We start from the raw sequence: 56,924 nt of genomic DNA on the forward strand, positions 1-56,924 counted from the left end.
TGACGACTGAAGAAGAGCTGCAGCGTATGTGGATTCTGCGCAAGCTGCTGGATCCAATGGAGGATGCAGCTGCGACTGAGTTTGTCATCGATAAGCTGAAAGACTTCAAGACTAATGAAGAGTTCTTCCTGTCGATGAAGCGCAAGTAATAAGATGTAGGGGCTCGCCCCGAGCCGATAGGCTAATCCATCTACAAAGGGCGAGCGTAACAACTCGCCCTTTTGTTTTTCTGCCGCTAGCACTGTTTAGGAGCAAAGATGGCATCACCGAAGTACAGAGATCTACGCGACTTTATCGATCAGCTTGAGAAGCGTGGTGAGCTCAAACGTATCAGTCACCCGGTCGATCCTAACTTAGAGATGACGGAGATCTGCGACCGCACACTGCGCCGCGGAGGTCCAGCGCTGTTATTCGAAAACCCGATCGGCTATGAGATGCCGGTATTGGGAAACCTCTTTGGCACGCCCGAACGAGTGGCACTGGGGATGGGAGAAGAGTCAGTCTCAGCACTCAGAGAGGTCGGTAAGTTGCTGGCGCAGTTGAAAGAGCCTGAGCCGCCCAAAGGGTTTAAAGATGCCTGGGATAAACTCCCGATCTTCAAGCAGGTTCTTAATATGGGGCCCAAGCAAGTACGCAATGCGCCCTGTCAGCAGGTGGTGCTTGAGGGTGATGAGGTTGACCTCAACCGCATTCCCATTCAGACCTGCTGGCCTGGTGACGCTGGCCCATTGGTGACCTGGCCGTTGGTGATTACTCGTGGCCCGAATAAGTCACGGCAGAACTTGGGTATCTATCGTCAGCAGCTAATTGGCAAAAACAAACTGATTATGCGCTGGCTAGCGCATCGCGGTGGAGCGCTGGATTTTCGTGAGTGGAAAAACGAGCGTCCGGGCGAGCCTTTTCCCGTAGCTGTGGCGCTAGGAGCCGATCCGGCTACCATCCTAGGTGCAGTTACTCCAGTGCCTGACACACTCTCTGAGTACGCTTTCGCGGGACTATTGCGAGGCGGTAAAACGGAGGTTACTCAATGTATTGGCAGCGATCTGCAGGTGCCTGCCAGTGCTGAGATCGTGCTCGAGGGTTACCTCTACCCCGATGAGATGGCAGACGAGGGGCCGTTCGGCGATCACACGGGTTACTACAACGAGGTGGATCAGTTTCCAGTATTCACGGTAGAGCGCATTACGATGCGTAAAGATCCGATTTACCATAGCACCTACACGGGTCGTCCACCCGATGAACCAGCCATCTTGGGTGTGGCGCTGAATGAGGTGTTCGTCCCCATTCTGCAGAAACAGTTCCCGGAGATAGTCGACTTCTATCTACCGCCAGAGGGTTGTAGCTACCGCATGGCAGTGGTCAGTATGAAGAAAGCCTATCCAGGGCATGCCAAACGCATCATGCTCGGCGTCTGGTCATTTTTGCGACAGTTTATGTACACCAAGTTCGTTATCGTCTGTGACGACGACGTGAACGTACGTGACTGGAATGACGTGATCTGGGCCATTACAACGCGCATGGATCCGGCCCGCGACACGACGATGATTGAGAACACACCGATCGACTATCTCGACTTCGCCTCACCTGTTTCTGGCCTTGGCTCAAAAATGGGAATGGACGCTACCAATAAGTGGGAGGGCGAAACCACTCGCGAGTGGGGTGAACCGATCACGATGGATGAGTCTATTAAGACGCGTGTTGATGAGATCTGGAAAGATCTTGGTATCGATGACTGAATCTTTCAGTCTCGCAATTGAAGGGGTCGACCAGATGTTTCAGGTCGATCCCGAACTTCCTCTGCTGGAGCAACTCAACGGCTTCGGTATCAATCAGCGCAGGGCATGCCGTAATGGGGTGTGTCAGATCTGCGATGCTGAACTACTGGCAGGCTCAGTCTTTCAGCGCTATCCCCGAGCCGAGTTTAGTGCTCCAGCTACCTTTTATCTTTGTACTTCCTTCGCGCGTTCCGACCTAAGGCTCAAACTTATTCGAGCTGAGTTTTAGTCCAAGCTTATTCAGAAGCCTTTGTGTACGAGCGTTGTACGCGAAGCGTATTACGCGACAGCGATTTAGCTTTGTCGCGAAACAGCACTGCGTGCTACATCGACCCTACATTGGGTTGTCCCTTGCCTAGGTCGCTCTCGCACATCCCTGTGCTACGCGACACAGACCATCCCTGGCTGGCTGCTCTCGCACATCCTGTGCTTCGCAGCACTAAACCGTCCTGGTTTAGACTTTCTCCTGCCACTCCAGTTCGCCTAGGCGAACTTGTAGCCAGTCAAAGCCGATGCGTTTGGCTACAGCTGCTGCGCCGTCGAGGCTTTTGAACTCCCGCTCTTTCTTTGAGCGCTGCAATTCCAACTGCACTGTCTCTCCATCACGCGTCAGAAAGCGCAGTGTCCAACCGCGTGACATCGAGATTGGAGCGCACTGTGCACGCTCAAAAACACCGGCTTTGAACAGTAATCGAATCTCTTTTTCCTGCATCTCGAACGACTCCTGATTAGTCAGTTAAGCTTTAATGATTATTATAAAATTAATATTGATTAATCACAAATAAATAACAATATATTTCTTTTAATAAATATCAATTAAATCAATAGGTTAGGAGATGGTTTGTGGCTGGCGTTAGAAGGATTGGTTGCGACTCTGTAACTCTTTGTTTTTGATAGGCTTATTGATGGTTTGCCTCGCGTGTTTAGAATGAAAGTTTCTAATGTTTTTATGATTAATCATTAATATATTTCGATAATTTGAAAATAATTTTTGTTTGTCTATTCAACACGCGTTCGTCTGTCTGGTATGGGTAGTTGTCGCTTGGGCGGACTTGAACTGTTTGATGCCGCGCCCAGTTGCTTTGCTAGAGGGTCGAGCCCCAGGGTGATCAATGAGAGGTGTTGGACGGTTTGGTCGAAGACGGCCAGTGCTGGCTAAGAGGGTTGAAGTTGAGCAGAGAGTAACATCGGGTCAGATAAGCGGCGTAGGCTAGATAATTCCTTTCAGATACCTTATGGTCGTGAGATGGTGAGGGCTAGAAGTTGAATGTAGAAAACAATAAAAAAAACAGGTCGCTCTCGCAGATAGACAGACTGCGGTTGCGCCTCAATTACGTCACTTTTTTTGCTGTTGTGGTAGCCACTATTGTTGTCGTCTATTTTCCCGCTGAGGATGCGCTACTTCGCTTTCCAATAGTGAGTTTAGTTGTCCTGCTTATTCTTTTACTTCATGTATATGCTGTCCGCTCTGGATCGCGCCAACTCTCACTTTGGGTAGAGAATGCAGTTTTTCTATCTGGTGCAGTAATGTGGATGCTTGTCTGGTTCAACGGGGAGGTGGCCACTATTCTGTTGCCCGGGTTTGTAGCGTTCGCTGGAGTATTTGGGTTTGCTCGTTTTTGGCCTCTGGTCTATTACTCGGTTGGTTCCGTCGCAGTATTGCTGGTTGCACTGATCTTCCTGCGACTTGACCCAGCTGTAGTGGGGCGCTCACTCGTCACTCTCATCGCAGTGATTGGACTGCTGTTTTTTCTGCGCGGGTATATCCGGTTATTGGATCGATCAGAGGGTAAACTGAAGACCCTAGATATCACACTTAGAAGTGTGCTCTCGCAAGCGAAAATCAATGTGTTTGATCTGCGCCCGAGCACTGGCGAGGGTCAGTTTCTCTATGCCTATGACTCCAAAAATCTAGAATTTATCGATCAGTCGCGCTGGTTGGAAATGATCGAGCCGAAATATCGAAGTGACGTGCTGAGCAATCTTATGCAACTTGGCACGTCAACTGAGTTTCGCGTGAATCTGCAGGGGAGTGACTCATCGCCCTCTTGGCATTGGCTACGAGAAGAGATGATACATGAATATGTTGATGAGTCTGGCGAGCTTCATCGCATCGGCTATTCACAGAATATCGACGATGAAGTGGCAGTGAGAGAGCAGTTACTTTCGTCGTTACAAATACAAATAGATGAGAAGGCTAAGTTAGCGGTTGAGTTTGAGAAGTTTGATAGTGTTTGTGACCAGTTGGAGTTGGTGTTTTGGCGACTGTCGTTGGGGGACGGCACTATTACCTATAACAATCAATTTGCGCGGCGCTGGAATTTGGAGTCCGGCGGCTCCATCTCGTTTGAGCAGCTCAAGTCGTTTATGCATCCAGAGTATGCTGATTTTCATGATCATTGCATCCAACAGACACTGAAGCAGCAGAGTACTCTCGTAACCACCTATCAGGCTCCGTTGGGGCCGCGCGAAGGTCGTTGGTTTGAGCTCAGGTATTGGCCCGACTATGACAACCATGAAAATATGGTCGCGGTTAATGTGAGTAATACGGATATTACCGATCTCATGGAAGTGCAGAGTGAGCTTCGGCTAAAGCATGCCGAGTCGGTGGTTCAACAACGACGTGAGAAGGATATGTACTCGGTGATTGCGCATGAGATGCGCACACCGGCAGCTATCTTGAAAATGCAGCTTGAACAGGAACGCAGAGGTCTAGGCCAGATCGATCGCAAGCTGTTCGAAACCAGTGTGGATCAGCTGCTCAGTGTGGTCGATATGCTAAGGACTGTCTCTCAACCTGAAGAGATGGTGTCGCGCGAACTCTCGGCAGCTTTACCCTGCGAACTTCTCGCAAACCAAATAACCATACTGAAGGCACTGGCTCAGGAGGAGGGTATGGAACTGATTACGCTTTGTGACTCAGTAACCGATCGCCCTCTGATGTTAATGCAGGGGCCGCTGAAACAGTTGATCTCCAACCTTGTGAAGAACGCCTTGTTACATTCGCAGGGCTCGCAGGTGATCTTATCTGCAGACTGCGAAGAGCTTGAGGGTGGTTTTTTCGATTTGACGCTCTACGTGGATGACGACGGACGAGGTATACCGTCTACTGAGATCGACAGACTTTTTGAGCCGTACGAGAGAGGAGAGGGGGCAATTAATGGTACAGGTCTGGGGCTGTTTGTCTGTCGTCAGATAGCGAATATCATGGGCGCAACTCTGAGCTATGCCGATAGCCCACACGGCGGTGCCCGTTTTGTATTAAATTGGAAGGCAGAGATAGTCAGCGAATCAACTAACGCGGAACTTGCGGTTTACCCAGCGGCCAATCAGGCTCTAGCTGAGCTATCGGTTCTCCTGGTTGAAGATGATCCAGGTATATTGCAGATGACGGCTGTACTGCTCTCTGATGAGTGCTCTGCTCTTCGGATTGCCAAGGATGGCCAGCAAGCTCTGGATATTCTAGCTAAAAGTCAGGTGGATCTGGTGCTTACCGATATCTTTATGCCGCAGATGAATGGTATTGAGCTCGTCACGGTAGCGCGCGAGCAAGGATATAACCAGCCGATAATAGGATTGACCGCAGCGACCCTAGGTCAGGAGACCGAGTCGCTGCTTCAAGCGGGTGCAAATGCAGTGATGAATAAGCCCATTCGAATAGAGGAGCTGAAAAAGCGTGTTGGCGAGCTGGTCGCTAAGGACGCCAACTCTGTCCAATAGCTGACAAGGGTAGATCCAACTCCAGCTCGGGTACCTGTTCGGCAATCCATGAAGGAAAGGTGTTCGAGTTTGGGCCCGGGAAAAGTTTGTACTCGTTAGCCCAGGGGTAATCTCTTGCCGCCTTATCGATTGCTGTAATCAACTGATCCACGCCCTCACCTTGATGTGCGGCTAATAGTTGTGGCTCAGCACCAAACCAGTAACGATCGGGTATGTCACGGCGAATGACGAGCGCGGGCAGGCCTCGATTGGCACGCCATCCCAGTATCTCGTATATCGTATAGCTCGATGCGCCGCTAGGTTTTGCTGCAATCCAAGTATGTATTGCAAATATTCCTCGCCAGCCATACACATCGGCACCGTAAACATGCAGTACGGCCTCCTCTGTTGTTTCCGCAGGTGGTGCTATACCTGCGGAATCACGGCGAGCGGTTTGCCAACCATCGCGTGAGCAACCAGACAAAAACAGGGTAAAGGTTAGCGTTAGTATTAGTATGGTTTTAGATCGCATCGCATCGTCTCCTCCTGCACTCGTTACGTCACTTTATTTCGATTCGTTCAGAGTGGTTCGCAAGATCACAAGATGCGATTGACAAAAAAGGTCGACTGTTTAGCCGACCATTGAGATGACACTAATTCCATTGAGCTCGGATTAACCGATCTTCTTCTCGCCGGATGCGACGCACTGGTAGATCAGCGTATTAATGGTCATTGGTCCAACACCGCCCGGCACTGGAGTAATTGCGCTAACACGCTCATGCAACGGCTCGAGTTCGATGTCGCCAACACCGCCTGGATGGTAGCCGGCATCCACAACAATCGCTCCATCTTTAATCCAGTCAGCTTTGATAAACTCGGGACGGCCCACAGCACCCACAACGATGTCGGCGCCTTTAATAATGTCGGCCAGACCTTGGGTGCGTGAGTGGCAGATGGTTACGGTCGCGTCTTTGTTTAGAAGCATCATTGCCATGGGTTTGCCCAGTATCGGACTGCGACCAACAACGACCGCGTTCTTACCCGACAGCGGAATATCGTATGCCTCAAGCAGGCGCATGATGCCTTGCGGAGTAGCTGAGCCGTAAGCCTCCTCCTGCATCGCCATGCGGCCAAAACCTAGACAAGTGACACCGTCTACATCTTTCTCTAGATCAATGGCGTCAAAGCAGGCGCGCTCATCAATCTGCGCAGGTACTGGGTGCTGCAGCAGAATGCCGTGGCAGTTTGGGTTTGCGTTCAGCTCGTGGATTTTAGCCAGCAGCTCTTCGGTCGTTGTCTCTTCGGGCATCTCGACGGTAATCGACTCCATGCCGATCCGTTTGCAGGCGTTGCCTTTCATGCGCACATAGGTGGCAGAGGCTGGATCGCCGCCGACTAGAATAGTGGCCAGCGCGGGAGTCTGACCGCCGCTGCGCTCTTTCAGAGCAGCAACGCGCTCAGAGAGTTCGGCTTCAGTTTTTTTGGCTACGGCACTGCCGTCGAGAATAAGAGCTGACATGTGACTTCCTTAGATCGAGTCCTAGAACGAGACACCGCAGCCGCAGCTGCAGTTTAATGCGCGGTATTCTACCCTGATTTGATCGAGAGTTTTAGGCGAGCATTGAACTCTTCTTCGCTAATTGGAAGCGTGCGGCGGGTTGGTTTACAGCTTCAGTATGTTCGGTTCTAGTGCGGGCTCCCGATAAGGTCGCGCCGTGTAAGGCAGCGGTCGACGCAGATAATAGTCTGGCTCTGTTCGCTGGCGCCAAAGTACCGGTATGAATTCTCGGTAAGCCGCCAGTATTGATGGGCTTGGTTCGGGGAAGTCGTCTTTGATTCGTTCATGCAGAGCGGGCAGCGCATGATAAGGCACTGTCGGGAACATATGGTGTTCAACGTGGTAGTTCATGTTCCAGTAGATGAACCGGCTTATTGGATTCATGTAGACGGTGCGGCTATTGAGCCGGTGATCGATGGCGTTATCGGCCAGTCCCGCATGCTGCGTCATACCGGTCAGTGCCATATGCCAGGCACCATAGATGCGGGGTAGTCCAATCAGCATCAGGGGAATCCAAGACTGCAGGGCAAAGGTTGCTGCCAGCGTTGCGGCATAGATCAGCACCCAAACGCGCGCAACGCTGATCGCCTTCTGTCGATCCATCTCAGGAATGTAAGTTTCAGTCTCTGGCTCTAAGCGTCCTCTCGCATTGATCAGCATCACTTTGAGACCGCTAATCACATCCATAATGCCAACATAGTTCTGCAGTAGACGCAGAAAAGAGATCGGTTTTTGCGTGACTATCTCAGGATCCCGTCCGACAATGATGGTATCGGTATGGTGGCGCGTGTGGCTCCAGCGCCAGGCGACAGGATTACGGATCATCATGAAACAGGCGACCTGGTAGAGCCACTCATTCATCCAGCGAGTGCGAAAGGCAGTGCCGTGGCTGCATTCGTGCCAGCGAGAGTCCATTGCAGATCCATAAAGCACGCCATAGGCTGCCCAGAATGGCACCGCGTACCAGCTACCCCAGAGGTAGATACCCCCGGCGGCGAAGCCGACCATCAGCGCAAAAAGCAAAATAGTGTCGCGAATAGCGGGCTGGTCAGAGCGTTGCATAAACTGCTTCATCTCTTTGCGAGGAATATCAGACCGATACCAATCGGCGTCAGCCAAGCCAAGTTGCACAGCTCGTTTTCCGCTTTCACCTAACAGGCTGTAATCACGCTCTGCCATCATCTACACCCTATTCTTTTCAGTCGATTATAAGGATTTGGTCAGGTAAGAGAATGGGTTGATTGGTTTTCCTGTGCGAAATGCCCTGTTTGACTATAGACCTTGCGCGAGAAATGGTTAATTCTCTAGATAAGAGTTTTGGAGAGGAAAAAGCGCCGTGGCTCGGGCCTCAAGAACAAAAATAACCTTAGCTGATGTAGCTGAACTGGCGGGTGTCAGTCGTAGTGCGGTTTCGCGTACCTTTACGCCCGGAGCATCTGTTTCCGGCGAGACGAGAGCGCGTGTCGAGAAAGCAGCGCGAGAACTGGGTTACCGGCCCAATATTCTTGCGCGCAGTTTAACCACGGGGCAGACGGGTCTTGTGGGGCTGGTCGCCAATAACTTCAAAAACCCTGCCTATTTAGAAATTTTCGACACCTTCACGCGTCTTCTTCAGGCGCGGGGATTGCGTGCGCTGCTAATCAACCTATCGGATGAGGTGGAGCCGCAGCGAAGTCTAGATCTGTTGTTGCAGTATCAGGTGGATGCCGTTGTCGTGGCTACCTCAACGCTGCCGATGGGCTTCACAGATGCCTTTGTCGACGCCGGTTTGCTTGTTGTGCATGCGTTCGGACGTGACAATGATGGCCAGTATGATGTTGTCAGCATAGATAACCGAGCGGCTGGTGCTTTGGCGGCGCGTCGTCTGCTGGCTTCGGGATACACGAGTCTGGGGTTCTTAGGTGGTCCGCAGTTAGCAACGTCAACTCGAGATCGTTTGAGTGGGTTTATGTCTGTTGCTGAAGCCGAGGGGGCTGATGTGCAAGTGCACTTCGCTCAGGGTTATACCTTTGAAGCAGGTAACGAAGCGATGCACCATCTGATGGAGTCAGGCTTAGCCCAGGGTTATCTGTGCGGTGACGATATGATCGCTTTTGGTGCGGTTAGTGCGCTACGAAGCGCCGGAGTCAAAGTACCCGAGCAGGTCGGAATATTGGGGTTCAATAACATCCAGATGTCGGCTTGGGAGAATATACGCCTCACCACCATTGCACAGCCTACTGCGCGAGTGATGGAGTTGACGGTTGAGCGTCTGCAAGCGAGGCTCTATGCCGCTGAGGCCTTTAAACCGAGTGTCACGCTACTGCCTTGTGAGGTTATTGAGCGTGACACCCTGGCACCGATTAAGCAGAGTTAGAGTCTCTCCCAACTGCCGTTGCTGTTGCCTGAGCGCGCCACCGCTGCGATCGCTTTAATCGAGTCAGCACCGGCATCTACCATGGGTATCAGGCCAAGATCGGGCGTCTGGCCCTGTTTTTCCATCTCAATCGCCTGAGCCAGCTCGGTGTAGATGTTACCAAATGCGAGTGGCATCCCCTCAGCGTGACCCACCGTTACACGGCTCGAACGATCCGCTTCAGGTGAGAGATTTGCTTCACCGCGCTCAATCACCTGTGTGCGGCCACCGACGGGCGTGTAGTAGAGCTGGTTTGGCTGCTCTTGTGCCCAGCGCAGTCCACCGGTTTCACCGAATACCTGAATCGTCAGGCCGTGCTGGCGACCGATGGCACAGGATGAGGTCCACAGACGGCCAACGGTTCCCTCAGACATGCGGAAGTTCACCATCGCGTCGTCCTCCAGCTCGCGGCTAGGGATCAGGCTGACACAGTCAGCGCTGAGTTGTTCAACCCGTTGGTTGGTTACAAAGCTCGCCATATGCATAGCGTGAATACCGCAGTCCGCAAACTGTGCGGATACTCCGACTTTGCTTGGATCGTAACGCCAGCGCACGCGCGGGTTGTCGGCATCGGCTGCATCGGCGTGGTGACCATGGGCAAACTCCGCAAATACCATTCGCACTTTGCCAATATCCCCGCGCGCAACCATGGCACGCATATGACGTACCAGCGAGTAACCGGAGTAACCATAATTCACTGCGCAGATCTTGCCGCTAGCTGCAGCGACGCGCACCAGATCTTCAGCCTGCTCGACATTCATTGTTAGCGGTTTCTCGCAAAGGACGTGAAAGCCCGCTTCCAAGAACGCTTTACTGATCTCGTAGTGGGTGTCGTTGGGCGTGGCGATGGTGACCAGTTCAACGCGATCGTCGCGGTTGCGTTCGCCCTCCAACATTTCGCGCCAATCGCCATAGCTGCGATCCGCATCCAAACCGAGCTCAACACCATAGGCGCGACCCTCGTCAGGACGGTGATCCAGGGAAGCTGCTTTAAAGTTAAATAGACCGTCTAAGCGGGCGCCGAGACGGTGGGCGGGCCCTATCTGGCTGCCGCGGCCGCCACCAATCAAACCCCAGTTAATCGGTTTCATGTAGAACTTCTCCAGTAGAAAAATTAAAAGCCAACGCTGGCGAGAAACTCGCGGTTTGCGCGCGCATCGGTAATCGGTGAAACGTCTAGCGTTGGGTCGCAGTCTTGCTCGACAGTAATCCAGCCGTTGTACCCGCGCTCGGTTAGCAACTGCTTAACCGCATTGAAGTTGACCTCGCCTTTGCCTAGGTTACAGAATATACCCTGCCCACAAGCGTCATAAAAGCCGGTGCGATTGCGAATGACTTCAGCTTTCACGGCCGGGTCAATGTCTTTGAAATGAACGTACGCGAGGCGGTCGAAGTGACGCGTCATGAAGTCAACGGGATCGAATCCTGCATATGTCTGGTGCCCTGTATCGACGCAGAGTTTAAGATGTTCGGGGCCGATCTCTTTTAGTAACTGCTCTAGTTCTGGAAGATAATCCACAAAACCGGCACTGTGACTATGGATGCTCACTGTTAGGCCATACTCGTCTGTACCGAGCTTAGCAACCGCTCGAATACGCTCAACGAACGCGCTCCACTCAGTGCTATCCATTTTTACAGCTTCATCAGGGCGGCCAGCAGAGGGGGCACGGCGCTCTGAAATTGAGTCGATAAGCACGAGTTGGTTGGCACCGTGCGCTTTCAGCGCGCGACAGGTTCGATGCGCTTTGTCTAGCAGTTCCTCGAATGCCTCAGGGTCGTGAAATGGCTGATAAAGAACACCCGCAGTTAATTCCAAACCATACTTCTTTAGTGCGTTGGCAAGTTCGGCTGGGTCTTCGGGCATGAAACCAATCGGTCCAAGCTCAATACCTTTGTAGCCTGCTTCAGCGCACTCCTTGAGGACAGTCTCCCAAGTTGGGTTGCGCGGATCACCCGCAAATTCAACACCCCAGGAGCAGGGTGCGTTACCAACACCTATTGTCATTCTCTTTTCCTTTTATCTTTGTTCTGAGAGGCTTACCCAGCCCGATTGTTTGTGTGAATCTCTGACCGCTTCAACAACACGCATAACCTCAGCTCCGTCGTTAAAGCTTGGCCATGCGGGCTGCTGGCCCAGAATGGCACGGAAAAAATTGGCCTGTTCGATGATGATCTGGTCTTGATAGCCTGTGCCATGCGCAGGACCTTGGCAAAAGAACCGGTAATCGCCATGAGCGGGACCGGCAAGGATACGTTGAAACCCTGCATTTGGGCCGCTATCGCGTTGATAGAGCCAGAGGCAGTTTTGGTCTTCTTGATCGAAGCGAATGGTCCCTTCGGTGCCATGTATCTCGTAGGCGTAGCCCATTTTGCGCCCGTGGGCTACCCTGGACGAAGAGATAAAGCCGTTCGCTCCACTACTGAACTGACACATGAACTGAATCTGATCGTCGTTTGAATTACTGCTTTTGCTCTGGCGACGTGATTCGGGACGGCATTTGATGTCGGCTACAAGCGAGTCTATGGGACCGCAAAATGCAAGGGCGCACTGTATAACATGCGGAGCCAGGTCACCGAGGGTGCCATTGGCGTCACCATAAAGACGCCAGCTATCCAGAGGCTCAACCATAAAGTCTTCATTATGTTCGCCACGGAACCAGGTGATCTCACCAATCGCGCCGTCGGCAATAAGTTTGCGTGCATAGGCGCTAGCCGGTGTGTTGATGTAGTTGTAGGCGACTAGGTTCACAACGGGCTTGGCTGCCGCAGCTATGGCTTGAGCTTCAGCTAGGGTTCTTCCCATCGGCTTCTCGCACATGACCGGTTTGCCGGCTGCGGCGCAGAGTTTAACAAATTCAAGGTGAGTGTTTTGCGGGGAGGCGATAACGACAGCATCTATCTCGTCTGACTCGATCAATGCTTGCGCCGAACCGAATGAGCGCGGTGCTTTGAACATCGCTGCGTAACGCGCAGCGCTCTCTGGCGAGCCGGCTGCAATGCCCCCCAGTTCAACAGCGGTATCGAGCTCCATTACGGCGCTGACTGAGTGCGCTGCGATCGCATGGGCCTTGCCCATGTAGCCACCACCAATAACGCCGAGCCTGATTTTTTGCATCTTTTATCCTTAGGTTTGCAACCGGTTGCAGATGTTGTATCGTCATACGAAAGAATAATCAATAACAGGATGCGTCAATGACAACAACTTCGGGCAAATTTCTAACCCTGACTACCGCCCAAGCAATCGTGAAGTATCTGCAGAATCAGTGGATAGAGATCGACGGCGAACGGGTGCGCCTGTGCGGTGGCGGTTTCGGTATTTTTGGCCACGGCAACGTGACCTGTCTCGGCGAGGCACTTTATGAGGTCCAAGACGACCTGCCGCTCTATCGGGGGCAGAATGAGCAGTCTATGGGCTTTGCTGCCGCAGCCTACTCGAAATATCATCTGCGTCGCCGATTTATGTTCTGCACTGCCTCGGCAGGTCCCGGAACCGCCAACCTAATTACAGCCTCTGCATTGGCGATGGCAAACCGCCTCCCGATGCTGATGCTCTGTGGTGATAATTTCGCCACCCGTCTGCCTGACCCTGTGCTGCAGCAAGTAGAACATTTCAATAACCCGACGCTGGGTGTTACGGATGCGTTTAAATCGGTGACCCGTTACTGGGACCGTATCACGCACCCAGCGCAGATTCTGCAATCTTTGCCGCAAGCGATCGGCACGATGCTCGATCCAGCGGATTGCGGCCCCGCCTTTATTGGCTTGCCGCAGGATGTGCAGGGTTGGGTCTACGACTACCCTGAGTCCTTCTTCGCACCCAAGGTGCATCGAGTGCGCGCTGTTCTGCCTGATCCGGTCGAACTAGCACGCGCCGCTGAGCTGCTTAAGAGCGCGCAGCGTCCGCTGATTATAGCGGGTGGAGGTGTGCAGTACGGGGATGCAATTGACACCCTGCGCGTTTTTGCAGAGACGCACCAGATACCGGTGGTTGAGACGATAGCAGGGCGTGCAAATTTGCGCTGGGATCACCCGCTCAATTGCGGCCCACTCGGTGTCACAGGATCTGATTCTGCGAACAATTTGGCCGATAAAGCTGATGTTGTCCTCTGTGTGGGAACACGTCTACAAGACTTCACTACGGGGTCTTGGAGCGTATTTGGCGAAAGCACGCAGTTGATAAAAATTAATCCCGGTCGTCATGATGCACTCAAGCACCAAGGCGTTGAGGTGATTGCTGGCGCTAAAGAGTCGCTCCGGCCTTTATCTGAGATCTTAGGTGAGTACAGGTCGCCGGCTGGCTGGTTAGACATGGCTGCCTCGGAGCGCGAAGCATGGGATGTGATTCGCGCAGCCAATACGGATATCAATTCAGGTCCCAACCGGTATGCGCAGGCAATCGGCGTTGTGAATGCGCTCTGTGACGCGGGTGACCGAGTCGTGACTGCCGCCGGTGGGTTGCCGGCCGAAGTTACAGCCAACTGGCGCACCTTGCAGGAGAGCACGGTTGACGTTGAGTTTGGTTTTAGTTGCATGGGTTATGAGATTGCCGGTGGTTGGGGTGCCCGTATCGCGCAGAGTGAACAAGAGAAGCAGAACGATACAATTGTGTTTGTCGGTGATGGTTCCTACCTGTTGATGAACTCTGATATTTACTCTGCGGTGATCACTGATAAAAAGCTGATTATTTTGGTGCTCGATAATGGTGGCTTTGCTGTTATCAACAAGCTTCAGACCGGTAAGGGTAACGCAAGCTTCAATAACCTCTTCAAAGATACGCCGACTGCGACGCGTCCGGTGGGTGTTGATTTTGAGCAGCATGCGATGAGTCTGGGCGCGAAAGCCGAGAGGGTTGCTAATGCTGATCAGATGCAGGCCGCTTTCCAGCGAGCTAAAGCGTCGGACCAGACCTACGTGATTGTCATGGATGTTGATCCTTACGAGGGTTGGACAAATGAGGGGCATGCCTGGTGGGAAGTGGGTACGCCGGCTGTCTCCAATCGTAAAGAGGTGCTCGAGGCGCATGCTGAGACAGAAGCCGGGCGTAGCCGTCAGCGCAAGGGGGTCTAAGTGGCAGAGCAACTGATGCAGGCACTATCCGCGTCCGATAAGCCAATTCTGGTGATAGGTCGAGCCGGGTTGGACCTCTATCCCGACCCGCCGGGAACGCGCACCGAGGATGCTACACAGTTCACAACGGCCTTGGGCGGTTCGAGCGGTAATATCGCAGCTGCACTGAGCCGCTATGGTGTGCCAGTTGGGTTGTTGACCTGCGTCTCTGATGATGCGGTCGGACGTTTTGTGCGCAATCAGCTTGCGCATTACGGCATTGATGACCATCTAGTTAAAACAATTCGTGGCGATGAACGTACCAGCCTGGCATTGGCTGAATCTCGGGTAGAGGATCATCAATCAGTTATCTATCGTAATAATGCCGCTGATTTCCAGATGGATGAGAGTCAGATTGCTGGCGTCAATTTTCGTGAGTACCGCGCTCTGGTAATTACCGGTACTTGCCTGACGCTTGAGCCTTCTCGCAGTGCCAGCCTACTGGCGCTGAAGAAAGCGCAGGTAGTGGGTATCCCGGTGATTATGGATCTCGATTACCGTCCTTACTCCTGGGAGAGTCCAGCGATGGCGCAGACTGTTTACCACCAGGCGGTAGAGTATGTGGATCTACTGGTCGGCAATGATGAAGAGTTTGGCCATCTGGCTGGCGATTACGAGCGAGGCTTGGCCGAAGCCGCGCTGTTAACCTCGCAGGGCTGTAACTGTATTTACAAACGGGGTGAGTTCGGCTCCAAAAGCCTACTGACAGACGGCCGGATGATTGAGACCGGAGTCTTCGCTGTTTCACCGCTCAAACCTACGGGGGCTGGAGACGCCTTCCTCGGAGGAGTACTTGCTAGTTTGTGCCGCGGTGAGTCGATCACCGAGGCAATTCAGATCGGCAGCGCGGCAGCTGCCATTGTAGTCACTCGAGTGGGCTGTGCTCCGGCTATGCCTGATCTCGAGGATATCCATCAATTCAGACGTACACGTAACACGACACAAACAGTGTCAGGAGTTTAATCATGCACATCGCTCCATTCGATAATAAGAATCAACCGATCGTTGATGTGAATAACGAGACGGTACCGCTTAACTACTTTAATATCGTCAAACTTAAGCGCGGTGAGCGTTTTGACTACGAGGTTCCCGGGTTTGAGACCTGCATCGTGCCAGCAACCGGACGTGTAAGCGTCAGCGTTGAGGGGGCAGAGATTGCCACTATCGGCTTGCGTACAGAGGATGTTTGGGATGGTGAACCGGAGGGTGTTTACGTGCCCACGGGTCAAAAGGCCGCATTCGTCTGTGAGTCTGATAGTGCCGAGGTGTTTATTGCGGGCGCTCCGTTTGAGGAGGTTTTAGAGCCGTTTGCGGTGATGGCTGACGATATCGAGATGATTCAGTACGGCTCTGACGACACCAAAACGCACCGCAAGATCAAACATATCCTCGGTATGAAGCAGCAGGGTAAGGTTGGGAAGCTTCTTGTCTCGGAACTATTCACCGTTGGTGAAGGCGGCTGGTCTGGTTTCCCAAGCCACAAGCACGGTAATGATCGCAAAGGTTTAGAGACACGTCACGACGAAACCTACAACTTCCGCTTCAAGCCTAATACTGGCTCGGCACTGCAGTTGCTGCAGAAGTCCGAAGACGACCCAGGTGAAGCTTTCCACGTCGTTGATGGCTCAACCTTCCTAATCGATGACGGCTACCACCCCTGCTGTGTGATGCCGGGCTATCAGATGTACTACTTCACCATTCTTGGTGGTGCTGCACAACGCGGCCTGTCACCGTACTTCCAGCCGACTCATGCCGGCCAGCTGGAGACGATTCCTGGGATGAAGTCCATGTGGTCGAAGTTTAAATGATCGTAACACTCGCAGAGGTTCTTCAGGATGCGCTGAAAAACCGCTACGCAGTTGCTGGGTTGGTCTGCTTGGGCTGGGAGGATATGCGTGCTTATGCCCGCGCAGCCGAGGCGGAGGGTGTGCCGGTGATTCTGCAGGCCGGCCCCGGCTGTCGTGCGCACACACCTATCCCGGTTCTGGCGGCAATGATGCGCTCTGTCGCTGAGTCGGTTTGTGTGCCTGTGGTGGTACATCTTGACCACTCTCGCGATCTTGAGGAGTGTCGCACAGCGATAAAGGCAGGTTTTACTGGCGTTATGTATGACGGCTCTCGGCTCTCGTTGGAAGAGAATATTCGCTGCACTTCTGAGGTTGTGCGTATGGCTCATGCTGCGGGTATCTCAGTGGAGGGCGAGATCGGCTTTGTGGGCTACGCTGCGGGCGAGTCGTCTGCGGGCACCGATCCTGAGGAGGCGAGGCGTTTCGCGATTGAGACGGGTGTTGATGCGATGGCGATCTCCATCGGGAATGTACATCTGCAGACCGATTCGCAGACCGATCTCGATGAAGAACTATTGGCTCGGATTGAGGCAGGGACTGAGGTACCACTGGTGATTCATGGTGGTACCGGTGTGCCTGTCGCTCAACGGGCGGCACTGGCGCGGGGTTCGGCTATCTGCAAATACAATATCGGAACTGAATTACGACAAGCGTTTGGGCGAGATTTGAGGCGGGTGTTAGCAGAGCATCCGCAGCGCTTTGATCGCATTGAGATTTTGTCAGATCTCGAAGGGCGGATTGTTTCAAGGACTAGAGAACTATTGCGGGCGCTTTAGCAGTAACCTAAGGGGGTAGGCTGGGTCTGCGATTGGGTAAAGGGAGACCGCTCATTCCATAAGGTTCCCAAAAAAAGCGTATTTTTATGGAATGTGCGTTCCAAAATATTGCGGAATGAAAAATTGATTGTTATTCTCGCCAGATGATAATCGTAGAGTAGAGAGTGAATGCTACCAAAAGCACTTAACCATATGACCAGCCCGAATATGCGGTATGACGATTTTATGCGTATGGCGAAGCAGTTGGGGTGCGTCGGTATTCATTATCGAAACGATTTGATTAAACCGTTGTTTGACGGCGATTCGCCAGAGCAGGTACGCCAGTTGGCTGCGAGTCTGCAGATGCAGATTACCGGTTTGGCGCAGTTGGAACGTTTCAATGAGTGGAATGCAGAACGCGCTGAACAGGCTGCAGAGCTGATCGCCACCGCCGGTGCCATTGGTGCGGCCGGCATTGGTTTGATTCCAGTCAATGATGGTAGCGGGACGGCCGATGGAGAGCGCCAAGAAAATCTTAGGGCTGCACTAGCAGAGCTGAAACCGCTGCTACAGGCTGGTGGTATCAAAGGCTTTATCGAACCGCTTGGGTTTGCGCAGTGTTCGTTGCGCCACAAAGCCGAAGCGGTTGCTGCGATTGAGGCAGTAGAGGGGCAAGGTACCTTTATGCTAGTACACGATACCTTCCACCACTACATTGCAAATGGCTGCGCTACCGGCGCACCAATCTTTCCTGAATACATTGGCATTATCGAAATCTCTGGTGTTATAGATCCAAGCCTAGGGCCTCTGGATATGCAGGATGAACATAGAATTTTGGTTGACGTGCGTGACCGTATTGGTAATGTTGATCAGATTCGAGAGTTACAAGAGGCGGGTTACACAGGACCAGTCTCGTTGGAGCCCTTCTCGCCAGAGGTGCACGGGTTAGATAACCCTGCTGAGGCGATCGCTCAATCATTCGATTTCATTGCAAGTGAGTTAGCTGCCTAGCGCAGTCAACTCAGCGTGAAAATTGTCCCTTCGGGGATATCTGGTTCAACAACAATAATCGGTGTGCCAGACACCAACAGGAGACGAAAAAAATGAAAAAATCAATTCTTGCTGCAAGTCTAGCGGCTGCCGTTCTTACTCAGGCTCCAGCTGCTTCTGCGCTAACTATTGGTTATGCAACTCACCACTTTGACGACAAGTTCTCTACTATCCTGCGTAACGGTTCACAGGCATACGCTGAGTCTCTCGGTCATGAGATGATCCAGGTTGATGCGCAGCTCGATGTTGGTCGTCAGCTCGACCAGGTTCGTAACTTCATCGCAAACGGTGTTGATGCGCTGATTATCCAGTCAGTTGACTCAACAGCTGCAGGTCCAATGTCTAAGATGGCTGCAGAAGCTGGCGTACCTACAGTATTCGTTAACCGTAAGCCAACTCCACTCGAGTCAATGGCTGAAGGTCAGGCATATGTAGCATCTAACGAAGTTGAATCAGGTACTTACCAGACTTACCAGATGTGTCTGCAGTTGCGTGCTGAAGGTAAGAGCGGTGGTGCACGTGGTTACCTGTTGGTAGGTGACCTGGCGTCTGAAGCAGCGGTTCAGCGTACGATTGATGCTGAGCAGGTTGTACAGCTCGACATGTGTAACTTCATGGAGATCATTGGTAAAGAGACTGCGATGTGGCAGCGTAACGAAGCGCAGGATTTGATGACCAACTGGTTGTCTACCGGCGAAGATTTCGACTTCGTTATTGCTAACAACGATGAAATGGCACTGGGTGCTATTCAGGCGATGAAAGCAGCTGGCATCAGCATGGATGATGTCGTTGTTGGTGGCGTAGACGCGACTGATGATGCCCTGGCAGCAATGCGCGGTGGTGATCTGGACGTGACTGTCTTCCAGAACGCTAAGGCGCAGGGTGAAGGTGCGATCGACGCAGTTCTGAAACTGATTAACGGTGAAAGTGTTCCTCGCGAGTACTACGTTCCTTTCGAACTGATCACTCCTGAGATCCTGAAGACTCACCCAGAACTTAGCAAGTAAGTTCGACTCCTGGCAGAGCTCCGTTTTGGAGCTCTGCTCTTATGTTTGGTAATTGTTTTATTTCCCGGAGTAGTTCCAATGTCTAGTTCTACACATGGCCTGGGTGGGTTGAAGTACGACCCCAAGAAACGCCATCGTCCGCCCGAGTTGAACGTTTTCATAGCGCTGATTGCAATCGTAGCGCTGTTTGAAGTTCTTGGTCGCACCATTATTGGAGACAGTTTCCTGTTCAACACGCGTGACAAAGTCGATACTTTGTTCAACGAACAGCGTCTCAAAATTATTATTTTGCAGGTTTCGATTATCGGTATCATCGCGTTGGGCGTGACACAGGTAATTATCTCTGGCGGTATTGATCTCAGCTCCGGATCGATCGTCGGCGGTGTGGCAATGATCACAACCGCATTTGCGCAGAGTGCGCTGAATGAATATGGCATGGAGAACGTTAAGCCTATTCTAGGTGCTGAATGGCTCGATCTGCCCATTATTGTGCCATTGGCTGTCGGGCTCAGTGTCGGATTGTTGGCCGGTGTCGTAAACGGTCTTCTAATTGCGAAGTTCAAGATCCCGCCGTTCATTGTTACCCTCGGCATGATGCTGTTTATGCGCGGTGTCGCGACCTTTGTTACCAAAGGCCGTCCAATCTCTTTCCTACAGGAAGACTATGTTGCGATTGGCACAGGTATGAACCCGGTCTTTATATTCCTGGGCCTAGCGATCGTCATGCACCTGCTGCTTAAGTACACCAAGTACGGCAAGCACACCTACGCTATCGGTTCCAACGAGCAAGCGGCGCTGATGTCAGGTATCAATGTTGATCGCCTTAAAGTTCTGATTTACGCGATCGCGGGTGTTCTTTCCGCGTTAGCCGCAATCGTTATGAGTTCTAAAGCGCTGACAGGTCAGGCCGGCATGGGTTTGATGTATGAGCTCGATGCTATCGCAATGGCTGTTATCGGCGGCACCTCGCTGGCAGGCGGGCGCGGTTCTATTCTGGGCACCTGTCTTGGCGCGCTGATTTTTGGCGTTATCATCTCCGGTTTTACATTTATGCGCCTCGATGCCTTCTACCAAGAGATGGCCAAAGGGACGATTATTGTCGCCGCGGTAATCCTTGATCAGTGGCGTGCGCAGAAACAAGCGGCTAGAGCATAGGAGGTGTGGCGATGAGTGAAATTATTCTAAAGACAGAAGGCCTCACCAAACACTATGGTGGTGTACACGCTCTTGAAGGGGCTGATTTTGAGATCCGCAAAGGCGAGCACGTTGCCATCATGGGTGACAACGGTGCGGGAAAATCGACCTTCGTGCGTCAGATTACAGGTGTAGAACAACGCACCTCGGGTAAAATCTGGTTTGACGGTTCCGACGTTGAGTTCGCAGGCCCGCTAGAGGCGCGTGAAGCCGGCATAGAGACCGTGTTCCAGAACCTCGCGTTGGCAGATGCCTTGAACGTTCCGGATAACCTCTTTCTCGGACGTGAAATCTTCAAGTTCAAGTTGGGTCCCTTCTCGATCTTGGACTACAAAGCAATGCGCGAAGCGACCATGGCCTCGTTGGAGAAGACCGGAGTAAAGATCCCGAACGTCAATAACTCCATCAGCAATATGTCCGGCGGTCAGCGCCAGTGTGTGGCGATCGCTCGTACAGCGACCTTCCACTCAAAACTGACCATCATGGATGAACCAACAGCGGCTCTGGGTGTTCAGGAGACGGCACAGGTTGAGAACATCATCCGCACGTTGAAAGAGGCGGGTGAACCGCTGATCCTGATCAGCCACAACATGCGTCAGGTGTTTGACTTGGTGGATCGCATCGTGGTGTTCCGTCGTGGCCGTATCGTTGCCAATCTTCGTAAAGAGGAGACTTCGGGCGAGGATGTGGTTGCTTACATAACGGGCGCGAAAACCGCTCCGGAGTATGCAGAGAACGCTTAAAGCTAGCTGGTTTGATCAGCTTTGATAGACGCCCTCCTCGGAGGGCGTTTTTTTCGCCTCATCTCCCCACGGTCGATACGCCTCCCTCAGAGGCTACATATGACGACCCGTGGGAGGCTTATTCGCACAGCGAATGAGGCGAAAATCGGTCGTCACACGGCGATGAAATTTATCCTTTGGAATATTCATTCCAAAGTTATTGATAGTTGAAAAATAGATTGCTAGAGTCGCCTAATTAGTAAAAATGGGCGTCTGTTCCATGTATATCGGCTCAGAGTTTAGCCATTCCAGGAGAAATAAAATGACAGTTCGTATTGGTATTTTGGGCGCTGGCCGTATCGGTAAAGCCCACGCTGCTGCTATCAGCGCTACCGCTGGTGCAGAGTTTGTTGCTGTTGCAGAGCCGTTTGCAGATGCTGCGCAGGCGATGGCTGATCAGTATGGTTGTGATATCCGCACAATCGATGAGATTGCCGCATCAGATGATATCGACGGCGTAATTATCTGTACCCCAACTGACACCCATGCAGATCTGATCGAACAGTTCTGTAAGGTGGGTAAAGCGGTATTCTGCGAGAAGCCGGTTGACCTGAGCATTAAGCGCGTACAGGACTGTCTGAAAGTGGTAGAAGAGACCAAAGGGACGCTGATGGTCGGCTTTAACCGCCGTTTCGACCCAGACTTCACCGGTGTTAAAGATGCGATTGATGACGGCACTATCGGTAAGGTTGAGATGGTGACTATCACCAGCCGTGATCCAGGCGCACCACCAATCGAGTACATCAAGCGTTCAGGCGGTATCTTCCGCGACATGACTATCCATGACTTTGACATGGCTCGCTGGTTGCTGGGTGAGGAGGTTGCTGAAGTACAGGCGACTGGTTCAGTGCTTGTGGATGAAGAGATCGGTAAAGCGGGTGACTACGACTCAGTTAACGTGCTGATGAAGACTGCGTCGGGCCGCCAGGCTGTTATCACTAACACCCGTCGTGCCACTTACGGTTACGATCAGCGTATTGAAGTGCTGGGCTCTGAGGGTATGGCGCAGGCTGATAACCACCATGAGAACACTGTGCAGATCGCAACGGCTGATGGCTACAAGCGTCGTCCATTGATGAATTTCTTCATGGAACGCTACATGCCAGCTTACCAGGCTGAAATTCGCGCCTTCGTTGCTGCAGTTGAGCAGGGTGTAACGCCGCCAACGACTGGCGAAGATGGCCTGATGGCACTGGTATTGGCTGAAGCGGCTGTACGTTCGGCAGCTGAAGGCCGCATGGTTAAAGTAGCTGAAGTACTTGGCTAAACCCTCCTCTGGATCCGTTGCTCAGAGTAGCGGATCCAGAATTGCACTGTTTTACCTCTACCGAGAGAGCGATGTCTAAATCAATCATTATTATCGGTGCCAGCCTTGCTGGTGTAAGTTGTGCTCAGCGTCTGCTGGCCAGTGATCAGGATCTGCATATCAGTCTGATCAGTGACGAAGCCGATGTGGCCTATGATCGTCCTCCTCTATCTAAAGGGTTGAAGATTGGCGAGCCGGTACCGGTGGTTGATTTGGATCCAACCAAGCAGCTCGACTCTGATCGGTTGACCTTATTTGCCGGTCAGCCGGCTCAGTCTATTGATGCTGCGGGTAAAACCGTTGAGGTGAATGGCGTGAAGCTGCCGTTCGATAAACTGGTTATCGCAACCGGTGCTCGTGCGCGCATGATTCCTGCCTATGACCTACCTGGAACACCGATCAAGACGCTGCGCACCAAAGCTGACGCAGATGAGATCAAAGCGTTGGTTGAGAAACACGCCAATCCACGTGTGGGTATTGTTGGCGGTGGTTTCATCGGTCTTGAGCTTGCGTCTGCACTATCCGAAGGTGCGACGGTTGATCTGTTTGAGGCGCAGGAGCGCCTGCTAAGCCGGGTGCTACCGCCGGAGATTAGCTCGCGCGTTGAGCAGCGTCATAAGGATGCTGGTGTGAACCTGCATATGGGAGCTCACATCGCCGATGTGAATGCGAGCTCTGATTCCGTCTTCCTTGAGCTCAATGATGGCGAAAAATTTGAATTTGATCTGCTAGTTCTCGGTGTAGGTGCGGTACCTAATATCGAACTGGCTGATGAGGCGGGTCTTGAGCTTGCTAATGGTATTGCCGTTAACGAGCACCTCGAAACCAGCGTTGCAGATATCTATGCAGTAGGCGACTGCTGTTCCTTCCCGTTGGCGCTCAATGGTGAGCGTGTGCGTGTAGAGTCTTGGCGTAATGCCCAAGAACAGGGGTACCACGTAGCCGATCAGATCCTAAGCGGCGAGAAAGCAAAGTTTGAAGGGCTTCCTTGGTTCTGGTCAGATCAGTATGATCTCGTTCTGCAGATGGCTGGCTGGGGTCACCCAGAGTCCAAGCGCGCTGTGCGTGAATCAGGCGACAACCTGTTAGTATTCGAGTTGGATATGGACCACCGCGTCATTGCTGTAGCAGGTATCGGACCGGGTAACTCGGTCGCTAAGGATGTGAAACTCTGTGAGCGCCTGATCAATAAACGCGCGCAGATTGAGCCTGAGCAGTTGGCCGATGCGTCAGTAAATATGAAAGTGCTGCTGAAAGCCGCCGGCTAATCAGCATCAATAAAGTTAACCCAACGGAAATTCTATTATGAGTAATGCGAACGCCTATATCCTAAAAGTTGAATGCCCAGGCCAGACCGGTCTCGTTGCAGCTATTTCTGGATTTCTGGCTGATCGAGGTTGCTTTATTACCGAGATGAAGCAGTTTGACGATAGGAACTCCGGCCGTTTTTTCTGTCGCATTGAATTTACCAATGAGTCGGTCCAGAACTTGAACGAACTGAGCGTTGAATTCGACACTGAAGTTGCCGATGGACTCAATATGGTGGCTCATTTTGCGAAAGTTTCAGCACCGATGAAGACACTGATTCTGGTCTCGCAGCACGATCACTGTCTGATGGAGCTGCTCTACCGTCAGAAGCGCGGTGAGCTCAACATCGAAGTTACCGGTATTCTATCGAACCACCCTGATCTAGAGCCTATCGCCAAGTTTTACGGCTTGGATTTTGAGCTGTTGCCAAAGCTGGAAACTCAGTTGGAAACCAAAGCGGCGCGTGAAAAACGCATCATGCAGGCGTTTAAAGAGACAGGTTCAGAGTTGGTGGTGCTGGCGCGTTACATGCAGATCCTTTCACCTGAGCTCTGTTCTGCGCTGGCTGGTCAATGTATCAATATTCACCACTCCTTCCTGCCAGGCTTTAAGGGCGCGCGCCCTTACTACCAGGCGTTTGACCGCGGCGTTAAGCAGATTGGTGCTACCGCTCACTATGTCACTTCCGATCTTGATGAGGGTCCAATTATCGAACAGGAAGTAGGCCGCGTCGATCACAGTTTTGAACCGGACGACCTGCGCGATATGGGCCGTAATATGGAGAACCTCGCGCTCTCTAAAGCAGTTAAAGCGCACTCTGAGCACCGTGTGTTTGTGAACGGTCTGAAGACCGTCGTACTCGCTTAATTATTGTCGCGAACGTACGCTGCGCCCAGATCGCTCCTTTATAGAACTCTGACGTAGGAGCGATGTGCGGCGAAGCCGCATTTCGCGACCTATTAACAGTACTGACGCAACGCTCTGTCGCGAGCATACGTTTCCCGTAGATCGCGCCTACCTGCTAATTGGTCTTAAAAGCCCAGGCCCCTGCGTTTGATATCGCGTAAAACTACGTTGGTTTGCACACTCTCAACAACCCCCAGCTTAAATAGAAAGCGCTCAAGGAAGTCGTTATAGGCTTTGATATCTTCGCAGATAACGTGCAGGTTGTAGTCCTCTTTCCCGGTCGTGGCGAAGCAGCCTGTCACTAGGTCAGATTCGGCCATTGCTCGCTCAAACTTTTCACCGCTTTGCGGATCATGACGGATAAGCGTCACCATAACGATCGCGCGAAAATGCAGACCGATCTTCTCCTCATCCAGCAGCACGCCGTAGCGGTTGATGATGCCCTGCTCCTCAAAGGCTTTGATGCGCCGCCAGCAGGCCGAACTCGACATCCCAACCTGCTCGGCTATCTCAGCGTTTGGCATTCGACTGTCGCTCGCCAGTAGCTTCAGTATCTTTCTATCTCGTGAAGTTAGCTGCATATGAATAAATATTTCGACTGTTTGTTTTATCTTGGTAAATATAACCGATTTATAGCATTTTATGGGTTGATATAGGGAATAATTACCATAGTTTTTGACTAAGATGAAACTAGTTTTCGAATCGATGCTTCAGGATGTGACTAGCGACCATGAGTGTCTCCCCAACCTTTGTTTATCAATCCATTGCTCAATCTATTGTTGACCACGATATAACGACACTCTTTGGTCTTATGGGCGACGCCAACCTCTTTATGGTCGATCACTATGTGCGTCATTGTGGCGGCGAGTTCGTACCTGTGGCGATTGAGGGAAGCTCTGTGCTGATGGCGCTAGCGTACTCTAAGACCTCGGGTAAAGTGGGTGTAGCGACTATTACCCATGGCCCTGCACTGACGAACTGTATAACCGCGTTGGTTGAGGGTGCACGTGCTCATATGCCGATGGTGCTGCTGTGTGGCGATACCCCTGCAGCAGACACTCAGAATCTACAGAATATTGATCAGCGTGAAATTATTAAGACTACCGGCGCGGGTTTTGTGCAGATCCGCTCCCCCGAGACGGCTGCGCAGGATGTGGCGAACGCGTTTTACCGCGCGCGGGCAGAGAAACGTCCAGTCGTAGTGAATATGCCAGCGGATTACATGTGGCACTAAGTTAAACATGAACCGATCAGGTACCCAGTTTTTAATGCACCCTCGATGGTTCCCGAGGGGGATGACTTCGATAACGCGATCGGGATTATCGCCTCAGCTCGTCGCCCAATTATCTTGGCCGGTGGTGGAGCGGTGAAAGCTAAAGAGGCGATCGTGCAACTGGCGAATCGCCTGGAGGCACCTTTGGGGACAACGTTAAAAGCCAAAGGACTGTTTAATGACCATCCGTTCAATATGGATATCTTTGGAACCCTAAGTACGCCTCAGGCCTATGATCTTATTGCGCAGTCAGACTGTATCATCTGCTTTGGCACAAGCTTGCACCCATTTACGACCGATCGCGGCAAACTGGTGAAGGGCAAGCGCGTGGTGCAGATCAATAACGAAGTGACCGAGATCAGTAAGAATTTTCATCCATCGGTGGCGCTCGCGGCGGATGCGCAGCTTACAGCCGAGAACATTATTCACTGGTTGGATGAGGCTAAAATACCCTCAAGCCAGTTTACCCAAGAGCTGGAACCCTTCTCCCTCAATAAGCACCCGGCAGCAGTAAGTAAATCGACCCAAGAGGGCTGCATAAACTATGTCAGTGCGCTGGAAAAATTGGAGCAAGCTCTGCCTAAAAACCGTGTTTTAACGACCGACGGCGGCCGCTTTATGACGGAAGTCTGGTGCCGCATGTCAGTGCCAGATCCATTGAGTTTTCTAGTCACTGCGCACTTCGGCTCTATCGGTTTGGGTGTGCAGGTGGGGTTGGGAGCGAGCTTGGCGGTTACCGATCGACCAGTCGTGGTATTCAGTGGCGATGGCGGCTTTATGATGGGCGGTATTAACGAGTTCAATACGGCTGTGCGTCTGAATCGTGACCTGATTCTGATTATCTGTAACGATTCGGCTTACGGTGCGGAGCATATCCAGTTCGTCGATCGTCATATGGATCCCGGGCTGTCGCAGTTCAACTGGCCATCTTTCGCCGCTGTCGGTACCGCGTTGGGCGGAGAGGGTATAGAGGTCTCCACCGAAGCCGATCTTGATCGGGCAATCGCCGCGATTGAAAACCGCACCAAACCTCTATTGATTGAGTTGAAACTAGATCCTAACGACGTGCCGAGGATGCGAGTCTAGTCGCACGGATGCCGGCCTGACGATAAAAATCTAAAAAACGCCGTCGCGCTGAGCTCAGTCTGAGTGAGTTTTAATGTCGTTAGACTAAAGGCTAAGTTTTTCTCATCTATTGGCTGAAATTTGATCAGTAACTCTTTCGGAATGGGTTCTATATACTTCGCGCCATTATTTAGACCAAAGTTGTAGGAGTCACCCAAATGACTAAACTTAAGCGCACTGTAAAAGATCTTCTAAAATCACGCTTCTCGAGCAATCGTATGTCGGCTGCTGAGCGTTACCTCTCATCAGCTCAGTCTCTGGAAGAGGTAGAGCGTCGTCAGCGTGAACTGATGCGTCGGGGTCTCTAATAAAGACACCGAATACAAAGAAAAGCACCTTCGGGTGCTTTTTTTGTGTCTTTACTCGAAGGCAAAAAATACTTTGATATCCTAGCGTCCGTGATACTCTCTGCCCGTTAGCCGCTGTACGGCACTTTAACTAAACCAATACTTGGAGAATCCCGATGGCTGAGTGGATTGATGCTTGCGCAACGGACGACATTGATAACGAAGATCTGATCCGTTTCGATCACGGCGATCGCACCTTCGCTATCTACCGTAGTCCAGAAGATGAGTTCTTCTGCACCGATGGTATGTGTACACACGAGAAGATTCACCTGGCTGACGGCCTGGTAATGGATGAGACGATCGAATGCCCTAAGCACAACGGCATGTTCGATTACAAAACTGGTGAAGCGCTACAGTCACCTGTGTGCGTCAACCTGAAAACCTACCCAACCAAGGTTGAAGGTGATCGCGTCTTTATTGAGATCTAAATGTTGAGATCTCTCCTGAGTTATTAGAAAAGCACCTTCGGGTGCTTTTTTTGTGCTTGAATGAACCGTTGTGCTGTGGCACTTGTATACTCCTAAACTGAGTACCTACTCTGGCACTCTACTTTCATACTCAGCCCTCAGGAGGCTATCTGTGTCTGATCTGATCCTGCACCACTACTGGCCATCGCCCTTTGCTCACAAAATACGTTTAGCCTTGGCGCTCAACGAGTTGAGCTGGCGATCAGTTGAAATCCCGCGTGTTCCGCCTAAGCCGCTACTGATGCCTCTGACTGCTGGATACCGCCGCACGCCAGTGCTGCAGATCGGTGCGGATATTTACTGTGATACGGCGAATATCGTACGAGAAATAGCCGCACGCTCGAGTGCCGATCAGTTACTGCCAGAAGCGCAGCGCGCCAAGATACTCGCCTTCGGTGATTGGACTGATACCTCGCTATTCAACCTTGCGGCTCGCGTGGTAATCACCTCGGCCTTGGGCAGTGCGCCAGAGGAGTTTGTCAAAGACCGTGGAGGACTCTACTTCGGTCCCAACTGGACGCCGGACGGCCTGCAGGAGCAACTTCCCGCTGTGATTCTGCAACTATCCGCCCATCTAAACACTGTTGAGTCGGCGCTTGAGGGTAGCCAGGGTATGTTTACCGACGGTCTCTCGTATGCTGATCTCAGTATCGCCTACCTTGCGTGGTTTATCCGCGGGCGCTGGGACCTAGGGCCAGACTTTATTAATCAGTATCCCAAGATTAAGCGCATTCTTGAGCAGACAGAGGAGCGTTTGAGTGATCGTTACACCGATTTAACGGGCGAGCAGGCTATAGAGATCGCCGCGGCTGCGCAATCCAGCGCACCCTTGGGCGTATCATGCCCGGTGGGTGTTGAATACGCAGTGGGAGCTCAGGTATCGATTAAGCCTCAGGGCGAAACCTCAGACCCGGCTATTACCGGCCGTCTGAGGTTCCTCGATAGCGCTCGAGTATCCATAGATCACCGCGATGAAGTCGCAGGTGACCTCGTGGTTCACCTGCCGGTTTCGGGGTACCGAATTACTGCGGCTAGCTAAACATGTCGGGCTGGGTCGCAACTAGCTGCTCCCAGATCGGTTGAAAGTGCAGCCAGCCTATGTATTCACTGCCGACGTGCTCGCGGCTGTAGCGAGCACGATCGTCAGGCACAATGATGGGTTCCTGACCGGTCGCTTCAACGAGTAGTTGCTGTTGGCACACTCGCTCGAGCGCTATGAACCAGAATGCAGCAGCCTCGATACTGTGACGGCTCGCGGTGAAGAGGCCGTGGTTCTGGTGGATTGCTGCCTTCACGCCTCTAAACGCCTCGGCAACCCTGTTGCCGGCTTTTTTCTCCACGGCAACCTGGCCCGCCTCATCAAGAATAACCACATGATCCTCAAAGAAAGCGCAGGCGTCCTGGCTGATCATCTGCAGCGGTTTGCCTAGGGATGCGAATGCAGTGCCGTAGACTGTATGGGCATGACACATCGCCAAAATATCGGGGTGCTCATCGTGGATTGCTGCATGCAACACGAATCCTGCGCGGTTGATCGCATGATAACCCTCTAATACCTGGCCTTCGTGGTCGGCCAGAATCAGGTTGGACATCTTAACCCCGCTAAACGGAACCGCCATTGGGTTGGTCCAATAGAGATGTGGATGCTCGGGGTCGCGGATAGTGAGGTGGCCAGCAAAACCGTAGTCTAGGTTGTGCAGCGCAAACGCCCTACAGGCGGCTACAAGTCGCTCTTTGCGGTGGTAACGCTCCTGTTCATAGCTATCAAACACCGGCTGCTCAGGGAAGATTAGCCCCTCTTGTTCTGGCTGATAGATTGACTCTCGACCGCTCTTTTTGAGTTGCTCGTTGATAGCATTCATGACCCTCTCCAATACGGATAATTTGAGGAGAGTATCGGCTCTGAGTTACTTGACTGACAAACGATGAATCGGCAACTATTCATTAATTTTGCTAATGAATTGTGAAGATAGATGAAAAGACTGCCAAAGTTATCACTGCTGCGAGCCTTTGAGGCGGCCGCGCGCTTGCGAAGCTTCACGCTGGCTGCGCAGGAGCTTAATCTGACGCAGTCTGCCATTAGTCATCAGATAAAGGAGCTTGAAGAGCACTTTGAACGCCCGCTGTTTGTGCGCAAGAATCGCACGGTTGAGCCGACGCTAGAGGGGCTGAGGTTTCAAAAGAGCCTGCAGCGTGTTTTCGGCGCACTGGAGGCGGCCTGTGACGAGTTGAGTCTCACACCCAGTGCTCAGGTATTGAATCTCTATTGCGCGCCGAGCTTTGCAGCGAAGTGGTTAGGGCCTCGGTTGCCGGAGTTCTTTGAGGCTTATCCTGATATCAATATACGACTTAGCACCGGGGCTGAGCCTATCGATCTGAATCGTGTGCGTGAGATCGATCTGATGATTGGTTATGTCAATCTGCTGCAAGTGCCGGGGGTCGAGACAATTTCTCTGGGGGCTGAGCGGACGGTTCCGTACTGTTCGCCAGAGCTATTACACTCGGGTGAATCGGCCATTGACGCGTTGAGCCGTCTGCATCTTATTGAGTCGCAACTCAGCCCTCTGGGTTGGTCTCGCTGGTTCGATGAGCAAGGTTTGCAGATTCCGAAGCGCCCAAGAACCTCTTTCGATCGTGCGGCACTGGCAATCGCCGCAGCAGTTGATGGCATGGGGGTCGTCCTTGAGAGTGAACGTTTGGCGCAACGTGAATTGGCGCGTGGCGAATTGGTGGAGCTGGGTGTCGATGAGTTGAAACCGCACTATATCGAGACTCATTTCTTACAGATCAGAAGCTTGGATAGCCGGCAGTCAAAGGTCGTTGCGTTCAAAGACTGGCTGTTAGAGCAGTGTGGATAAGGGTTAAGGTGAGCAAGAAAGTATCGTTTAGTGTAAACTGCGTACACTCGTATGTGATATGAGCATTTTGATTTTCAGCCCTAACTTGTTAGGGCTTTTTTCTTTGTGGTGTGCCGGATTAGGTAGGTCGCCTCTTGAGGCGACGTTCAGTCATCTTGCCCGTTTTGGTCGGCTTGAAAGCCGACTTGCGGTGGGCTTTCGTTTATACCAAGGATTTACGGGTTTCGCGATCGGCGGCCGAGGGCGCTGGCAGATTGAGCGGCCGGTTGTAGCCTCGCAGCAGCGCTGCCGCCTTCTCGGGTTCGCCGAGGTTTAGATGCAGGTCACTGAGCTCAAGCAGGGTCTGAGCATGCGGTTCTAGCTCTAAGCTGCGATTGTAGTGCTGAATGGCTGCACCCCAAAGCTGTGCGCGTTGCGACAGACGTCCCAAGCAGAGCTCAAGCGCAGCATTGTTGGGCTGCTGCTTGAGCCAAGCTTTGGCGGTCTTCAGTTGTGCCGTAGCATCAGCGCCTTTAAGCTCTGAGTAACGCAGTAGCAGCTCTTCATTCCAGCTTTTCGATAGCCAGCCGCCAAGTAGTTGTTCAACTTCCTTGGATTCGCCACTGTTTAGTAACTGCTGCACATAGTGCAGACGTACCTTTGAGTCCTGCTGAGTCTCAAAGCTGAAGGCATTCCAGCGCTTCTTCAGCTCAGTTGATCGCTGTTCGGCTGGCAGTGAGCTGTAGGTCTCGACGGTTTGATCGAGCAGTGCGATACCCGCCTGGCGGCGATAACTCTGAGCAGTCTGATCATCGATAGCGCCGGCTTTCTTAAGGTCAGCAATCATGGGGTACAGGGTCTTCCAGTCGTGCTGGTTTGCCAGTAGGCGAGCTTGAATTGCTTGAGCCTGTGAGTTGCTCGGCTGTTGCTGCAGTAACTGTTCAGACAGTGCTTGAGCTTTACCCTCATGCCCCAGTCGTAGATCGATTTCAGCGCGGCGCAGTTGAATGGCACTGCTCGCTTCGGGCGCTGCTTTGAGTGCATCATCTAATATCCGGCTAGCCTCTTTCTCATCACCACTGCGAGCTGCCATCTCAGCCGCTTCCAGATAATAAATGGTTGGTGTGTGGCTAGTGCGAGCCGCTTGTAGCAATAGCCTGCGGGCGCGCCACCAATCGCCGTCGGCGCGGGCCATGATGCCTAGGTGGGCTTTAGCCTCTGCTTTACGTTCAGTGCGAGCCTGATTCCACTCTTTGATGCTTGAGATAGGGGAGCGGATATGAGTAACTAGATTGAGTGCTAGATGCAGCAGAGCAAAGAGCAAAATCAGGGCGATAACCAGAACCCATATGCTGGTCTCGATGCTGGTCTGTTTGTACGCCAGCAGCACATAACCCGTATCCTCTACCATTGCCTGTCCGAGCCAGGCGCCCGCTACCAGTAATACAACCAGCAGAACGATAAAGCGTCTCATCGCGCAGCCTCCGCGCCCAGGCGGGTGAGGTCAGCCATGTGTTGCTGTAGCTTATCGAGCGAGCCATTGATATTGGGCATCTTTGGAGCGACTTGCAGCCTGTTGAGCTGTTCGAGCGCTTGGCTCAGTGCCTGTGTCGCGCTGTTGGCTGCGTCGAAGTATCGACCGATTAGCTCAATCGAACGATTGAGGCTGGTTTCGTAAATGACCTGTTGCTGGCGCAGTAAAGCTAATTGAGCCTGTTCTAACAGGAGCTGCAGATTCTGACGCAGGTAGTGGCCTTGCTCCGGTGAGAGTAGGGGTTCAACGGCGCGATCATGCTGCTGAATGACGACCAGGCTCTCGAGGCTAGACATGGCCCTTGCGAAAGCGCTCTGAATATCCTGCTGCAGTGTTTCGTCGACTGCGTCGGGCGTTATCTCTTTGAGCATGTCGGGTAGTTGGCGCTGCTGTTCCAAAGAGAGGGTCGGCAGTTCGCGACTCTGCTCGATGAGTGCGGCCAGGCGCAGATAGGTGCCCTCCACGTCGAGCTTTGGTACCGCTTCGAGCTTGGCAATATCTTGGGCTAGCGCTTGGCGCAAGCTGTAGAGGCTGACATCGTCGAGGTCAGCGAGCACTTTGTCCGCACTGCGCAGCAGGGTTAGTGCGCCCTCTGGACGCTGCTCCATTAGCACACGCTGGTTCGCAAGTCGAAGAAGGTACTGGGCTTCAGCTAGACGCCAGTCAGCTTCGCTGGTGGAGCGGCCAGCCTCAACCTGCTTAATCGCGTCGCTTAGGCGCGTCTGGGTGCGCTCGAGCAGCAAGTTCTGTGCTTCGCGTTCGTCGTCTAGGCGTGCTAACTCATCTTCCAACTTATTTACCTGATTGCGCAGCGCAGAGTTTTTGCTGGCGATCTCGTCGGCCAATTGAGTGCTGGCAGCGGTCTGCTTTTCACGCAGTGCTTGCAGCTCAAGATAGCTCCAATATCCCAGAGCGGGTACCGCAAGGAGGGCGATCAGGGCAAGCACAACCGCGGTTTTACCTGAATTGGCAGGTTGCTCTGCAACTACGTCAGACGTTGCTGATGCAGGAGTATTCTCTTGCGCGTCTGTTGTCTTCTGCTGCGGCTCTGTGTCTACCGTTAGCTGCTCATCGGGCAGAGTCGGTTCACTGACGTGTTGGTTTTGATCTTCAGGCTTCTTCGCATCACTCATGATGTGCGATCCCTATGTCGGAAATTAACTAAATCGTTGCGCCACGGCCGCGAGCATCGCTTCGTCACTAGCACCGGTTGCGGTAATTACGTCGGTATAGCCGAGTTGTACTGCTTGCAGTGCAACGCGCTCACTCGGTACCACCAGGGGCATATCTGCTGCCAAACTTAGCTGGTGGAAGGCGATCAATGTTTCGCCACTGGTCAGCAATGCTGCATCTACACTTTGGTTAAATCTCGCGGCTAACTCCGCTTCAGTATAGCTGCATCCCCTGCGTTGGTAGACCTCAATGCAGTCGACTTGGCCACCACGAGCTTCGAGTGTCTGCTGCAGCAGTTCACGCCCGCCTGCACCTTTTATCAGCAGTATGCGTTGCTCCGTTAATTCCTGCAATTGAGGCGAAGCAAGAAGGGCCTCCGAATCTACCCCGGGGTTAACTGAAGCTTGTATACCAAACGCGGCGAGCTGGTCGGCTGTACCTTGCCCGATCGCCAGCCAGTCAACGCCGATTGGCAGTTGCGGCCAGTACTGATCGATCAGGTCTGCGCCAATGCTTGCAGCGTTGCGGCTGATAAAGATTACTTTGCTGTAAAGATCCAGATTCAGAATAGCGCTGCGAACTGCACCTGCTTCAGCCGATTCGATATCGATCGGCTCGATCTTCAGCAGGGGAAGCGATACCGGTTCAAAGCCGGCTGCTTGCAGCCGTGAGATAACACCCTGCTGCAGGTGAGCAGGGCGTGTGACGAGCACTCTTGCTCGAGCCGATTTAGCGGCCTCAGCCACGTTCAGCGTAGACCTCGGCGAGAATGGTATCGGCTCCAGCCGCTAGCAGGCGGTCAGCCAACTGGATGCCCAGCGCTTCAGCCTCTGCTGCAGGGCCGCGGATCTCATCGCGTAGTACCTTGGTTCCGTCCGGACGACCCACGAGGCCGCGCAACCAGACCTGGTCACCTTCAAGTTCTGCATAACAGCCAATGGGTACCTGACAGCCACCCTCTAAGCGACGATTTAACGCACGTTCAGCCAGAACCCGTGTTGCTGTTGGTGCATGGTTTAGCGGAGCCAGCAACGCAAGGGTGGCTTCGTCATCCATGCGGCACTCGATACCGACCGCACCCTGACCTCCGGCTGGCAGGCTATCCTCTGCCGGTATACGGTAGCGAATGCGCTCTTCTAGCTCGAGGCGAATTAGACCGGCCGAAGCGAGAATGATGGCGTCGTAATCACCGCCATCCAGTTTGCCGAGGCGCGTCTGCACATTTCCGCGCAGGCTCTTAATTACTAGATCAGGGCGGCGTTCACGCAGTTGAACCTCACGGCGCAGCGATGAAGTGCCAACGATTGCACCGGCAGGGAGCTGGTCGAGATGTTCGTAGGTGTTGCTGACAAACGCATCAGTTGGGTTTTCGCGCTCACAGATCACGGCTAGGCCCAGCCCCTCTGGAAACTCCATCGGTACATCTTTCATGGAATGCACGGCGATATCGGCACGACCCTCAAGCATGGCACTCTCGAGCTCTTTCACGAAGAGTCCTTTACCGCCGATCTTGGCGAGTGGGGTGTCCAGGATCTTGTCGCCCTTGGTTACCATGGTAACCAGTTCAACATTGAGATCACTGTGCAACGACTCGAGTCGTGCTTTTACATATTCAGCTTGCCAGAGAGCCAGCAGAGACTGGCGCGTAGCGATGCGAAGTGTGCGAGACATGCAGGCTCCAAAATGGATAAGTCGTTAGATCTGATTTCAATCCGCCGCATTGTAACAGACCTTTGCGCTGAGTGCGGTGCTCTGAGGTTCTACTATAGGGGCAGCGCGGATGCTATAATCGCGCCGCTTTTGGCAGCAGTCGATGAAATTTAAGTTTGAATTCTGAGGTAGAGATGAGCAGCACAACCAATCAACAGTGGGGTGGACGTTTTAGCGAGGCGACAGATGAATTTGTTGCACGATTCACCGCTTCAGTCGATTTTGATCAGCGTCTCTACCGTCAAGATATCCAAGGCTCGATTGCGCACGCCAAAATGCTGACCAAGGTCGGTGTACTGACGGCTGACGAGTGTGAGGCAATTATTCAGGGCCTTGGTGAAATTCAGTCGGACATCGAAAGCGGTCAGTTTGAGTGGTCGGTTGCCCTTGAAGATGTGCATATGAACATCGAAGCAGCTCTAACCAAGAAGATCGGTATCACCGGTAAGAAACTGCACACAGGCCGTTCGCGTAACGACCAGGTCGCGACTGACATCCGTCTCTACATGCGCGACGAAGTCGACTTTATTTTGACTGAGATTACGCGCTTGCAGCAGGGGCTGCTAGATCTCTCTGAGCGCAACGCTGATACCATCATGCCAGGCTTTACCCACCTTCAGACTGCTCAGCCAGTCACATTTGGGCACCATCTGCTGGCGTGGTTTGAGATGCTTTCGCGTGATTACGAGCGTTTCGCTGACTGTCGTAAGCGTATTAATATCATGCCACTCGGCGCTGCTGCGCTGGCGGGCACCACCTATCCGATTGATCGTGCATACACAGCTGAACTGCTGAACTTTACAGCACCGGCAAATAACTCACTCGATGCGGTATCCGATCGTGATTTTGGTATCGAGTTCTGCGCTGCATCCTCACTACTGCTGATGCACTTGACCCGTATGTCGGAAGAGCTGGTCCTGTGGACCTCATCACAGTTCAACTTTATCAATCTTCCAGATCGCTTCTGCACCGGCTCGTCGATCATGCCGCAGAAGAAGAACCCGGATGTACCTGAGCTCGTGCGTGGTAAGTCGGGCCGTGTCTATGGCCATCTGATGTCACTACTGACGCTAATGAAGTCTCAGCCGCTGGCGTATAACAAGGACAATCAAGAAGACAAAGAGCCTCTGTTTGATACGGTTGATACCGTGCGCGGCTGTCTGCGTGCTTTTGCCGACATGGTTCCAGCGATCGAGGCGCGTAAAGAGGAGATGCGTGAAGCGGCGCGTCGCGGTTTCTCTACTGCGACCGACTTGGCTGACTACCTGGTGCGCGCCGGTGTGGCATTCCGTGATGCTCATGAAATTGTTGGACTGTCGGTTGCTTATGGCATCAAAACTAACAAAGACCTCTCCGATATGACGCTCGAAGAGCTGCAGCAGTTCTCTGATCAGATTCAGGAAGATGTGTTTGAGGTTCTGACGCTAGAGGGCTCTGTTAGCGCGCGTAACCACATTGGCGGTACTGCACCTGACCAGGTACGCGCCGCTGTTGCCCGCGGTCGTGAGCTGCTTGGCGGTCGCGCTTAATTAGCCGCACTGCGGTTGCTAACTAAGAGAATCAGAACGATGAACAGTCCTTATGTCTACGCTGCCGTCATGTTGCTGGCCGGAATCGGCATTCCAACCATGGCAACACTCAACGGTGGTTTAGGCGGAAAGTTGATGAGCTCATCGTTGGCGACCGCAATGGCGCTTGCGCTGGCCTTTACCTCTGTCTCTGTTTACATGCTGGCGACTGAAGGTCTTCCCAGCAAATTGATCGCCGATGATTTGCCCTTCTACTTCTACCTCGGCGGATTCTGTGTCGCCTTCTATGTGATTAGTGTCACTTGGATCGTGCCAAAATTTGGCGTCTCAAATGCGATCGCGTTCGCGCTGCTCGGGCAACTGATAGCGATGAGCGTCATTGACCACTTTGGTCTGCTAGGTGCGCAGCAGTATGCCATCACCACCAAGCGGGTGTTGGGTTTGGTGATTATGGCGGTGGGTATCTATCTGGTGCTCGATAAAACGGCGGCGAGCACGCGCTAGGTGCCGGCTAACGCACTTACTTGAAACTGCCTAGTTTGCTTCGCGCTTTAATCGCCACTGATTAAGTACGCTGATGTGCTCGGGTCCTATACCGCAGCAACCGCCAATGATCCCTGCGCCCAACTGCTGCCACTCTTTGGCAAACTCTACATAGCCCTGGGGCTCAATCTCCCGCATCTCGATCTCTTGGCTGCGCGAGTCCTGAGTACTTTTAATGGGCGTGAACTTATTCGCATAAACACCGAGTTGTAGGTGTGAGCCAACTTGCTGTTGGCGCTGGGTAGCTTCGTGCAGAGCCGCGGCCATAATCTCCGGGATCGAGCAGTTGAACATTAGGCCCGTGGCATTTGTTTGCGACACTGCATCAACGAGCTGCGTAATGCTCTCTCCAGAGCGTAACTTGGGGGGCTGAGAGTCATCATCCAGGGTGAACGAGAAGTAGACAGGTTTATCGGCTTGCTTGAGGACTTCAGCGGTACTCTGGAATTCAGCTAAGGACGACATGGTCTCGGCGAGCCAGAGGTCTACATAAGGTTCTAATGCTGTATAGAGAGCCTGGGTTATTGGTTGTGCAATAGTGCCGTCAAAAAAGTCGGGACGGTAGCTGCCCATTACCGGAGGCAGGGAGCCAGCGACTCTAATTTTGCGCTCCGCTTCGTCTGCAGCCTCCCGAGCGAGTTTGCCGGCCAAGGCTGCCAGTTCGGTTCCACGCTCCCTGAAGAGCTCTTCTCCGAGGTGAAAGGGTACACAGGCATAACTGTTCGTTGTAATGATGTCAGCGCCGGCATTGATGTAGGCGGTGTGTGCTTGTACCACCATCTCAGGGGCTTTGATGAGCGCCTCGGCACTCCACAGTGGCCGGGAAAAGGGGGCACCCATACGGCGTAGCTCGTGACCCATCCCACCATCGAGAATTGTAACTTCAGACATTAAATATCCTCTTTTTTGCGGATTGGAACACGACTCCAAACCGAAAGGAATACCTTTTATTTCGGCATGCTGAAAAGCTTAGGTGGCAAAAATTATTGACGTTCATAGCAAAGTGATCCTCAGCTGTGGGGAGTATCCTCGGTTGCATAAATTGAAGGAGTCTCGGTAGTAAGAGTTATCGGGCGCAAGAGAGGGAGCTGGCAGAATGCAGCACTATTCGGGTTTTGGGCTTCTCAAGCACAGCCTTAGCCATCATGAAAATTGGCAGCGTGCATGGCGTAATCCGACGCCGAAGAAGAAGTACGACGTGATCGTAATTGGTGGTGGTGGCCACGGTCTCGCGACAGCTTACTACCTTGCCAAAGAGTTTGGTGTTACCAATGTTGCCGTTATCGAGAAAGGCTATCTTGGCGGTGGTAATACCGCACGCAACACCACTATCGTGCGCTCAAACTATCTCTGGGATGAGGCTGCCCACCTTTACGAGCATGCAATGAAGCTGTGGGAAGGTCTCTCGCAAGACCTCAACTATAACGTCATGTTCTCACAGCGCGGTGTTCTCAACCTCGGACATACTCTGCAGGATATGCGTGACATACAGCGTCGAGTAAACGCCAACCGCCTGAACGGTATTGATGGCGAAGTGTTGGATGCCAAGCAGGTACAAGAGCTGGTGCCACATATGGATTGTTCGGCCAATACACGATATCCGGTGCTGGGGGCCTCTTGGCAGCCTCGTGCCGGTGTTGCGCGTCATGATGCAGTCGCGTGGGGCTACGCTCGCGGTGCGGATGCTCACGGAGTCGACCTTATTCAACAGACAGCGGTCGTCGATTTGATTATCGAAGATGGTGCCTGTGTTGGTGTTAAAACTGACCGTTATGGAGAGATTCGCGCTGATCGAGTCGGCGCAGTTGTTGCTGGTAACTCGAGTGTGGTCGCCGCGATGGGTGGCTTTGAGCTGCCGCTTGAATCTCACCCGCTACAGGCGCTTGTTTCTGAGCCAATCAAACCGGTGTTGGACACTGTGGTTATGTCCAACCACGTGCACGGCTATGTCAGCCAGTCTGACAAGGGTGACCTGGTAATTGGTGCAGGTATCGATAGCTACAACGGCTATGGCCAGCGCGGCTCCTTCCCGACAATTGAGCACACTCTGCAAGCGATTGTTGAGCTCTTCCCTATCTTCAGCCGCGTCAGAATGAACCGTCAGTGGGGCGGAATCGTGGATACCTGTCCAGATGCCTGTCCAATTCTTAGTGAGACTCCAGTGAAGAATCTGTTCTTCAACTGTGGTTGGGGTACCGGTGGCTTTAAAGCGACGCCGGGATCTGGTCATGTGTTTGCGGCCTCCCTTGCAAAAGGTGAGATGCACCCGCTGGCCAAACCCTTCTCTATGTTCCGTTTTCACAATGGTGCGCTGGTCGACGAACACGGCGCAGCTGGCGTGGCTCACTAACGAGGAATAAGCAATGCTACATATTTACTGTCCTCACTGTTGTGAGTATCGCGAAGAGGAAGAGTTTCACGTTAAAGGTCAGGCACATATCGCCCGTCCGCTAGATCCTGAAGCCTGTTCAGATAAAGAGTGGGGTGAGTATCTCTATTTCCGCAAGAATCCTCGTGGTCTGCATCACGAACTCTGGGTTCATGCTGCCGGTTGTCGCAAGTTCTTCAATGTCACGCGCGACACAGTGAGCTACGAAATTAAAGAGGTCTACATGATCGGTGAGAAGCCATCTGTTGTAGCTCAGTCTGATAGCGCCAAGTAAGGGAGTGGAGTTATGACACAGAAAAACCGCCTCCAAGCTGGTGGGCGCATCAACCGTAGCAAGCCGATGAACTTCGTCTATAACGGTAAAACATATCAAGGCTTCGAGGGCGATACCCTCGCCTCTGCAATGCTGGCCAATGGTATCGATATCGTTGGGCGTAGTTTCAAATATAGCCGTCCGCGCGGCATTGTTGCGGCGGGCGCAGAAGAGCCCAACGCCGTAATGCAGCTCGGTGCGACCGAAGCAACTCAGGTACCCAACGTGCGTGCGACTCAGCAAGAGCTGTTCGACGGTCTGGTATCCGGTGCTACAAACGGTTGGCCAAGCGTTGATAACGATCTTATGGGCTTTGTTGGTAAAGTCGGTGGCAAGTTGATGCCGCCTGGCTTCTACTACAAAACTTTCATGTACCCGCAGTCTATGTGGGAAACCTATGAGAAATTTATCCGCAAGGCTGCGGGGTTAGGTAGCTCTCCGTTGGAGAACGATCCAGATAGCTATGAGAAGATTAATCAGCACTGCGATGTGTTGGTTGTGGGTGCAGGCCCTGCTGGTCTTGCTGCTGCGCTGACAGCGGGTCGTGCTGGCGCACGCGTAATTCTGGCGGATGAACAGTCTGAATTTGGCGGTAGTCTGCTGGGGAGCCGCGAAACATTGAACGGTGAGGACGCAGCCAACTGGGCGGCGCAGGTTACTGCTGAATTGGCAGGAATGCGCGACGTGCTGCTCTTGCCTCGCTCTACCGTAAATGGCTATCACGACCACAACTTCCTAACAATCCACGAGCGCAATACTGACCATCTGGCAGATAAAGCGCCGGCAGGGCAGGCGCGTCAGACGCTCCATCGTGTGCGTGCAAAATGGGTCGTACTTGCGACTGGAGCGCACGAGCGTCCACTGGTCTACGGCAATAACGATGTACCCGGCTGTATGATCGCGAGCGCTGTTTCGACTTACATCAACCGCTACGGTGTTGTACCCGGTAATGACCTGGTTGTAATGACAACCAACGATGGTGGTTACCAGGCCGCGTTTGACTGGCAGGATGCAGGACGCAAAGTCGTTGCAATCGTTGATACACGTCAGAACCCGCAGGGTGCTAAGGTTGACGAAGCGTCTAAACGCGGTATCAATCTGATCAAGGGTTCAGGTGTTATCGATGTGTCAGGCAGCAAACGCGTAACCGGCGTCAGCATTGCGCCATTGAGTGCTGATGGATCTGCTGTTAGCGGTTCGGTCGCAAAATTTAGCGCAGATACGGTTGCGACCAGTGGTGGTTGGAGTCCGGTTATTCACCTAGCGGGCCACACGGGAAGTCGCCCTGTATGGGACGAAAAGGTTGCAGGATTTCTGCCGGGTCAAACGGTTGAGAAGCGTCTGATCGCTGGCGCGATCGCGGGTGACTTTACAACTGCAGGCGCGCTGTCGCAGGGCGCTGAAGCTGGACGCAAAGCCTGCGCTGAACTCGGTATGGATCAACCGATTATCGAGTTGCCAGCAACGCAGGAGTCTGTTAAGGGGCCTGCGATGACGCTGTTCCACATCCCGCATCTGAAAAAGACGTCAGAAGCGCCGAAACAGTTTGTTGACTACCAGAACGATGTAACCGCTGCCGGTATCGAGCTGGCGTGTCGTGAGGGCTTCGAGTCAATCGAGCACGTTAAGCGCTACACCGCACTGGGTTTTGGTACTGACCAGGGTAAACTAGGTAATATCGCGGGTATGGCGATCGCTGCTAAAGCGACCGGTCGTACTATCCCTGAGACAGGCACTACGATTTTCCGTCCTAACTACACGCCAGTAACTTTTGGCGCGATGGTCGGCCGCGATCGTGGCGAGCTGTTCGATCCTAAGCGCTACACGGCTATGCACAAGTGGCACGTTGAGAACGGTGCGCTGTTTGAAGACGTGGGTCAGTGGAAACGTCCTTGGTATTTCCCGAAAGCGGGAGAAACGATGCAACAGGCTCTGGATCGCGAATGTAAAGCAACGCGCGAGTCTGTTGGTATTCTGGATGCGTCTACCCTCGGTAAGATCGATATTCAGGGTAAGGACGCACGTGAGTTCCTCGGCCGAGTTTACACCAATGCGTGGGCGAAACTGGCCGTTGGCAAGTGTCGCTACGGTCTGATGTGTGGCGAAGATGGTATGGTGTTCGATGATGGTGTGACCTCTTGCCTGGGTGAGAATCACTTCATTATGACCACCACCACAGGTGGCGCAGCTCGTGTTTACGAGTGGTTGGAACTTTATCATCAAACTGAATGGCCAGAGCTTGAGGTCTACTTCAATACGGTAACTGACCACTGGTCCACTATGACAATCTCAGGTCCGAATGCACGTAATCTGCTGCAAGAGTTGACCGATTACGATGTATCGAAAGAGAACCTCGGTTTCATGGATTGGCGTGAAATGAAGGTCGCAGGTGTTCCCGCCCGCGTTTTCCGTATCTCCTTCACGGGCGAATTGTCATTTGAGATCAACGTTCAGGCGAACTTCGGCCTGCACGTTTGGGAGAAACTGTTCGAGCACGGTGCCAAGTACAACCTAACGCCATATGGCACAGAGACTATGCACATTTTGCGTGCGGAGAAGGGCTTCATTATCGCAGGACAGGATACTGACGGCTCTGTACACCCTTACGATCTGGGTATGGGTTGGGCTGTATCACAGCAGAAACCGTTCAGCTTTATCGGTAAGCGCGGTATGGCCCGCGAAGACTGTGTGCGTGAACAGCGTAAACAGTTGGTCGGCCTTAAAACCACCGATCCAACGATCGTGTTGCCAGAGGGTGCGCAGGGTGTGTTTGATCCGAAAGCACCAATTCCGATGCCGATGGTGGGTCACATCACATCGAGCTACTGGAGTGCCAATCTGGGCCACAGTATCGCGATGGGTCTGGTTAAAGGAGGTCTCGATCGCATGGGTGAGAAGGTCTACTACCCGCTGGCTGATGGTCGCGTAGTAGAAGCTGAAATTTGTAGTCCGATCTTCCTGGATCCTAAAGGGGAGCGTCAAAATGTCTGACACTAATACCGTAGCAATCATGAACCAGGTGCCGGATGCCGCTGCTGGTGTGCGTGCTGAATCTCCACTGCATCACGCGGACCTCGCAACTCGGGCACAGAAGGGCGCGACGAGCGGTGGCGTTCACTTCCGTGAACTGGGACTGATGGGTCATCTGACGCTGCGTTGCGACCCTAAAAATACTGAGCTGACCGGCGCCGCTGCGCGGGTTCTGGGTGTGGAACTGCCAATCCAGCCCCTCACTAGCGTTGAATCAGGCAGCACTATCGTGCGTTGGGTCTCACCTGACGAGTGGCTCATCACGCTGCCGAATGATCTGGCGTTTGAGCTGGAGACAGGTTTTCGTGCTGAGATGAGCGGCCACTATTCGCTGGTTAACAGTAGTGGCGGTCTTACGGTTTTCAAACTCAGCGGCGACAAGGTCGTTGATCTTCTGAAGAAGTCGACACCGGTTGATCTGCATGATTCGGAGTTTCCGGTCGGCAAAGTGGTATCTACCGTGTTTGCGAAGTCAGGTGCGACGATTCGTCGCACAGCTGCAACCGAGTTTGAACTCGTAGTGCGCCGTAGCTTTGCTGATTACCTCTGGCTGTGGATTCAGAGTGCCAGCCAAGAGTTTGGGCTCGTAGTAGAGGCCTAATGACCCTCAGCCCGGGGCGGCGTTTGTTTGCCAGTCACATTGGCACGTGCCGCGCTGGGTGAAACCCCAAAGGCGTCTTTGTAGCAGTTGCTGAAGTGGCTTGTACTAACAAAGCCACTCGCTAGCGCTACGTTAGTGATGGACTCATTGGTTTGGGTCAGCAAGCGACGCGCGTGCGCGAGGCGAAGCTCCAGGTAGTACCGCGATGGACTGCTATCCAAATGGGCATGAAAGAGGCGTTCCATCTGGCGGCGTGATACTTCGCTAAGCTCAGCTAGCTCAATCAAGGTCAAAGGCTCATCGATGTTCTTGCGCATCAATTCCATAATACCGCGCAGTACTTCCGGTAGGGTCGGATCGTCGCCCATTTGAAGTGGTATTGCATCTCGACTCTCTGCACCCTGATCGCAACTTAGCACCTCGCGGACCGCGCGAACGAGCTCAGCTCCTTTGAGCTGATTAATGAGCTTCAACATCATCTCAAGTGCGCTGCTTGGACCTGAGCAGGTGGCGCGTTGCGGCGCAATCACTAAGGTGTTGCGAGACACGCTTACACTCGGGAAAGTCTCCCTCATGAAAGCATGATTGTCCGGGTGCACTGCACACTCTTGATTCTCAATTAGGCCAGCATGAGCGAGTGCGACCGCGCCGTTCCAAAGTCCGCCCAGCGTTACTCCTAGTTTCTCGGCCGAGCGCAAACAGGTGCTGAGTTTAGTGTTGGCGGTGAGTGAACAACGGAAACCGCCACACACAATTAAAATATCCAGCTCGCCTCGGTGTTGAATCGGTACATTATCAATCACGTCATCGGTGGAGATATTGATACCTAAATCGCTCACCACGACGCGCGAGTCGATACCAAAGGTCGTGTATTCGAAGAGTGAATTTGCAGAGACCAAATTTGCCGTTACCAGTGCATCAAGAGCCCCAGTGAACGCGACCATAGAGAAGTGGGGCTGCAAAATGAATCCAACGCGAATCACCCTTGGGGCGGCTGGCAGGGGGTTAGATGAGGACTCAGCTTTAGAGTTTGAGTGCTGACCCATTCACTACTCCAACGACTGTAGAAAATGAAAAATAAGTACAGGGTGAGTGTACCGTAATTTTGCTCAGACGCCATGTTAGGGTAAGTTGTTTGCCCAATACTCGGCGCGCTATGGGCAATAAGAGTGACGTTTTTGGAACAGATTTTGTCGGTTCTTAACACTAACATCGAACAATCGAAGTAACTCCAACCAGTAGGTGAAAAATGAACGCGGCTGAACTGCATAAAGATTCGATCATCATTGATGGTCTCGTTTGCGGCAAAATGAATGTGGAACTGTTCGAAGATATGCGCAGGGGTGGCGTAACCACCGCTAGTTGTACTATGGCGTTCTGGGACGACTTCAAAGGTACAGTGAACAACATTGCTGCTGTAAACCGCATTATCAATGAGAATTCCGACTGGATGACCAAGATCCGGACGGCAGCCGATATTCGCAAAGCTAAAGCGGAAGATAAGGTTGGCGTGCTGATGAGCTTCCAGAACGCTTACGCTTACGAAGATCAGCTTAACTACGTGCAGATATTCAAAGAGCTGGGCGTGGGTATCACGCAACTGTGTTACAACACCCAGAACCTTGTTGGTACGGGTTGTTATGAGCGTGATGGCGGGCTATCGGACTACGGCCGTGAAGTGATGTGGGAGATGAACCGAGTTGGCGTGTTGGTCGATCTGTCGCACGTCGGTGCTAAGACATCGGAAGAGGCGATCTTAGAGTCGAAGAAGCCTGTGGCTTACTCACACTGCCTGCCGAGCGGCCTCAAAGATCATCCGCGTAATAAGTCGGATGAAGAGCTTAAGTTTATTGCTGATCATGGTGGCTTCGTCGGCGTAACCATGTTTGCACCTTTCCTTAAAAACGGTATCAACTCAACGATCGAAGATTATGTTGAAGCGATTCGTTACGTTTATAACATCGTCGGCGAAGACTCTATCGGCATAGGTACAGACTTCACTCAGGGGCAGGATCAGGCCTTCTTTGAGTACCTTACCCATGACAAAGGCTATGCGCGTCGACTCACTAATTTCGGTAAGATCATCAATCCAGAGGGTATTCGTACTTTGGGTGAGTTTCCAAATCTCACCGAGGCGTTGCTCAAGGATGGTTTCAGCGAGACTCAGGTCCGTAAAATTATGGGTGAGAACTGGGTTCGTCTACTGGAAGATGTTTGGGGCGAATAATTATCCCAGGCAACTTCGTTTAAGTGAAAGCGCGCATCTATATGTGCGCTTTTTTATTGCCTAGATCAAAGGTATGTGGCGCGCGCACGGCCCGCTTGAGCGACGGTTGGTCGCGTTTTCGGAGCAATTAGTGTCGCATTTAGCGAAACCGGTAGCATACCTGCTCCATATACTGGTTTGACTAAAGATCTAAAATTTTTTTGAGAGTAAACGATGAGCCATCACGCACCTGAGATGCCAATCCAAGTTGATGACGAGACTGGCGTATGGACAACCGATGCGCTGCCAATGCTGTATGTGCCGCGTCACTTTTTCGTAAACAACCATATGGGTATCGAAGAGGAGATCGGGGCTGAGCGCTATGCAGAGATCCTCTATAAAGCGGGTTATAAATCGGCCTATTACTGGTGCGAGAAAGAGGCTGAAGCTCATGGCATCAGCGGCGCGGATGTCTTTCATCATTACATGAAGCGTCTATCTCAGCGCGGCTGGGGTTTCTTTATCACCGAGGCGCTGGATCTCGAAAAAGGGACAGCACGTGTGCGGTTGGAAAACTCTGCGTTTGTTTACCAATACGGTAAAGTTAATCGTAAGGTTGATTACATGTTCACTGGCTGGTTCGCTGGAGCAATGGATCAGATCGCAGAGAGCCTGGGTTACCCAGTACGTACCCGTGCAGTACAGACGCAGAGTGCTGCAGAAGATGGCTGCGACTTCGGTATTTTCGAAGTAGCGCCGCTTTAATAACAAGAAACAGATGTGCCGTACGACGCAGCGGCACAGCGTGACAACAGTTGGAGTGAACCATGTCGCAGTACGATGCACTGTTCCAGCCTTTGAACATAAATAAACTGACGATCCGTAACCGAATTGTCAGTACCGCGCATGCTGAGGTGTACGCAACCGACGGCGGTATGACAACCGATCGTTACGTTAAATATTATGAAGAGAAAGCCAAGGGCGGTTGTGGTCTCTGTATCTGCGGTGGTTCAAGCACCGTAGCGATTGATAGTCCGCAAAGCTGGTGGAGCTCGGTCAATCTATCCACGGATCGAATTATTCCTCACTTCCAGAATCTAGCCGACGCTGTGCACAAGCATGGCGGCAAGATCATGATTCAGATAACGCATATGGGTCGTCGTTCACGCTGGGATGGTGAAAACTGGCCAAACCTAATGTCTCCTTCAGGTATCCGTGAGCCAGTTCACCGTGCCACCTGTAAGACCATTGAAGAGGAGGAGATCTGGCGCGTTATCGGCGACTTTGCCAAGGCCGCTGTACGTGCAAAAGAGGGTGGCCTAGATGGTGTAGAACTCTCTGCTGTGCATCAGCACATGATTGACCAGTTCTGGTCGCCGCGCGTTAACAAGCGTACTGATGAGTGGGGTGGTACCTTTGAAGGCCGGATGAAGTTCGGCCTAGAGGTCGCGAAGGCGGTGCGTGAAGCCGTCGGTCCCGATTTTGTGGTCGGTATGCGTATTGTCGGCGATGAGTTTCATCCAGATGGTCTCAACCATGAAGATATGAAACAGATTGCTGCTTACTATGATGCGACGGGGCTCATCGATTATTTCGGTGTGGTCGGCTCAGGCTGTGATACGCATAACACCTTAGCAAACGTTATACCGAACATGAGTTATCCGCCGGAGCCCTTCCTGCACCTAGCAGCGGGCATCAAAGAGGTGGTCTCTGTGCCTGTTATCCACGCGCAGAATATTAAAGATCCGAATCAGGCACAGCGTATCCTTGAAGGGGGCTATGTCGATTTCGTGGGTATGACACGAGCACACATTGCTGATCCGCACTTTATTGCCAAGGTTAAAGCGGATCAGGTTGATCAGATTCGTCAGTGTGTTGGCGCTAACTACTGTATCGACCGTCAGTATATGGGTCTGGACGTGCTCTGTATCCAGAACGCCGCGACTTCGCGCGAGTATATGGGTGTGCCGCATATTATCGAGAAAACGACCGGCCCGATCCGCAAGGTTGTGGTTGTCGGCGGTGGCCCTGGTGGTTTGGAAGCGGCGCGCGTTGCGGCAGAGCGTGGTCATCAGGTCACCCTGCTAGAGCGTAGTGCTGAGTTGGGCGGGCAGATAACGATCGCCGCTAAAGCGCCACAGCGTGATCAAATGGCCGGTATTACTCGCTGGTTGGCGATGGAGATCAATCGTTTGGGTGTTGATGTGCGTCTTAACACCAGCGCTGACGTCGATATGATCCGCGGGCTGAACCCCGATGTCTGTATTTTGGCTACGGGTGGTCGCCCATTCCTCGAGCAGAACCCGCACTGGGGTGCTGCCGAAGGTCTGGTTGTTTCAAGCTGGGATATCCTCAATGGCGTGGTAGAACCGGGCAAAAACGTGCTGATCTACGACACCATCTGTGAGTTCTCGGGGATGTCAGCCGCTGACTATCTTAGCTCTAAAGGCTCTACGGTTGAGCTGGTGACCGACGATATCAAACCGGGTGTTGGTATCGGTGGTACTACCTTCCCAACTTATTACCGTAGCCTCTATGAGAAAGAGGTCATCATGACCTCCGACTTGTTGCTCGAGAAAGTCTACCGCGAAGGCGATAAGCTGGTTGCGGTGCTTGAGAACGAGTACACCGGTCAGCAGGAGGAGCGTGTTGTTGACCAGATCGTCGTTGAGAACGGTACGCGTCCGAACGAGGAGCTCTACTACGCCCTCAAAGCAGAATCGCGTAATAAGGGTCAGATCGACAACGAGACGCTGTTCGCGATCCAGCCACAGCCTGTGTTGAGTGAGGCGGGTGAGGGTATGATCCTGTGGCGCTTGGGTGACTGTGTGTCTCAGCGCAACACGCATGCGGCGATCTACGATGCTCTGCGTCTGTGTAAAGATCTCTGATCGGCCAAGGCTCTGTGCGCTGCGGCATCTGCGCGGCGTACAGACCTCGTATACCCCTAGCTTGATTCAAGAGGTCGTCTGATGATCCTCGATACATTAATCCCCGCTCTGCTTCTGATAGCACTACTTTTAGCCGCAGTTGGCGGGGTTAAACGCATCAGTTTATGGTGTGCTGGCCAGCCTGAGAAGGTAAACCTCATTGGAGGCCTGCTTGCTATACCGCGCCGCTATCTGGTGGATCTGCACCATGTCGTTGAGCGTGATAAATACATCTCCAAAACGCATGTCGCAACAGCTGGCGGTTTTGTGCTGTCGATGGTGCTGATCCTGGCCGTCTACCTCTTTGGTCTTGAGAGTCGTCTGCTGAGTTATGCCCTGTTGGCCGCTACAGCGCTGATGTCTACCGGCGCATTCTTTGTCTGGAAACGCCGTCGTAACCCCCCTTCGCGACTCTCTAGAGGGCCGTGGATGCGCCTGCCGAAGAGCCTGCTGATGTTCTCGACGGCCTTCTTTATCGTCACGCTTCCAGCGGCGGGTATATTGCCCGAAGGCGCTCTGTCACAGGGAGCAGGCTGGCTTCTAGCGCTAGTTTTGACTGTCGGTATCATCTGGGGCTTGGGCGAGCTGGTATTTGGAATGGCTTGGGGCGGGCCTATGAAGCACGCCTTCGCTGGCGCGCTGCATCTAGCGTTTCACCGTCGCCCAGAGCGTTTTGGTGGCGGTCGCTCTACCGGTCTGAAAGCGGTCGATCTGAAAGCTGACAAACTCGGGGTAGACAAGCCAACTGACTTCAAATGGAATCAGCTGCTTGGATTCGACGCCTGCGTGCAGTGTGGTAAATGTGAGGCGATGTGTCCGGCATTTGCCGCAGGTCAACCGCTTAACCCTAAAAAGTTGATTCAGGATATGGTTGTTGGCTTGGCTGGTGGCTCCGACGCAAAGTTTGCCGGCTCGCCCTATCCCGGGATTGAAGTAGGCAAGGCTTCGGGTGGTCCGAATCAGTCCATCACTACAGGTTTAGTCAGCCCAGACACGCTCTGGTCGTGTACCACCTGTCGAGCCTGTGTTGAAGAGTGTCCGATGATGATCGAGCACGTTGATGCTATCGTTGATATGCGACGTTTCCTGACACTGGAGAAGGGGCAGACACCTAACAAGGGTGCCGAAGTTCTGGAGAACCTAATAGCAACGGACAACCCGAACGGATTTAATCCTGGTAACCGCATGAACTGGGCAGCGGATCAGAATCTGCGCCTGATGTCAGACGTTAAAGAGGCCGATGTACTCTTCTGGGTCTCTGATGGTGCCTTCGATATGCGCAGTCAGCGCATCCTGCGTGCTTTCGTGAAGGTGCTGAAAGCCGCTAAGGTCGATTTTGCTGTGCTTGGTGATGAGGAGCGTGACTCGGGTGACGTGGCTCGCCGTCTGGGTGATGACGCGACTTTCCAGTCACTTGCTGCGCGTAACATAGCGGTTCTGCAGAAGTACAAGTTTAAGAGGATCGTAACCACCGACCCGCATGCGTTCCACTGTCTTAAAAACGAGTATCCGCAGCTGTACCCTGCGGGTAGTAAGGTTGATTACCAGGTAATGCATCACACAACCTTTATTAACGAGTTGGTTAAGGCTGGAAGCCTCAATCTGAGCTCCTATAACGGCGGTACGGTTACCTACCATGATCCTTGTTACCTCGGACGCTACAATGGTGAGTACGACTCGCCCCGCGAGTTGTTGGCTAGCCTAGGTATCCAGCTGGCAGAGATGGAACGCTCTGGCTTCCGTTCACGCTGCTGTGGTGGCGGTGGAGGAGCGCCGATCACGGATGTGCCGGGTGAACGTCGTATTGCTGATATGAGAATGGCGGAGATCCGTGAAGTGGGTGCGCAGACAGTCGCTGTCGGCTGTCAGCAGTGTACAGCGATGCTCGAGGGTGTTGTCGAAGATCGAGCAGAAGTCATGGATATCGCTGAGATGGTTGCCGCGGCGCTGGTAGAGGAGGTCGCATAATGAGTGATGAGATCATTCGCCGTGATCCGCGAGCTGAGTGGATAGCGCGTAACCGCCTGCATCCACTGCACGCGGCTATGGTAGAGCAGGGTGCTGTTGAGGTGCGGGGACCATCGGGTCTGATTCGTCGCAATCCTCACGCTGTCGGCTTTATCGGCCCCAATGGTATCAAACGTATAGATCGCCTTAACGGTAACTCCCAAGCAGCGGGCGGCTCGCGTCGCAGCGCAGCTAAAGCGGTTGAGTTACCGCTGCATAAGGTCGAGTCGCCTGAGTACTATATCGCTGTAGTGCCCGATCTTGTCGGTGGACGACTGACCGCACATGACAAAGATGTGCTGGGTCAGGCGCATCAGTTGATCGCGGCTCTCAACGCGACAGGTGCCGGTAACGGCGCTGTGGTGGCGATAACCTTTGGTGACTGTCGCGAAGATGGCTTCGATAAAGCCGGTGCAGATCGGTTGTTGCAGTTCAGTGACGCCGTCTTTGACGGCTATGCACCCGAAGCACGTATCGCTGCGCTGGAGCAGGTCGAGAAGAGCCTTGCACCACGGTTCTGGTTATTCCCGGATAGCGTCGCAGGCGGCTTTGAAGTGGGGCTGCGTCTGGCTGCACGTCTAGATGAGCGTCCGCTGACTCAGGCCTGGCAGGTGGGTCTACAGACAACGATCTGTCGGGGTGCCGGTGGTACAAGTGATATTAGTCGTCCAACTGAGCGCTTCCTTTTGTTAACCCCCGAGTGCGCCAATCCCGTTGATGAGACGCGTCACGAAGCGCTCGCGCTTGATCCTATCGATCGGCCTGATGTTGCCCCGGCGCTAGAGGACCTCGGTCAGGTCGCTGTGGACCCCAACTCAGTTGCGCTGGGTGAAGCAGAATTTATTCTTTCAGCCGGTAACGGTATTCATAATTGGGAAAACTTCCATCGAGCTGCTGAGGTTTTAGGTGCCACCGAAGCGGGGAGTCGTGTAGTTGTTGATGACGGCTACTTGCCGCGCTTCCGTCAGGTAGGGGCTTCTGGTACCTGGGTAACAGCACGAGTGTATATCGCTGTGGGAATCTCTGGTGCAGTACAGCATCTGCAGGGCATAGCGCAGTGCGACAAGGTCGTTGCGGTGAATACCGATGTCGGTTGTGACATGGTAAAACGCGCGGCATTGAGTGTCATTGATGATGGCGACGAAGTGCTCTCTGAATTGATCGAATTGGTGCAAAAACATCGCCAAGGGGAGGTGACCGATGCAGCCTAAAGTCAGCGCTGATCTGCGAGTTGTCGCTCTAGTTTCCGTAGGAAAACATCCGAGTTCTGGGCGCGCGCGACGGGCTGATCAAGATGCGCGTGCCGTTGAGATGGGGCTACGACTCACTCCTCAAGCGCTTGAAGTTATCCACGCAGGTGACTCATCGAATTCGGTATTGCGAGACTATGCTGGCATGGGATTGCAGGCGGTAAAAGTGTTAGAGCAACCGCCGCAAGCGGATGTTTTACCTGCCTTGGTTGAGTATCTTGGTGCTAGCTTGCCAGATATTATAATGACTGGTGTTCGTGCGGAGAGCGGTGAATCATCTGGTATGACGCCTTACCTGTTGAGTGAAAAACTGGGTATTCCTGTGGTAACTGGTATCGCTGAGATCCGTTCCGTAGCCCAAGACTATGCAGAGGTGCTGCAGGCGCTTCCTCGCGGCCAGCGGCGTGCTCTGCGGGTACAACTACCCTTTATCGCTTCAGTTGACTCTGCAGGTATGCCAGCGCGCCAGAGCGCCTACGGGCCTGCGATGCGAGCGCAGGTAGAAGCTGAGCGAGTCAGTATCGAGGTTGTAGACTCCGTTCGCGCAAGCTGGGAAGAGACACCCGCTCGCAAACGTCCAAAGCGTCTCAAAGTGGTCAAGGCTAAGACGGCAGCCGACCGCTTTAAGGCCGCGACGGCTAAGGCGACAGGGGATGGCGGGGCAGTGATGCGCGACGAGTCCGCAGCGCAAAAAGCTAAAGCGATTTTCGATCTGTTAGTTGAAGAGGGTGTACTGCGCTAGGCGCAGATACATCTCGTCGCTCACTTTTGGTGTTTTTAGGTCTGCTCTCAAGTGCTAATCTTTAACGAACAATCCGAAATTTATTGGGCGGAGATCAATCACCATGATGTTTGCTGATCTTGTAGATTTAGAGGATCTAGCGGGACAACTCAAGACTCTGGGTGTTGATGTTGCAGTGGATGCTGAGCCTGCGGTTATCAGTGCCGCAATGACTCGCTGGCTATCAACAGCCTCGAGCGATCAGGTCACTCAGGCTCGAGCGCATCTTGGCGACTTCGTGGCTGCATCTGAGGGGTTGATCTTGCCCGCGGCTAAGGCGCTGTTGGAGTCTTTGATTACAGAGATCTCCTCACACCAATAACGGCACTGATCGTTCGATATAGACATCGATGCACAGGTAGGTGGCTGAAATGACTGCAACCCTCGGAATCTTAGGAGTCGGCCATCTAGCGAGCTACGTAGTGGCGGGTCTGCGTAACGCCAGAGATGATCGAAAAATTATATTGTCGCCGCGAAACCAGCAGCGCCAGCAGATGCTGGTTAAAAGCTATGGCTGCGAAGGGGCAAACTCAAATCAAGAAGTTGTCGACACTGCAGATATTCTTTTGCTTAGCGTGCGTCTGCAACAGCTCGAAAATCTACTTGAATCGGTGAAGTTTTCGCCGGGACAGCTCGTTGTCTCCTGTATTGCAGGTGTACCTCTGGATCAGTTACAGCGTCAATTGAAAGATCAGATTGTGGTACGAACGATGCCATTGGCTTGTGCTGAAGTCGGGCAGGGAGCCGTACCGGTCTATCCTTCAAATGCACAGGCAACTGAACTTCTTAGAAGACTCGGAACTCTAGTTGAGTTGAACTCAGAAGCGGAATTTGAGTTGGCAACTGTCGCTGCCTGTATGAACGGTTGGATGTTCAGTTATTTTGATCATTTGACCCACTGGTATCAAAACCAAGGGTTGGAACCCGCCAAAGCCAGAGAGTTAGTGCTGGCATCGGTGAATGGGGCGGTTGCGCTGGCCATTGCAAGGCCTGAACGGGGCTTGGGAGCTATCAGCGATAGCATAGCTACGGATGGTACCTACACTAAGCTGGGTCTGGATCTGTTGCAACAGCGCGGTGCTTTTGAGCCCTGGAGTGGAGCCTGCGATGCGGTTGAAGCAGCGCTGACACCTGCTCATCCAAGCGCTTAAATTTACTAGCCTATTCCCTCATAACTCTCGCATCAGCCGCAAAGCATCGTAGATGGCTGCGTGGGTATTGCGTGATGAGACTGCATCACCGATTCGGTAGAGCTGAAAAGCGCCACCTTTGTTGACTTGAACTGTCTGCGGCCGAGAGTTGATCAGTTGATCGTAATCGACCTGCCCGAGATTGCTCGACAGGGGTTTGAGCTCAAAGTAGAGCTCATCGAGCGGTAGCGTTCCATGGTTGATGAGTATTTGATCGTAGACCTTTACATGCTGAGCCGAGCCGTAGTCGCTGCCTATCAGGGCATGCAGCCCGTCACTCTTTTTCTCAACGCTGATGAGTCGATAGGTGACGGTGAAACGTGTATTTAAACTCTGAAGGCTACGCATGTAAGGGACGAGATTCATGCCCATAACTTCTGGCGCAAAGCTGCGATCTGGCGTCATTATCTCAACATCAGACCCTGCTTTGGCCAGGATTTCTGCGGCTTGTAGTCCAACATGGTCGCCTGCATCATCGAAAATTAGAACACGCTGGGCTGGCTTGCAGTCACCGGCCAAAACATCCCAGCATGAGCTGACATGTTCGTTACCACTCTCTAGTATCTCTGTTTGTGGGTAGCCGCCAGTAGCGATGATGACTAGGTCTGGATTTTCGTTAATGATGTCGCTGGCTTCAGCCCAGCTGTTGTAGCGAATCTCGACCCCCAGCCGTTCACACTCTGCTAGTCGCCAGTCGATGATCGATTGCATTTCGCGGCGACGCTCGCTGCGAGCCGTCAAGGCGATCTGGCCGCCGGCGTTATTGCTCGCCTCAAACACTGTCACCTGATGGCCACGTTCAGCACTGACACGCGCTGCTTCCAGACCGGCAGGACCTGCTCCGACAATCACGACCTGTCTTTTCTGATCGGCTGGCTGGATTAGGTGCGGTTGCTGCTCTTCCCGACCGGTTGATGGGTTATGAATACAGAAGGCGGCCCCACCTTGATAGATTCGATCCAAGCAGTAGTTAGCACCTACACAGGGGCGTATCTGCTCTTCCCGGCCTTCAATCAGCTTTTTAACGAGATGAGGATCGGCCATGTGTGCCCGCGTCATACCCACTAGGTCAAGCTTCCCTTCCGCGATCGCGTACCGAGCGGTCGCAAGATCCGGAATTTTGGCTGCATGAAGAGTTGGCAAACCTGTTGCCGAACGAATTTCACCGGCGAAATCGAGGTGAGGATTATTGCGCATCCCCTGTATCGGAATAACGTCGGTCAGTCCTGCGTCAGTGTCGATATGGCCGCGAATGATGTTGAGGAAATCGACTTGGCCGGTTGCTTTCAGGATTTGTGCGATTTGCAGCCCATCCTCTTTACTCAGACCCCGATCCAATAGCTCATCAGTACAGGCCCGCACACCGATAATAAACTCATCGCCAACCCGTTGACGGATAGCTGCTAGCACGTCGAGGGTGAACTGTACGCGCTGTTCAACCGAACCGCCGTATGGCGCATCCAGCGTATTGGTCAGCGGTGACCAGAATTGGTCCATCAAATGCCCATAGGCTTCAAGCTCAATACCGTCCATACCGCCTGCCTGCATGCGTTCTGCTGCATCTGCGTACTCAGTGATAATGCGTTGGATATCCCAGTCTTCAATCTGTTTGGGGAAAGCGCGGTGGGCGGGTTCACGTTTGTGAGACGGTGAAACAGTCGGTAACCAGTCACCTGTGTCCCAGCGGGTACGACGTCCTAGGTGAGTCAACTGGATCATAATCGCAGCGCCATGCTCGTGCACTGCATCGCAGAGGTTGCGAACGTGCGGGACTATCTCGTCGCGGTAGGCCAAGAGGTTGCTAAATGCTGGTGGACTATCCTTAGAGACTGCAGCCGAGCCGGCCGTCATCGTCATTGCAATCCCACCCTTCGCTCGCTCGGCGTGGTAGGCAATGTAACGACTTGTAGGCATGCCGTCGACGGGATAGGCGGGCTCATGGGATGTTGTAATGATGCGATTGCGCAGCTCGAGGTGTTTAAGCCTGTACGGTTGTAGAAGAGGGTCCATGTCTACCTCTCTGGATTGTTATTTTTATACGGTCAAACAGATAAAAAAGGGAAGCTGTAGCGCTTCCCTTGTCATGTTTAATATCTCTAAATCAGTCGGCTCACTTCGCGAGGTTCTTTCGCGCTGTATCACTGTACCAGTTCAAGAAATTCACCAAGCCGAACTCGTAGGTTTTTGAATACGGCCCTGGACGATAAGCCACGGAGTTTATGCCTCTCTGGTTCTCTTCACCCAGGCGGCGATCTTGGTCATTGGTTGCATCCCATACCGCGCGGATGCGCTCTGGATCGTAATCGACGCCCTCAACAGCATCCTTGTGAACGAACCACTTGGTAGTGACCAACGTCTCTTGGGCAGAGATCGGCAGCACTCGGAATACGATGAAGTTATCGCTCATCATATGGTTCCACGAATTGGGCAGGTGGAGAATACGCATCGAGCCCAGCTGGCGATTTTTAATGCGGCCCAAGAGCTTTTCGCAGCCCTGCTCGCCGTCAATCGTCATGACCAGAGTGCCCTCTTTGAGCGGCATACGAACGATACGGTTGCGCAGTCCTACGCCGTAGCTCTTGTGCTCGTAAGGAATGCCCTCGGCTTCCCAGTCGGCAGCCTGCTTAGCAAAGTATTCGCGGAAACTTTCGGGTGCGCGCGGGTCGTTGCTATCGTCCCACTCAAGCAGTGTATTGAGCAGCTCCGGGTGACTACCTTCGCAGTGATAGCATTCGCGATTGTTCTCGATTACCAGCTTCCAGTTGGCCTTCTCGTACATGTTGGACTCACACGCGAGCTTGGTGTTCTCAACATCGTAAGGTTCCATGTAGTGCTCAAGTGTTTCGAGGAACTCAGAGAAACCATCATCTGGCGCCTCTTCACCTAAGCAGACAAAAATAAAACCACCGGCGGTTTTGCAGTGCGCGCGTTTAAGACCGTGAGCGGTTAGGTCAAAGTCCTCACCCATCTCTGAACCGGCGTATAGAAGTTTGCCTGAAGT

53 protein-coding genes (2 of these 53 only partly in view) are annotated in these 56,924 nt (G+C 52.9%); 36 read left to right on the forward strand and 17 right to left on the reverse strand.

The window, feature by feature from the left end; translation table 11 throughout:
* The 3 genes from rho to AC1WNR_RS02150 form a co-directional block, all read left to right on the forward strand.
* Positions 1-149 carry the end of a transcription termination factor Rho gene (gene rho, locus AC1WNR_RS02140; RefSeq protein WP_481642897.1) on the forward strand. It extends 1,111 nt beyond the left edge of the window, so 149 of the gene's 1,260 nt are visible here — the last part of the coding sequence; its start codon lies beyond the left edge, outside the window; the stop codon is at positions 147-149.
* 108 nt (positions 150-257) lie between these two features.
* Positions 258-1,736, forward strand: coding sequence for a 4-hydroxy-3-polyprenylbenzoate decarboxylase (gene ubiD / locus AC1WNR_RS02145; RefSeq protein WP_481642898.1), 1,479 nt, complete (start codon positions 258-260; stop codon positions 1,734-1,736).
* Positions 1,729-2,004 carry a 2Fe-2S iron-sulfur cluster binding domain-containing protein gene (locus AC1WNR_RS02150; protein WP_481642899.1) on the forward strand — a complete coding sequence of 92 codons (276 nt, stop codon included), beginning with the start codon at positions 1,729-1,731 and terminating at the stop codon, positions 2,002-2,004. Before ubiD ends, AC1WNR_RS02150 begins: the two co-directional genes overlap by 8 nt.
* Positions 2,005-2,229: 225 nt before the next feature.
* Here the strand turns inward: AC1WNR_RS02150 and AC1WNR_RS02155 are convergent, their stop codons facing one another.
* Positions 2,230-2,487, reverse strand: a complete 258-nt coding sequence (locus AC1WNR_RS02155; protein WP_481642900.1) for a hypothetical protein — start codon at positions 2,485-2,487, stop codon at positions 2,230-2,232.
* 815 nt (positions 2,488-3,302) lie between these two features.
* On the opposite strand from AC1WNR_RS02155, the gene AC1WNR_RS02160 reads away from it, so the two are divergent.
* Positions 3,303-5,495: a PAS domain-containing hybrid sensor histidine kinase/response regulator gene (locus tag AC1WNR_RS02160; protein ID WP_481642901.1), complete on the forward strand. Its 2,193-nt coding sequence runs from the start codon at positions 3,303-3,305 to the stop codon at positions 5,493-5,495.
* Here AC1WNR_RS02160 and AC1WNR_RS02165 read toward each other — a convergent pair.
* The 3 genes from AC1WNR_RS02165 to AC1WNR_RS02175 all read right to left on the reverse strand — a co-directional run bounded on the left by AC1WNR_RS02165 (position 5,470) and on the right by AC1WNR_RS02175 (position 8,211).
* Complete coding sequence (locus AC1WNR_RS02165) at positions 5,470-6,006, reverse strand: DUF3750 domain-containing protein (RefSeq protein WP_481642902.1); 537 nt, start codon at positions 6,004-6,006, stop codon at positions 5,470-5,472. The two genes, AC1WNR_RS02160 and AC1WNR_RS02165, sit on opposite strands and share 26 nt — an antisense overlap.
* Positions 6,007-6,147: 141 nt before the next feature.
* Positions 6,148-6,993: a bifunctional methylenetetrahydrofolate dehydrogenase/methenyltetrahydrofolate cyclohydrolase FolD gene (gene folD, locus AC1WNR_RS02170; RefSeq protein WP_481642903.1), complete on the reverse strand. Its 846-nt coding sequence runs from the start codon at positions 6,991-6,993 to the stop codon at positions 6,148-6,150.
* Positions 6,994-7,137: 144 nt separating this feature from the next.
* Positions 7,138-8,211, reverse strand: coding sequence for a fatty acid desaturase family protein (locus AC1WNR_RS02175; protein ID WP_481642904.1), 1,074 nt, complete (start codon positions 8,209-8,211; stop codon positions 7,138-7,140).
* 157 nt (positions 8,212-8,368) lie between these two features.
* Here AC1WNR_RS02175 and AC1WNR_RS02180 point away from each other — a divergent pair, with 157 nt between their 5' ends.
* Positions 8,369-9,388, forward strand: coding sequence for a LacI family DNA-binding transcriptional regulator (locus AC1WNR_RS02180; RefSeq protein ID WP_481642905.1), 1,020 nt, complete (start codon positions 8,369-8,371; stop codon positions 9,386-9,388).
* Here AC1WNR_RS02180 and AC1WNR_RS02185 read toward each other — a convergent pair.
* From AC1WNR_RS02185 to AC1WNR_RS02195, 3 genes are read right to left on the reverse strand one after another with little or no spacing between them, the layout of a single operon-like run.
* Positions 9,385-10,518 (reverse strand): Gfo/Idh/MocA family protein, encoded by a 1,134-nt coding sequence (locus AC1WNR_RS02185; RefSeq protein WP_481642906.1) that lies wholly within the window; start codon positions 10,516-10,518, stop codon positions 9,385-9,387. The genes AC1WNR_RS02180 and AC1WNR_RS02185 overlap by 4 nt on opposite strands.
* Positions 10,519-10,541: 23 nt before the next feature.
* Positions 10,542-11,432, reverse strand: coding sequence for a TIM barrel protein (locus AC1WNR_RS02190; RefSeq protein ID WP_481642907.1), 891 nt, complete (start codon positions 11,430-11,432; stop codon positions 10,542-10,544).
* A 12-nt stretch (positions 11,433-11,444) separates the two neighbouring features.
* Positions 11,445-12,542, reverse strand: coding sequence for a Gfo/Idh/MocA family protein (locus AC1WNR_RS02195; RefSeq protein ID WP_481642908.1), 1,098 nt, complete (start codon positions 12,540-12,542; stop codon positions 11,445-11,447).
* 77 nt (positions 12,543-12,619) lie between these two features.
* Here AC1WNR_RS02195 and iolD point away from each other — a divergent pair, with 77 nt between their 5' ends.
* The 11 genes from iolD (at position 12,620) to purU (ending at position 24,649) form a co-directional block, all read left to right on the forward strand.
* The gene (gene iolD / locus AC1WNR_RS02200; protein ID WP_481642909.1) at positions 12,620-14,494 is read left to right on the forward strand and encodes a 3D-(3,5/4)-trihydroxycyclohexane-1,2-dione acylhydrolase (decyclizing); all 1,875 of its coding nucleotides are present in this window, start codon (positions 12,620-12,622) and stop codon (positions 14,492-14,494) included.
* The gene (gene iolC / locus AC1WNR_RS02205) at positions 14,495-15,496 is read left to right on the forward strand and encodes a 5-dehydro-2-deoxygluconokinase (RefSeq protein WP_481642910.1); all 1,002 of its coding nucleotides are present in this window, start codon (positions 14,495-14,497) and stop codon (positions 15,494-15,496) included.
* Positions 15,497-15,498: 2 nt separating this feature from the next.
* On the forward strand, positions 15,499-16,341 hold the full coding sequence (locus AC1WNR_RS02210; protein ID WP_481642911.1) for a 5-deoxy-glucuronate isomerase: 843 nt from the start codon (positions 15,499-15,501) through the stop codon (positions 16,339-16,341).
* Positions 16,338-17,156: a class II fructose-bisphosphate aldolase gene (locus AC1WNR_RS02215; RefSeq protein WP_481642912.1), complete on the forward strand. Its 819-nt coding sequence runs from the start codon at positions 16,338-16,340 to the stop codon at positions 17,154-17,156. Before AC1WNR_RS02210 ends, AC1WNR_RS02215 begins: the two co-directional genes overlap by 4 nt.
* Positions 17,157-17,324: 168 nt before the next feature.
* The gene (locus tag AC1WNR_RS02220) at positions 17,325-18,146 is read left to right on the forward strand and encodes a TIM barrel protein (protein WP_481642913.1); all 822 of its coding nucleotides are present in this window, start codon (positions 17,325-17,327) and stop codon (positions 18,144-18,146) included.
* Between the two features lie 92 nt (positions 18,147-18,238).
* Positions 18,239-19,192 carry a substrate-binding domain-containing protein gene (locus AC1WNR_RS02225; RefSeq protein WP_481642914.1) on the forward strand — a complete coding sequence of 318 codons (954 nt, stop codon included), beginning with the start codon at positions 18,239-18,241 and terminating at the stop codon, positions 19,190-19,192.
* A 78-nt stretch (positions 19,193-19,270) separates the two neighbouring features.
* Positions 19,271-20,347 carry an ABC transporter permease gene (locus AC1WNR_RS02230; protein WP_481642915.1) on the forward strand — a complete coding sequence of 359 codons (1,077 nt, stop codon included), beginning with the start codon at positions 19,271-19,273 and terminating at the stop codon, positions 20,345-20,347.
* 11 nt (positions 20,348-20,358) lie between these two features.
* Positions 20,359-21,129: an ATP-binding cassette domain-containing protein gene (locus AC1WNR_RS02235; RefSeq protein ID WP_481642916.1), complete on the forward strand. Its 771-nt coding sequence runs from the start codon at positions 20,359-20,361 to the stop codon at positions 21,127-21,129.
* Between the two features lie 301 nt (positions 21,130-21,430).
* Positions 21,431-22,435 (forward strand): inositol 2-dehydrogenase, encoded by a 1,005-nt coding sequence (gene iolG, locus AC1WNR_RS02240; RefSeq protein ID WP_481642917.1) that lies wholly within the window; start codon positions 21,431-21,433, stop codon positions 22,433-22,435.
* A 71-nt stretch (positions 22,436-22,506) separates the two neighbouring features.
* Positions 22,507-23,742: an NAD(P)/FAD-dependent oxidoreductase gene (locus tag AC1WNR_RS02245; RefSeq protein ID WP_481642918.1), complete on the forward strand. Its 1,236-nt coding sequence runs from the start codon at positions 22,507-22,509 to the stop codon at positions 23,740-23,742.
* A gap of 37 nt (positions 23,743-23,779) precedes the next feature.
* The gene (purU, locus tag AC1WNR_RS02250; RefSeq protein ID WP_481642919.1) at positions 23,780-24,649 is read left to right on the forward strand and encodes a formyltetrahydrofolate deformylase; all 870 of its coding nucleotides are present in this window, start codon (positions 23,780-23,782) and stop codon (positions 24,647-24,649) included.
* Positions 24,650-24,813: 164 nt separating this feature from the next.
* On the opposite strand, the gene AC1WNR_RS02255 is transcribed toward purU, so the two are convergent.
* Positions 24,814-25,269 (reverse strand): Lrp/AsnC family transcriptional regulator, encoded by a 456-nt coding sequence (locus AC1WNR_RS02255; protein ID WP_481642920.1) that lies wholly within the window; start codon positions 25,267-25,269, stop codon positions 24,814-24,816.
* Positions 25,270-25,418: 149 nt separating this feature from the next.
* Between AC1WNR_RS02255 and AC1WNR_RS02260 the strand changes: the two genes are divergently transcribed.
* The 5 genes from AC1WNR_RS02260 to AC1WNR_RS02280 all read left to right on the forward strand — a co-directional run bounded on the left by AC1WNR_RS02260 (position 25,419) and on the right by AC1WNR_RS02280 (position 28,939).
* Positions 25,419-25,922 carry a thiamine pyrophosphate-binding protein gene (locus AC1WNR_RS02260; RefSeq protein WP_481642921.1) on the forward strand — a complete coding sequence of 168 codons (504 nt, stop codon included), beginning with the start codon at positions 25,419-25,421 and terminating at the stop codon, positions 25,920-25,922.
* Positions 25,923-25,967: 45 nt separating this feature from the next.
* Positions 25,968-27,047, forward strand: a complete 1,080-nt coding sequence (locus AC1WNR_RS02265) for a thiamine pyrophosphate-binding protein (protein WP_481642922.1) — start codon at positions 25,968-25,970, stop codon at positions 27,045-27,047.
* Positions 27,048-27,244: 197 nt separating this feature from the next.
* On the forward strand, positions 27,245-27,394 hold the full coding sequence (locus AC1WNR_RS02270; RefSeq protein ID WP_481642923.1) for a hypothetical protein: 150 nt from the start codon (positions 27,245-27,247) through the stop codon (positions 27,392-27,394).
* A gap of 155 nt (positions 27,395-27,549) precedes the next feature.
* Positions 27,550-27,861 carry a MocE family 2Fe-2S type ferredoxin gene (locus tag AC1WNR_RS02275; protein WP_481642924.1) on the forward strand — a complete coding sequence of 104 codons (312 nt, stop codon included), beginning with the start codon at positions 27,550-27,552 and terminating at the stop codon, positions 27,859-27,861.
* 151 nt (positions 27,862-28,012) lie between these two features.
* The gene (locus AC1WNR_RS02280; RefSeq protein ID WP_481642925.1) at positions 28,013-28,939 is read left to right on the forward strand and encodes a glutathione S-transferase family protein; all 927 of its coding nucleotides are present in this window, start codon (positions 28,013-28,015) and stop codon (positions 28,937-28,939) included.
* On the opposite strand, the gene AC1WNR_RS02285 is transcribed toward AC1WNR_RS02280, so the two are convergent.
* Positions 28,932-29,762 carry a class II aldolase/adducin family protein gene (locus AC1WNR_RS02285; protein ID WP_481642926.1) on the reverse strand — a complete coding sequence of 277 codons (831 nt, stop codon included), beginning with the start codon at positions 29,760-29,762 and terminating at the stop codon, positions 28,932-28,934. The two genes, AC1WNR_RS02280 and AC1WNR_RS02285, sit on opposite strands and share 8 nt — an antisense overlap.
* A 111-nt stretch (positions 29,763-29,873) precedes the next feature.
* On the opposite strand from AC1WNR_RS02285, the gene AC1WNR_RS02290 reads away from it, so the two are divergent.
* Positions 29,874-30,758 (forward strand): LysR substrate-binding domain-containing protein, encoded by an 885-nt coding sequence (locus tag AC1WNR_RS02290; protein WP_481642927.1) that lies wholly within the window; start codon positions 29,874-29,876, stop codon positions 30,756-30,758.
* Between the two features lie 202 nt (positions 30,759-30,960).
* Here AC1WNR_RS02290 and AC1WNR_RS02295 read toward each other — a convergent pair whose 3' ends face one another.
* The 4 genes from AC1WNR_RS02295 to hemC are packed head-to-tail and all read right to left on the reverse strand — an operon-like array spanning position 30,961 to position 35,115.
* Entirely contained in the window at positions 30,961-32,211 is a 1,251-nt protein-coding gene (locus AC1WNR_RS02295) for a heme biosynthesis HemY N-terminal domain-containing protein (RefSeq protein WP_481642928.1), read from the reverse strand.
* Positions 32,208-33,404 carry a uroporphyrinogen-III C-methyltransferase gene (locus AC1WNR_RS02300; protein WP_481642929.1) on the reverse strand — a complete coding sequence of 399 codons (1,197 nt, stop codon included), beginning with the start codon at positions 33,402-33,404 and terminating at the stop codon, positions 32,208-32,210. Before AC1WNR_RS02300 ends, AC1WNR_RS02295 begins: the two co-directional genes overlap by 4 nt.
* 24 nt (positions 33,405-33,428) lie before the next feature.
* The gene (locus AC1WNR_RS02305) at positions 33,429-34,157 is read right to left on the reverse strand and encodes a uroporphyrinogen-III synthase (protein WP_481642930.1); all 729 of its coding nucleotides are present in this window, start codon (positions 34,155-34,157) and stop codon (positions 33,429-33,431) included.
* A gap of 25 nt (positions 34,158-34,182) precedes the next feature.
* Positions 34,183-35,115, reverse strand: coding sequence for a hydroxymethylbilane synthase (gene hemC / locus AC1WNR_RS02310; protein WP_481642931.1), 933 nt, complete (start codon positions 35,113-35,115; stop codon positions 34,183-34,185).
* 173 nt (positions 35,116-35,288) lie between these two features.
* Between hemC and argH the strand changes: the two genes are divergently transcribed.
* Together argH and AC1WNR_RS02320 are read left to right on the forward strand one after the other, a co-directional pair.
* On the forward strand, positions 35,289-36,683 hold the full coding sequence (gene argH, locus AC1WNR_RS02315) for an argininosuccinate lyase (protein ID WP_481642932.1): 1,395 nt from the start codon (positions 35,289-35,291) through the stop codon (positions 36,681-36,683).
* A gap of 39 nt (positions 36,684-36,722) precedes the next feature.
* Positions 36,723-37,187 carry a DMT family transporter gene (locus tag AC1WNR_RS02320; RefSeq protein ID WP_481642933.1) on the forward strand — a complete coding sequence of 155 codons (465 nt, stop codon included), beginning with the start codon at positions 36,723-36,725 and terminating at the stop codon, positions 37,185-37,187.
* Positions 37,188-37,217: 30 nt separating this feature from the next.
* Here the strand turns inward: AC1WNR_RS02320 and AC1WNR_RS02325 are convergent, their stop codons facing one another.
* Positions 37,218-38,117 carry a homocysteine S-methyltransferase family protein gene (locus tag AC1WNR_RS02325; protein ID WP_481642934.1) on the reverse strand — a complete coding sequence of 300 codons (900 nt, stop codon included), beginning with the start codon at positions 38,115-38,117 and terminating at the stop codon, positions 37,218-37,220.
* Between the two features lie 205 nt (positions 38,118-38,322).
* Here AC1WNR_RS02325 and AC1WNR_RS02330 point away from each other — a divergent pair, with 205 nt between their 5' ends.
* From AC1WNR_RS02330 to AC1WNR_RS02345, 4 genes are read left to right on the forward strand one after another with little or no spacing between them, the layout of a single operon-like run.
* Positions 38,323-39,576, forward strand: coding sequence for a sarcosine oxidase subunit beta family protein (locus tag AC1WNR_RS02330; protein WP_481642935.1), 1,254 nt, complete (start codon positions 38,323-38,325; stop codon positions 39,574-39,576).
* Positions 39,577-39,589: 13 nt separating this feature from the next.
* Positions 39,590-39,889 (forward strand): sarcosine oxidase subunit delta, encoded by a 300-nt coding sequence (locus tag AC1WNR_RS02335; RefSeq protein WP_481642936.1) that lies wholly within the window; start codon positions 39,590-39,592, stop codon positions 39,887-39,889.
* Between the two features lie 12 nt (positions 39,890-39,901).
* On the forward strand, positions 39,902-42,919 hold the full coding sequence (locus AC1WNR_RS02340; RefSeq protein ID WP_481642937.1) for a sarcosine oxidase subunit alpha: 3,018 nt from the start codon (positions 39,902-39,904) through the stop codon (positions 42,917-42,919).
* The gene (locus AC1WNR_RS02345; RefSeq protein WP_481642938.1) at positions 42,912-43,559 is read left to right on the forward strand and encodes a sarcosine oxidase subunit gamma; all 648 of its coding nucleotides are present in this window, start codon (positions 42,912-42,914) and stop codon (positions 43,557-43,559) included. Before AC1WNR_RS02340 ends, AC1WNR_RS02345 begins: the two co-directional genes overlap by 8 nt.
* Here AC1WNR_RS02345 and AC1WNR_RS02350 read toward each other — a convergent pair.
* On the reverse strand, positions 43,556-44,605 hold the full coding sequence (locus tag AC1WNR_RS02350) for a GlxA family transcriptional regulator (protein WP_481642939.1): 1,050 nt from the start codon (positions 44,603-44,605) through the stop codon (positions 43,556-43,558). The two genes, AC1WNR_RS02345 and AC1WNR_RS02350, sit on opposite strands and share 4 nt — an antisense overlap.
* A gap of 203 nt (positions 44,606-44,808) precedes the next feature.
* Here AC1WNR_RS02350 and AC1WNR_RS02355 point away from each other — a divergent pair, with 203 nt between their 5' ends.
* The 8 genes from AC1WNR_RS02355 (at position 44,809) to AC1WNR_RS02390 (ending at position 53,884) form a co-directional block, all read left to right on the forward strand.
* Positions 44,809-45,786: a dipeptidase gene (locus AC1WNR_RS02355; protein WP_481642940.1), complete on the forward strand. Its 978-nt coding sequence runs from the start codon at positions 44,809-44,811 to the stop codon at positions 45,784-45,786.
* Positions 45,787-45,999: 213 nt separating this feature from the next.
* On the forward strand, positions 46,000-46,530 hold the full coding sequence (locus AC1WNR_RS02360; protein ID WP_481642941.1) for a DUF5943 domain-containing protein: 531 nt from the start codon (positions 46,000-46,002) through the stop codon (positions 46,528-46,530).
* A gap of 62 nt (positions 46,531-46,592) precedes the next feature.
* Positions 46,593-48,656, forward strand: coding sequence for a dimethylglycine demethylation protein DgcA (dgcA, locus tag AC1WNR_RS02365; protein WP_481642942.1), 2,064 nt, complete (start codon positions 46,593-46,595; stop codon positions 48,654-48,656).
* Positions 48,657-48,740: 84 nt separating this feature from the next.
* A complete protein-coding gene (locus tag AC1WNR_RS02370; protein ID WP_481645352.1) occupies positions 48,741-50,663 on the forward strand; it encodes a (Fe-S)-binding protein in 1,923 nt (640 codons plus the stop codon).
* Positions 50,663-51,913 carry an electron transfer flavoprotein subunit alpha gene (etfA, locus tag AC1WNR_RS02375; RefSeq protein WP_481642943.1) on the forward strand — a complete coding sequence of 417 codons (1,251 nt, stop codon included), beginning with the start codon at positions 50,663-50,665 and terminating at the stop codon, positions 51,911-51,913. The genes AC1WNR_RS02370 and etfA overlap by 1 nt, the downstream gene beginning before the upstream one ends.
* Positions 51,903-52,694 (forward strand): electron transfer flavoprotein subunit beta, encoded by a 792-nt coding sequence (etfB, locus tag AC1WNR_RS02380; RefSeq protein ID WP_481642944.1) that lies wholly within the window; start codon positions 51,903-51,905, stop codon positions 52,692-52,694. The genes etfA and etfB overlap by 11 nt, the downstream gene beginning before the upstream one ends.
* Positions 52,695-52,797: 103 nt before the next feature.
* Positions 52,798-53,055: a hypothetical protein gene (locus tag AC1WNR_RS02385; protein ID WP_481642945.1), complete on the forward strand. Its 258-nt coding sequence runs from the start codon at positions 52,798-52,800 to the stop codon at positions 53,053-53,055.
* Positions 53,056-53,104: 49 nt separating this feature from the next.
* Positions 53,105-53,884 carry an NAD(P)-binding domain-containing protein gene (locus AC1WNR_RS02390; RefSeq protein WP_481642946.1) on the forward strand — a complete coding sequence of 260 codons (780 nt, stop codon included), beginning with the start codon at positions 53,105-53,107 and terminating at the stop codon, positions 53,882-53,884.
* Positions 53,885-53,902: 18 nt separating this feature from the next.
* Here AC1WNR_RS02390 and AC1WNR_RS02395 read toward each other — a convergent pair whose 3' ends face one another.
* Positions 53,903-55,933, reverse strand: a complete 2,031-nt coding sequence (locus tag AC1WNR_RS02395; RefSeq protein WP_481642947.1) for an oxidoreductase — start codon at positions 55,931-55,933, stop codon at positions 53,903-53,905.
* A gap of 100 nt (positions 55,934-56,033) precedes the next feature.
* Positions 56,034-56,924: the 3' portion of an aromatic ring-hydroxylating oxygenase subunit alpha gene (locus AC1WNR_RS02400; RefSeq protein ID WP_481642948.1), read on the reverse strand. The gene runs 381 nt beyond the window's last position; only the last 891 of its 1,272 coding nucleotides appear in the window; its start codon lies beyond the right edge, outside the window; the stop codon is at positions 56,034-56,036.

Source organism: Marinobacterium marisflavi, from assembly GCF_982447095.1.

Excerpts from the sequence above, each read along its gene's own strand:
- AC1WNR_RS02195 (WP_481642908.1), bottom strand. The coding sequence starts at position 12,542 with ATGCAAAAAATCAGGCTCGGCGTTATTGGTGGTGGCTACATGGGCAAG.
- dgcA (WP_481642942.1), top strand. The coding sequence starts at position 46,593 with ATGTCGCAGTACGATGCACTGTTCCAGCCTTTGAACATAAATAAACTG.
- AC1WNR_RS02300 (WP_481642929.1), bottom strand. The coding sequence starts at position 33,404 with ATGAGTGATGCGAAGAAGCCTGAAGATCAAAACCAACACGTCAGTGAA.
- AC1WNR_RS02325 (WP_481642934.1), bottom strand. The coding sequence starts at position 38,117 with ATGTCTGAAGTTACAATTCTCGATGGTGGGATGGGTCACGAGCTACGC.
- AC1WNR_RS02275 (WP_481642924.1), top strand. The coding sequence starts at position 27,550 with ATGGCTGAGTGGATTGATGCTTGCGCAACGGACGACATTGATAACGAA.
- AC1WNR_RS02290 (WP_481642927.1), top strand. The coding sequence starts at position 29,874 with ATGAAAAGACTGCCAAAGTTATCACTGCTGCGAGCCTTTGAGGCGGCC.
- AC1WNR_RS02255 (WP_481642920.1), bottom strand. The coding sequence starts at position 25,269 with ATGCAGCTAACTTCACGAGATAGAAAGATACTGAAGCTACTGGCGAGC.
- etfB (WP_481642944.1), top strand. The coding sequence starts at position 51,903 with ATGCAGCCTAAAGTCAGCGCTGATCTGCGAGTTGTCGCTCTAGTTTCC.
- AC1WNR_RS02335 (WP_481642936.1), top strand. The coding sequence starts at position 39,590 with ATGCTACATATTTACTGTCCTCACTGTTGTGAGTATCGCGAAGAGGAA.
- AC1WNR_RS02155 (WP_481642900.1), bottom strand. The coding sequence starts at position 2,487 with ATGCAGGAAAAAGAGATTCGATTACTGTTCAAAGCCGGTGTTTTTGAG.
- AC1WNR_RS02295 (WP_481642928.1), bottom strand. The coding sequence starts at position 32,211 with ATGAGACGCTTTATCGTTCTGCTGGTTGTATTACTGGTAGCGGGCGCC.
- AC1WNR_RS02345 (WP_481642938.1), top strand. The coding sequence starts at position 42,912 with ATGTCTGACACTAATACCGTAGCAATCATGAACCAGGTGCCGGATGCC.
- AC1WNR_RS02160 (WP_481642901.1), top strand. The coding sequence starts at position 3,303 with ATGTGGATGCTTGTCTGGTTCAACGGGGAGGTGGCCACTATTCTGTTG.
- AC1WNR_RS02245 (WP_481642918.1), top strand. The coding sequence starts at position 22,507 with ATGTCTAAATCAATCATTATTATCGGTGCCAGCCTTGCTGGTGTAAGT.
- AC1WNR_RS02260 (WP_481642921.1), top strand. The coding sequence starts at position 25,419 with ATGAGTGTCTCCCCAACCTTTGTTTATCAATCCATTGCTCAATCTATT.
- AC1WNR_RS02340 (WP_481642937.1), top strand. The coding sequence starts at position 39,902 with ATGACACAGAAAAACCGCCTCCAAGCTGGTGGGCGCATCAACCGTAGC.
- AC1WNR_RS02385 (WP_481642945.1), top strand. The coding sequence starts at position 52,798 with ATGATGTTTGCTGATCTTGTAGATTTAGAGGATCTAGCGGGACAACTC.
- AC1WNR_RS02165 (WP_481642902.1), bottom strand. The coding sequence starts at position 6,006 with ATGCGATCTAAAACCATACTAATACTAACGCTAACCTTTACCCTGTTT.
- iolG (WP_481642917.1), top strand. The coding sequence starts at position 21,431 with ATGACAGTTCGTATTGGTATTTTGGGCGCTGGCCGTATCGGTAAAGCC.
- AC1WNR_RS02320 (WP_481642933.1), top strand. The coding sequence starts at position 36,723 with ATGAACAGTCCTTATGTCTACGCTGCCGTCATGTTGCTGGCCGGAATC.
- AC1WNR_RS02350 (WP_481642939.1), bottom strand. The coding sequence starts at position 44,605 with ATGGGTCAGCACTCAAACTCTAAAGCTGAGTCCTCATCTAACCCCCTG.
- purU (WP_481642919.1), top strand. The coding sequence starts at position 23,780 with ATGAGTAATGCGAACGCCTATATCCTAAAAGTTGAATGCCCAGGCCAG.
- AC1WNR_RS02175 (WP_481642904.1), bottom strand. The coding sequence starts at position 8,211 with ATGGCAGAGCGTGATTACAGCCTGTTAGGTGAAAGCGGAAAACGAGCT.
- AC1WNR_RS02265 (WP_481642922.1), top strand. The coding sequence starts at position 25,968 with ATGGTTCCCGAGGGGGATGACTTCGATAACGCGATCGGGATTATCGCC.
- iolD (WP_481642909.1), top strand. The coding sequence starts at position 12,620 with ATGACAACAACTTCGGGCAAATTTCTAACCCTGACTACCGCCCAAGCA.
- AC1WNR_RS02185 (WP_481642906.1), bottom strand. The coding sequence starts at position 10,518 with ATGAAACCGATTAACTGGGGTTTGATTGGTGGCGGCCGCGGCAGCCAG.
- AC1WNR_RS02330 (WP_481642935.1), top strand. The coding sequence starts at position 38,323 with ATGCAGCACTATTCGGGTTTTGGGCTTCTCAAGCACAGCCTTAGCCAT.
- AC1WNR_RS02390 (WP_481642946.1), top strand. The coding sequence starts at position 53,105 with ATGACTGCAACCCTCGGAATCTTAGGAGTCGGCCATCTAGCGAGCTAC.
- AC1WNR_RS02190 (WP_481642907.1), bottom strand. The coding sequence starts at position 11,432 with ATGACAATAGGTGTTGGTAACGCACCCTGCTCCTGGGGTGTTGAATTT.
- AC1WNR_RS02270 (WP_481642923.1), top strand. The coding sequence starts at position 27,245 with ATGACTAAACTTAAGCGCACTGTAAAAGATCTTCTAAAATCACGCTTC.
- etfA (WP_481642943.1), top strand. The coding sequence starts at position 50,663 with ATGAGTGATGAGATCATTCGCCGTGATCCGCGAGCTGAGTGGATAGCG.
- folD (WP_481642903.1), bottom strand. The coding sequence starts at position 6,993 with ATGTCAGCTCTTATTCTCGACGGCAGTGCCGTAGCCAAAAAAACTGAA.
- AC1WNR_RS02230 (WP_481642915.1), top strand. The coding sequence starts at position 19,271 with ATGTCTAGTTCTACACATGGCCTGGGTGGGTTGAAGTACGACCCCAAG.
- AC1WNR_RS02150 (WP_481642899.1), top strand. The coding sequence starts at position 1,729 with ATGACTGAATCTTTCAGTCTCGCAATTGAAGGGGTCGACCAGATGTTT.
- AC1WNR_RS02235 (WP_481642916.1), top strand. The coding sequence starts at position 20,359 with ATGAGTGAAATTATTCTAAAGACAGAAGGCCTCACCAAACACTATGGT.
- AC1WNR_RS02220 (WP_481642913.1), top strand. The coding sequence starts at position 17,325 with ATGCTACCAAAAGCACTTAACCATATGACCAGCCCGAATATGCGGTAT.
- AC1WNR_RS02360 (WP_481642941.1), top strand. The coding sequence starts at position 46,000 with ATGAGCCATCACGCACCTGAGATGCCAATCCAAGTTGATGACGAGACT.
- argH (WP_481642932.1), top strand. The coding sequence starts at position 35,289 with ATGAGCAGCACAACCAATCAACAGTGGGGTGGACGTTTTAGCGAGGCG.
- AC1WNR_RS02355 (WP_481642940.1), top strand. The coding sequence starts at position 44,809 with ATGAACGCGGCTGAACTGCATAAAGATTCGATCATCATTGATGGTCTC.
- AC1WNR_RS02225 (WP_481642914.1), top strand. The coding sequence starts at position 18,239 with ATGAAAAAATCAATTCTTGCTGCAAGTCTAGCGGCTGCCGTTCTTACT.
- hemC (WP_481642931.1), bottom strand. The coding sequence starts at position 35,115 with ATGTCTCGCACACTTCGCATCGCTACGCGCCAGTCTCTGCTGGCTCTC.
- AC1WNR_RS02285 (WP_481642926.1), bottom strand. The coding sequence starts at position 29,762 with ATGAATGCTATCAACGAGCAACTCAAAAAGAGCGGTCGAGAGTCAATC.
- AC1WNR_RS02210 (WP_481642911.1), top strand. The coding sequence starts at position 15,499 with ATGCACATCGCTCCATTCGATAATAAGAATCAACCGATCGTTGATGTG.
- AC1WNR_RS02215 (WP_481642912.1), top strand. The coding sequence starts at position 16,338 with ATGATCGTAACACTCGCAGAGGTTCTTCAGGATGCGCTGAAAAACCGC.
- ubiD (WP_481642898.1), top strand. The coding sequence starts at position 258 with ATGGCATCACCGAAGTACAGAGATCTACGCGACTTTATCGATCAGCTT.
- AC1WNR_RS02395 (WP_481642947.1), bottom strand. The coding sequence starts at position 55,933 with ATGGACCCTCTTCTACAACCGTACAGGCTTAAACACCTCGAGCTGCGC.